General features: G+C 47.6%; 46 protein-coding genes (1 of these 46 only partly in view). 21 read left to right on the top strand and 25 right to left on the bottom strand.

Annotated elements, in window-relative coordinates:
* Positions 1–320: 320 nt before the first annotated feature.
* Positions 321–1,244 carry an S-layer homology domain-containing protein gene (locus BUA17_RS23660; RefSeq protein WP_072735205.1) on the bottom strand — a complete coding sequence of 308 codons (924 nt, stop codon included), beginning with the start codon at positions 1,242–1,244 and terminating at the stop codon, positions 321–323.
* A gap of 359 nt (positions 1,245–1,603) precedes the next feature.
* On the opposite strand from BUA17_RS23660, the gene BUA17_RS23655 reads away from it, so the two are divergent.
* From BUA17_RS23655 to BUA17_RS23645, 3 genes are all read left to right on the top strand, one after another.
* Positions 1,604–3,346: an ABC transporter ATP-binding protein gene (locus BUA17_RS23655; protein ID WP_063564590.1), complete on the top strand. Its 1,743-nt coding sequence runs from the start codon at positions 1,604–1,606 to the stop codon at positions 3,344–3,346.
* Between the two features lie 109 nt (positions 3,347–3,455).
* Positions 3,456–5,201: an ABC transporter ATP-binding protein gene (locus tag BUA17_RS23650; RefSeq protein ID WP_072735234.1), complete on the top strand. Its 1,746-nt coding sequence runs from the start codon at positions 3,456–3,458 to the stop codon at positions 5,199–5,201.
* A 105-nt stretch (positions 5,202–5,306) separates the two neighbouring features.
* Positions 5,307–5,822, top strand: coding sequence for a hypothetical protein (locus BUA17_RS23645; RefSeq protein ID WP_064640236.1), 516 nt, complete (start codon positions 5,307–5,309; stop codon positions 5,820–5,822).
* Positions 5,823–5,834: 12 nt separating this feature from the next.
* Here BUA17_RS23645 and BUA17_RS31910 read toward each other — a convergent pair whose 3' ends face one another.
* A complete protein-coding gene (locus BUA17_RS31910; protein WP_269053721.1) occupies positions 5,835–6,044 on the bottom strand; it encodes an Lrp/AsnC ligand binding domain-containing protein in 210 nt (69 codons plus the stop codon).
* Between the two features lie 180 nt (positions 6,045–6,224).
* Between BUA17_RS31910 and BUA17_RS23635 the strand changes: the two genes are divergently transcribed.
* Entirely contained in the window at positions 6,225–6,998 is a 774-nt protein-coding gene (locus BUA17_RS23635) for an MBL fold metallo-hydrolase (RefSeq protein WP_063564592.1), read from the top strand.
* A gap of 213 nt (positions 6,999–7,211) precedes the next feature.
* Here BUA17_RS23635 and BUA17_RS23630 read toward each other — a convergent pair whose 3' ends face one another.
* On the bottom strand, positions 7,212–8,717 hold the full coding sequence (locus tag BUA17_RS23630; RefSeq protein ID WP_072735204.1) for an arabinosylfuranosidase ArfA: 1,506 nt from the start codon (positions 8,715–8,717) through the stop codon (positions 7,212–7,214).
* Positions 8,718–8,896: 179 nt separating this feature from the next.
* On the opposite strand from BUA17_RS23630, the gene BUA17_RS23625 reads away from it, so the two are divergent.
* Positions 8,897–9,805 (top strand): ArsR/SmtB family transcription factor, encoded by a 909-nt coding sequence (locus BUA17_RS23625; protein ID WP_082935196.1) that lies wholly within the window; start codon positions 8,897–8,899, stop codon positions 9,803–9,805.
* Between the two features lie 88 nt (positions 9,806–9,893).
* Here the strand turns inward: BUA17_RS23625 and BUA17_RS23620 are convergent, their stop codons facing one another.
* The 5 genes from BUA17_RS23620 to BUA17_RS23600 all read right to left on the bottom strand — a co-directional run bounded on the left by BUA17_RS23620 (position 9,894) and on the right by BUA17_RS23600 (position 20,286).
* Complete coding sequence (locus BUA17_RS23620; protein ID WP_063564594.1) at positions 9,894–10,694, bottom strand: C40 family peptidase; 801 nt, start codon at positions 10,692–10,694, stop codon at positions 9,894–9,896.
* A gap of 426 nt (positions 10,695–11,120) precedes the next feature.
* A complete protein-coding gene (locus tag BUA17_RS23615; RefSeq protein WP_072735203.1) occupies positions 11,121–14,396 on the bottom strand; it encodes a glycoside hydrolase family 48 protein in 3,276 nt (1,091 codons plus the stop codon).
* A 77-nt stretch (positions 14,397–14,473) separates the two neighbouring features.
* A complete protein-coding gene (locus BUA17_RS23610) occupies positions 14,474–17,467 on the bottom strand; it encodes a glycoside hydrolase family 9 protein (protein WP_072735233.1) in 2,994 nt (997 codons plus the stop codon).
* Positions 17,468–17,797: 330 nt separating this feature from the next.
* The gene (locus BUA17_RS23605) at positions 17,798–19,534 is read right to left on the bottom strand and encodes a methyl-accepting chemotaxis protein (protein WP_244552215.1); all 1,737 of its coding nucleotides are present in this window, start codon (positions 19,532–19,534) and stop codon (positions 17,798–17,800) included.
* A gap of 200 nt (positions 19,535–19,734) precedes the next feature.
* A complete protein-coding gene (locus BUA17_RS23600; protein WP_063564596.1) occupies positions 19,735–20,286 on the bottom strand; it encodes an undecaprenyl-diphosphatase in 552 nt (183 codons plus the stop codon).
* Between the two features lie 184 nt (positions 20,287–20,470).
* Between BUA17_RS23600 and BUA17_RS23595 the strand changes: the two genes are divergently transcribed.
* Together BUA17_RS23595 and BUA17_RS23590 are read left to right on the top strand one after the other, a co-directional pair.
* Complete coding sequence (locus tag BUA17_RS23595; RefSeq protein ID WP_072735202.1) at positions 20,471–21,460, top strand: LCP family protein; 990 nt, start codon at positions 20,471–20,473, stop codon at positions 21,458–21,460.
* A 162-nt stretch (positions 21,461–21,622) separates the two neighbouring features.
* Positions 21,623–22,873 (top strand): acyltransferase, encoded by a 1,251-nt coding sequence (locus tag BUA17_RS23590; RefSeq protein WP_072735201.1) that lies wholly within the window; start codon positions 21,623–21,625, stop codon positions 22,871–22,873.
* Between the two features lie 50 nt (positions 22,874–22,923).
* Here the strand turns inward: BUA17_RS23590 and BUA17_RS23585 are convergent, their stop codons facing one another.
* A complete protein-coding gene (locus BUA17_RS23585) occupies positions 22,924–23,658 on the bottom strand; it encodes a hypothetical protein (RefSeq protein WP_072735200.1) in 735 nt (244 codons plus the stop codon).
* 219 nt (positions 23,659–23,877) lie between these two features.
* Here BUA17_RS23585 and BUA17_RS23580 point away from each other — a divergent pair, with 219 nt between their 5' ends.
* Together BUA17_RS23580 and BUA17_RS23575 are read left to right on the top strand one after the other, a co-directional pair.
* Positions 23,878–24,825, top strand: a complete 948-nt coding sequence (locus tag BUA17_RS23580) for a hypothetical protein (protein ID WP_063564600.1) — start codon at positions 23,878–23,880, stop codon at positions 24,823–24,825.
* 54 nt (positions 24,826–24,879) lie between these two features.
* Positions 24,880–25,122, top strand: coding sequence for an NHLP leader peptide family RiPP precursor (locus tag BUA17_RS23575; protein ID WP_090953016.1), 243 nt, complete (start codon positions 24,880–24,882; stop codon positions 25,120–25,122).
* A gap of 77 nt (positions 25,123–25,199) precedes the next feature.
* On the opposite strand, the gene BUA17_RS23570 is transcribed toward BUA17_RS23575, so the two are convergent.
* Both BUA17_RS23570 and BUA17_RS23565 read right to left on the bottom strand, forming a co-directional pair.
* Positions 25,200–27,101, bottom strand: coding sequence for a sensor histidine kinase (locus tag BUA17_RS23570; RefSeq protein ID WP_072735199.1), 1,902 nt, complete (start codon positions 27,099–27,101; stop codon positions 25,200–25,202).
* Between the two features lie 163 nt (positions 27,102–27,264).
* Complete coding sequence (locus tag BUA17_RS23565) at positions 27,265–27,546, bottom strand: hypothetical protein (protein ID WP_063564602.1); 282 nt, start codon at positions 27,544–27,546, stop codon at positions 27,265–27,267.
* A 144-nt stretch (positions 27,547–27,690) separates the two neighbouring features.
* Here BUA17_RS23565 and BUA17_RS31330 point away from each other — a divergent pair, with 144 nt between their 5' ends.
* The 3 genes from BUA17_RS31330 to BUA17_RS23555 all read left to right on the top strand — a co-directional run bounded on the left by BUA17_RS31330 (position 27,691) and on the right by BUA17_RS23555 (position 28,674).
* Positions 27,691–27,852 carry a hypothetical protein gene (locus tag BUA17_RS31330; RefSeq protein ID WP_017690239.1) on the top strand — a complete coding sequence of 54 codons (162 nt, stop codon included), beginning with the start codon at positions 27,691–27,693 and terminating at the stop codon, positions 27,850–27,852.
* 205 nt (positions 27,853–28,057) lie between these two features.
* Positions 28,058–28,426 carry a hypothetical protein gene (locus tag BUA17_RS23560; RefSeq protein WP_063564603.1) on the top strand — a complete coding sequence of 123 codons (369 nt, stop codon included), beginning with the start codon at positions 28,058–28,060 and terminating at the stop codon, positions 28,424–28,426.
* A 38-nt stretch (positions 28,427–28,464) separates the two neighbouring features.
* Positions 28,465–28,674: a hypothetical protein gene (locus BUA17_RS23555; protein ID WP_063564604.1), complete on the top strand. Its 210-nt coding sequence runs from the start codon at positions 28,465–28,467 to the stop codon at positions 28,672–28,674.
* Positions 28,675–28,851: 177 nt separating this feature from the next.
* Here BUA17_RS23555 and BUA17_RS23550 read toward each other — a convergent pair whose 3' ends face one another.
* On the bottom strand, positions 28,852–30,063 hold the full coding sequence (locus BUA17_RS23550; RefSeq protein ID WP_063564605.1) for an MFS transporter: 1,212 nt from the start codon (positions 30,061–30,063) through the stop codon (positions 28,852–28,854).
* Positions 30,064–30,320: 257 nt separating this feature from the next.
* Between BUA17_RS23550 and BUA17_RS23545 the strand changes: the two genes are divergently transcribed.
* Complete coding sequence (locus BUA17_RS23545) at positions 30,321–30,968, top strand: peptidylprolyl isomerase (RefSeq protein WP_063564606.1); 648 nt, start codon at positions 30,321–30,323, stop codon at positions 30,966–30,968.
* Between the two features lie 187 nt (positions 30,969–31,155).
* Here the strand turns inward: BUA17_RS23545 and BUA17_RS23540 are convergent, their stop codons facing one another.
* Positions 31,156–31,338 (bottom strand): hypothetical protein, encoded by a 183-nt coding sequence (locus tag BUA17_RS23540; protein WP_024632483.1) that lies wholly within the window; start codon positions 31,336–31,338, stop codon positions 31,156–31,158.
* Between the two features lie 128 nt (positions 31,339–31,466).
* Between BUA17_RS23540 and BUA17_RS23535 the strand changes: the two genes are divergently transcribed.
* Both BUA17_RS23535 and BUA17_RS23530 read left to right on the top strand, forming a co-directional pair.
* On the top strand, positions 31,467–31,724 hold the full coding sequence (locus BUA17_RS23535; RefSeq protein ID WP_063564607.1) for a YqkE family protein: 258 nt from the start codon (positions 31,467–31,469) through the stop codon (positions 31,722–31,724).
* Between the two features lie 157 nt (positions 31,725–31,881).
* Entirely contained in the window at positions 31,882–32,676 is a 795-nt protein-coding gene (locus BUA17_RS23530; protein ID WP_063564608.1) for an SDR family oxidoreductase, read from the top strand.
* A gap of 156 nt (positions 32,677–32,832) precedes the next feature.
* Here the strand turns inward: BUA17_RS23530 and BUA17_RS23525 are convergent, their stop codons facing one another.
* Entirely contained in the window at positions 32,833–33,594 is a 762-nt protein-coding gene (locus tag BUA17_RS23525) for a YwaF family protein (protein ID WP_063564609.1), read from the bottom strand.
* Between the two features lie 227 nt (positions 33,595–33,821).
* On the opposite strand from BUA17_RS23525, the gene BUA17_RS23520 reads away from it, so the two are divergent.
* Positions 33,822–34,796 carry a ring-cleaving dioxygenase gene (locus tag BUA17_RS23520; RefSeq protein WP_063564610.1) on the top strand — a complete coding sequence of 325 codons (975 nt, stop codon included), beginning with the start codon at positions 33,822–33,824 and terminating at the stop codon, positions 34,794–34,796.
* 103 nt (positions 34,797–34,899) lie between these two features.
* On the opposite strand, the gene BUA17_RS23515 is transcribed toward BUA17_RS23520, so the two are convergent.
* From BUA17_RS23515 to BUA17_RS23505, 3 genes are all read right to left on the bottom strand, one after another.
* Complete coding sequence (locus BUA17_RS23515; RefSeq protein WP_064640268.1) at positions 34,900–35,613, bottom strand: stalk domain-containing protein; 714 nt, start codon at positions 35,611–35,613, stop codon at positions 34,900–34,902.
* Between the two features lie 247 nt (positions 35,614–35,860).
* Entirely contained in the window at positions 35,861–36,706 is an 846-nt protein-coding gene (locus BUA17_RS23510; RefSeq protein WP_063564612.1) for a hypothetical protein, read from the bottom strand.
* Between the two features lie 169 nt (positions 36,707–36,875).
* Positions 36,876–38,153, bottom strand: coding sequence for a methyl-accepting chemotaxis protein (locus BUA17_RS23505; RefSeq protein WP_063564613.1), 1,278 nt, complete (start codon positions 38,151–38,153; stop codon positions 36,876–36,878).
* Positions 38,154–38,474: 321 nt separating this feature from the next.
* Here BUA17_RS23505 and BUA17_RS23500 point away from each other — a divergent pair, with 321 nt between their 5' ends.
* Complete coding sequence (locus tag BUA17_RS23500; RefSeq protein WP_063564614.1) at positions 38,475–39,905, top strand: aspartate ammonia-lyase; 1,431 nt, start codon at positions 38,475–38,477, stop codon at positions 39,903–39,905.
* Between the two features lie 158 nt (positions 39,906–40,063).
* Here the strand turns inward: BUA17_RS23500 and rpoN are convergent, their stop codons facing one another.
* Positions 40,064–41,368 carry an RNA polymerase factor sigma-54 gene (gene rpoN / locus BUA17_RS23495; protein WP_063564615.1) on the bottom strand — a complete coding sequence of 435 codons (1,305 nt, stop codon included), beginning with the start codon at positions 41,366–41,368 and terminating at the stop codon, positions 40,064–40,066.
* 118 nt (positions 41,369–41,486) lie between these two features.
* The gene (gene pruA / locus BUA17_RS23490; RefSeq protein WP_063564616.1) at positions 41,487–43,034 is read right to left on the bottom strand and encodes an L-glutamate gamma-semialdehyde dehydrogenase; all 1,548 of its coding nucleotides are present in this window, start codon (positions 43,032–43,034) and stop codon (positions 41,487–41,489) included.
* 246 nt (positions 43,035–43,280) lie between these two features.
* On the opposite strand from pruA, the gene BUA17_RS23485 reads away from it, so the two are divergent.
* The gene (locus tag BUA17_RS23485; protein ID WP_063564617.1) at positions 43,281–44,204 is read left to right on the top strand and encodes a proline dehydrogenase family protein; all 924 of its coding nucleotides are present in this window, start codon (positions 43,281–43,283) and stop codon (positions 44,202–44,204) included.
* 214 nt (positions 44,205–44,418) lie between these two features.
* Here the strand turns inward: BUA17_RS23485 and BUA17_RS23475 are convergent, their stop codons facing one another.
* From BUA17_RS23475 to BUA17_RS30955, 3 genes are read right to left on the bottom strand one after another with little or no spacing between them, the layout of a single operon-like run.
* Entirely contained in the window at positions 44,419–46,353 is a 1,935-nt protein-coding gene (locus BUA17_RS23475) for a beta-propeller fold lactonase family protein (RefSeq protein ID WP_083584842.1), read from the bottom strand.
* 54 nt (positions 46,354–46,407) lie between these two features.
* Positions 46,408–46,764: a hypothetical protein gene (locus tag BUA17_RS23470; protein ID WP_072735198.1), complete on the bottom strand. Its 357-nt coding sequence runs from the start codon at positions 46,762–46,764 to the stop codon at positions 46,408–46,410.
* Between the two features lie 58 nt (positions 46,765–46,822).
* A complete protein-coding gene (locus BUA17_RS30955) occupies positions 46,823–48,460 on the bottom strand; it encodes a collagen-like protein (RefSeq protein WP_072735197.1) in 1,638 nt (545 codons plus the stop codon).
* Between the two features lie 455 nt (positions 48,461–48,915).
* Here BUA17_RS30955 and BUA17_RS23460 point away from each other — a divergent pair, with 455 nt between their 5' ends.
* Positions 48,916–50,610, top strand: coding sequence for a sigma-54 interaction domain-containing protein (locus tag BUA17_RS23460; protein WP_072735196.1), 1,695 nt, complete (start codon positions 48,916–48,918; stop codon positions 50,608–50,610).
* 283 nt (positions 50,611–50,893) lie between these two features.
* On the opposite strand, the gene BUA17_RS23455 is transcribed toward BUA17_RS23460, so the two are convergent.
* The gene (locus tag BUA17_RS23455) at positions 50,894–52,963 is read right to left on the bottom strand and encodes an nSTAND1 domain-containing NTPase (RefSeq protein ID WP_072735195.1); all 2,070 of its coding nucleotides are present in this window, start codon (positions 52,961–52,963) and stop codon (positions 50,894–50,896) included.
* Positions 52,964–53,308: 345 nt separating this feature from the next.
* Here BUA17_RS23455 and BUA17_RS30950 point away from each other — a divergent pair, with 345 nt between their 5' ends.
* Positions 53,309–53,593: a hypothetical protein gene (locus BUA17_RS30950; RefSeq protein ID WP_139295722.1), complete on the top strand. Its 285-nt coding sequence runs from the start codon at positions 53,309–53,311 to the stop codon at positions 53,591–53,593.
* 54 nt (positions 53,594–53,647) lie between these two features.
* Here the strand turns inward: BUA17_RS30950 and BUA17_RS23445 are convergent, their stop codons facing one another.
* Positions 53,648–55,318 carry a PucR family transcriptional regulator gene (locus tag BUA17_RS23445; RefSeq protein WP_072735194.1) on the bottom strand — a complete coding sequence of 557 codons (1,671 nt, stop codon included), beginning with the start codon at positions 55,316–55,318 and terminating at the stop codon, positions 53,648–53,650.
* Positions 55,319–55,508: 190 nt separating this feature from the next.
* Between BUA17_RS23445 and ald the strand changes: the two genes are divergently transcribed.
* Positions 55,509–56,642 carry an alanine dehydrogenase gene (gene ald / locus BUA17_RS23440; RefSeq protein WP_063567665.1) on the top strand — a complete coding sequence of 378 codons (1,134 nt, stop codon included), beginning with the start codon at positions 55,509–55,511 and terminating at the stop codon, positions 56,640–56,642.
* Positions 56,643–56,793: 151 nt separating this feature from the next.
* Here the strand turns inward: ald and BUA17_RS23435 are convergent, their stop codons facing one another.
* A protein-coding gene (locus BUA17_RS23435; RefSeq protein ID WP_072735230.1) for a PD-(D/E)XK nuclease family protein crosses the window boundary here: on the bottom strand, positions 56,794–57,671 show its 3' portion. Its footprint extends 40 nt past the window's final position; the window shows 878 of its 918 coding nt (coding positions 41–918); its start codon lies beyond the right edge, outside the window; its stop codon occupies positions 56,794–56,796.

Below are 57,671 nucleotides of genomic sequence, written 5' to 3'. Positions count from 1 at the left end.
TCAGGTCAGAAAAAAAGCCGCTCCGTTAACACGAAGCGGCTTTATCACCTCAATAGATATTGATTTACATCTTATAAACGACAATTTTAATGTTATTTAACATCACATTAATTACCTTAATTCCACTTTTTGAATTACTTTCGAGTTACAAAATGTAACATATATAAATAGAATCAATACTTTTCAGTCGGACTAATCAAGATTCGGACTGGAAGACAGCCGCTCTCCCTACGCAAGCTTTTTCATATCGATCGTCGGTTTCAGAAAAAATAAAAAAAGCGCGCTCCGATCTGAGATCGAAGCACGCTGGCAAGGCTTGATTATTTTCCAGAAGGCTGTGCTTCTGCAGTGTATCCTGTTGGAATGTCTGTCTCTGCGGTTACATCGGTAATAACCATTGGATACATCATGTCCGGGTCAGGTTGGATAATCGTATACAGCACGATGGCACGTCCATCCTTCTCCAGTTTCACATCTTCAATCTTCAACCCATAACCAGGATGAGGCATTTGCGCGGTCAGTTTGACTTTTACCGTCTTGTCATCCACTTTGGTTGATGTCACGGTAGGCACAATCCCCTGTTGTCCTTCGCCTGGATTCGTTGGAGTCGGTTCTGTCGATCCGCCATTGCCGTGCTTATCTACAAATTCAAGTGCATTGAAGATCATGCTTGCAGCCTCCATACGGGTAAGCGACTGATCTGGACGGAAGTTTCCGTCCTTATCCAGTTCAATGATGTCCATGTTCAGCAGGTTCTGGACCGCAGATTTGGCGTCCTTACCGATTTTATTTTCGTCCTTAATATCATTATACAGCATGATCACCGGATATTCTCCGGTTGTGTTAATCCCTTCAAGGAGCAAAATGGCAAACTGCTCACGCGTCATTTTGGCCTGTGGATTCAACTCCACCGGAATGGACAAACCATTCTGTGTTGCAGCCTGAACCGCATCGGCGTACCAAGTCTTTGGACTAATTTTATTTTGTGCCGAAGCGGCAGCGTATTCATTTTTCAGACCAAAAGCGTTCACAATCAGCTGAACACCCTGTGGCTCGGACAATGCGAGATCCGGACGAAATAGATCCGCCGTTACTCCATTAACAACACCCTTGGAATGTAACGAGTCCACAATCGTTTTTTGTCCTTCATCTTTTACATCCGAAAATGCAAGTACTGATGCACCTCCTGCCGTCAAAGACACGCAGAGCGCAAGCGTTGCAGCCAATCCTTTTTTATGTTTCATTTCTTGGCACCTCCATAATTAGTAAACCCAATTTTTGACCTCTTCAATCCTACAGACGGTAGCCCCCCCTGAAATGTTTCAGTAAAATCGACATCTGGTGAATAAATGATGGAAATACTGCATATATCCCTTACCCTACGGGCGCCGATCTGCTTTCTTTCTATTATGCTTGCTTGCTTCGTTGACATCCTTACCGTTTAGCGCAAAAATAAGAATAGAGAATTCTAGCGAATAACGGATAAACTGCAAACCGGATCGCATAAAGTAAGAGGGCACGACGCGCTATTATCAGGTGTCGGCCCTTTTCTTGACTCCGATTCCAAACCGACTTTCACCCTGAACAAAGGAGAACAAATCTTATGTCCAAGAAAGGATTACTACGAGGCTATGTCATTGCCAACTGGCCCGTATATCTGTTCGCTGTACTACTGATTATTGCCTCCAATGTGGGTCAGGCGTCCTTACCCCGAATTCTGGGCAGTTTCACGGATCAACTCATGCAGAACACACTTCAGATGAATACGGTCATCCGGTACAGTCTTTCGCTTTTGGCTATTGCCATCGCTTATAATCTGTTATTCGGTACCGGACAATTCATGATCATGAAGCTTGGACGCCGCTTCGAATTCATGACACGCGAGCGCATTTTCGGCAAGTTTTCCGAACTTAGCGAGTACTATTTTTCCAAACAGGGAAATGGGAAACTGCTCAGTTACGTCATGAATGATGTTACCTCTGTACGTGAAGCCATCTCCAACGGCGTCACCATGATGACCAATGCAACATTTCTATTATTATCTTGCATCGTGATGATGCTGCTCAGCGGAATCCCGATGAAACTTATTCTGATCAGTATTGTGCCTTTGCTGGCCATTCCCTTTCTGGTCGTTTTTTTCGGTCCGCGAATTCGCAAGCGCTCTCGAGATGTGCAGGATGCCCTTGCAACGATGACGGAATCCGCAGAGGAACAGCTTGGTGGTATTCGTGTAACCAAAACATTTGCCATTGAAGACAGCGCCCGTGAACGATTTGGGTTCACAGTAGATGCAATCAAAAGCAAACAGCTGCGGCTTGTTCGTCTGTCCTCTCTATTTCAGGCCTTGCTACCGCTACTGGGTGCCATTTCATTGGTTGTCTCCCTGCTTGTCGGCGGAATTTTGACGATGCAGAATTCCATTACACTCGGAAGTTTTGTCGCATTGACGTTATATTTGCGTATCATCATGGGACCGCTTCAACAAATCGGTAATGTGATCAATACTATGCAGCGTTCTGGAGCATCACTTGAGCGGGTAAATGATCTGTTGACGGAAGTGCCTGACGTGCGCGAGCTTCCCAATGCGACAAGTCTCCAAGCCGTGAACGACATTACGATTGAGAATCTATCTTTCTCCTATCCCGGCAGTTCATCCGCTGCGCTCAAAAACATCAGTCTGAATATCCAGGCAGGACGAACCGTGGGTATTGTGGGTAAAACAGGTTCTGGTAAAAGTACCTTTGTGAAGCTATTGCTGCGTACATATGAGCCGCCTGAAGGCACAATCCGCATTAACGGCACCGACATCCGGCAGCTGTCGCTGGAAAGTCTGCGATCCCGTATTGCCTACGTACCGCAGGATGGATTCCTGTTCAGTACAACCATTCGGGACAACATCGCTTTTAGTGACCGCGAGGTTCCGCTGGACACAGTAGAGCACAGTGCACGACAAGCGATGATATACGAGAACATTATCCGGTTCCCTGATCGGTTCGATACCCTGCTGGGCGAACGTGGACTCACGTTGTCTGGCGGTCAGCGTCAGCGTACCAGTCTGGCGAGGGGGTTGATCAAAAAAGCGCAGGTGCTCATTCTAGATGACAGTATGAGTGCTGTGGATGCCGTCACCGAAAGTGGCATTCTACGCAGCCTGCGTGAGATTGGTAAAGGAAAAACAACGCTGATTATCTCCCACCGGATCAGTGCAGTCCGTCATGCCGACGAAATTATCGTTCTGGATGAAGGTCGAATCGCTGAACAGGGAACACATGCAGGGCTGATGGCCGCAAAAGGGTTATATGCTGCAACCTATCGTTTGCAGGAGGAGGGATTACATCATGACTGACCGTAACGCTGAAGTTCGTTCAGATGCGGGAGCCCAAGCACAACCGTCAGGCCATGGGTCCGGTTCCGACGCAGGCGCAGACCAGAATAAGCGGACTTCCTTCAAAGCGATGATGTCCTACGCCCACCCCCATAAATGGGCCTTTGCAGGTATCTTTTTCTGTTCGCTGCTGGGTATTTCCGCCGATCTGCTTCAGCCTTATCTGGTGAAGATCGCGATCGATGATCATCTGGCAATTGGTCAGACTAGTGTAGGCTTTCTTGTCCAGTTGGCAGCTATCTTTTTGGGGCTGGCTGTAATCAGCTTTATTTTTACCTATGTACAAAACAACCTGCTGCAACATGTCGGTCAGAACATCGTCTCTCGCATTCGTAAGGACCTGTTCAAGCATATCTCCAAAATGTCGATGTCTTTCTTCGATCGCTTCCATATCGGCAGTCTGGTGACGAATGTATCCAGTGATACGGAAACGATCAGCAGTTTCTTCACTCAAGTACTGCTAAGTCTCATCCGGGATGGCATGATGCTGGTGCTGATTATCGTCTTTATGTTCCAGCTCGATCCGGTACTCGCAGGGTACTCTCTCATCGTGCTGCCTGTGATCGCCATCGTTGCTGTATTATTTCGGAGCCAACTGCGCGGGGCTTATCAGAATGCCCGAACTCGTCTCTCCCGTTTGATTGCATTCACGGCAGAGAACCTGTCCGGCATGTTTTTGATCCAGGCGTTCCATCAGGAAGAAGAGCAGAAGAAAAGATTCACGGAACAGAACCAACTTCACCTGAAGGCCAATATCACACAAGCCCGTTCGAATGTCATATTCAACCGGACGTTTGATATCCTTGGCAATGCGGCGCTCGTTATGATGGTCTGGCTTGGAGGACGTGCCGTGCTGGGTGAATCATTGCAGGTGGGTGTGCTCTATGCGTTTATCAGTTACATCCGCCAGTTCTTCCAGCCGATTAACCAGATCACCATGCAGTGGAACACATTCCAATCAACCACCGTATCCATGGATCGGATCTGGAACATTCTGAGTACCCGTCCGGAAGTCGCTGACCCCAAACCCGGGACTGCCTCCACACTTGAACCACGGAGTGTGATGGGACAGATTGATTTTAATGATGTATCGTTCGGTTATCGGGCAGATCGCCCCCTGATTCAGCATATGAATCTGCATCTCTATCCAGGTGAAATGGTGGGCATTGTAGGCACTACAGGAGCTGGCAAAAGTACGTTGATCTCCCTGCTCAATCGCTTTTACGATGTGAATCAGGGCAGCATTGAAATTGATGGCATAGACATTCGCCATTTCCCGCAGGCCAATCTTCATCGGATCGTTGGTCTGATCCAGCAGGAACCATTCCTCTTCTCGGGCTCCATCATTGACAATGTACGAATGTTCCGCGAGGATATTACTAGAGAGCAGGCTATTCAGGCCTGCCGATTCGTCGGAGCACATGCCATGATTTCACGTTTGCCGCAAGGGTATGATACACGTCTTTCCGAACGCGGAAGCGGTCTGTCCGCCGGAGAACGTCAACTGATATCGTTTGCCCGAATTGTGGTCTTTCAGCCCCGAGTGCTTATCCTGGATGAAGCAACCGCGAATCTGGACTCGCATACCGAACAATTGGTGCAACAGGCGCTGGAATCCGTCTCTCAGGGAAGAACAACAATTGTTATTGCGCATCGTCTCTCTACGGTCATGCATGCAGATCGGATTCTCGTTATGGAGAATGGTGAAATTGTCGAAGAAGGCTCACATCAGAAGTTGATTGATGCTGAAGGGGTATATGCTGATCTTTACACCCATGCTCGTGAAGCCGGTAATGATTCAGCTATTTCTGGATAGCTCATCGAACCAAATGGGGTTAAATAAACGTTGAACGTGCCGCTCTGCGATGCAGGCGGCATGTTTGATATATTTTCTGGGAAATGATGTTAAGGAGGCGTATTTATGAAACCTGAATTATATAAATCATCAGAGTCGAAGCTGGAGCATCGACAGATTGGCTATCGCCGTTTCACGGCTGTATGGAAAGGAGCAATATGTCTTCTGTTCTTGCTATTATGTGTCACCCTGTTATGGATCATCTATGAAGATCACGCTGAACAACTGGAGACATTATATTATTCCATCGCAGCCATTCTTGGCATGTGGTTTATCGGGCCCGTATTTTTTATGTTTCTGTCCCGGGCAATCGCAAGTTCCCCTGTGTTATTATCCTGGAATGATGAAGGGCTTCGTATCCTTAAACGGACCATTCCCTGGAATGAGATTCGTAAAATTGAGATTGGCTCTCCCGCCTTCAGCAAATGGATATTGTCTGCTTCCCCCATGATTGCCCTGTATTTGAAAGACGGCACCCGGCGTCATATCCAGACCGATCATTTGCTAACCAAAAAAGAGCTCAGTCGAGCAGTTGGTCTTCTGCAGGAGACGCTGCGTGAGAAACAGCAACAGGACATCTGAATTCAGCTCACATCATTCCGACTTTTCGATACCAACAGACAGGTTCATTCTATAATTTCCATACGGCAAAATGGCTTCCAGTAAACTACCAAGCTGCTCCATTGTTCCTGTGCGTACGATCATCAAATAGCAGCCCTCTCCGCTGACACGGTGAACCTCCACGATGTCTTCACGTGCAGCCATAAATTCACGGAAGGCGGCATGTCGGTCGCCGGAATTCAGAAAAATAGGCTTTTCAGTATGCGTATATCTGTATCATCAATCGTCTCATTCATCTATTTTGCAATCCTTTCAACTTGAAATTAAAGTGGCCTGTTTTCTTTCAGTGTGTTATTTACGCCCATAAACGGGTTGTATAACATATAGGATAATAACATTAATTCCCGAAGGAGTGCAGGTTCAATGAAAATTCAATTGATTCGTAATGCTACATTATGGTTGGAATATGGGGGTCTGAATATACTGGTTGATCCCATGTTGATGGATAAAGAAGTGATGCCTGCTTTCCCGAACACGCCCAATGAATTACGCAATCCTAGAGTCTCTTTACCCGAGACGGAAACGGATTATGTGAATCCCGATCTGGTGATCGTTACGCATACCCACCCTGATCACTGGGATGAAGCAGCAGCGAAGCAGCTACGCAAGGATGTACCTCTGCTATGCCAACCAGGAGATGAGGCCGTGTTCACTGGAGCCGGATTTACCAACGTTACCGCCGTGGATGAGAAACATGAGTATCATTCTGTACGTTTTGTCCGCACCTCAGGACAACACGGAACTGGAGAAATCGGCGAACGTATGGGCAAAGTGTCTGGTTTTGTATTGGAAGCTGACGAAGAACCTGTCTCCTATATCGCCGGGGATACCATCTGGTGTGAAGAACCCGCCGAAGCCATTCGTCAATATCGACCTGAGGTAATTGTGGTGAATGCTGGCGGTGCCCGCTTCCTGCAAGGAGATCCGATAACGATGGACGGGCCTGACGTAGCTGCCGTGAAACACCATGCGCCGGATGCTCATGTCATCGCTGTGCATATGGATGCCATTAACCATTGCATGATGTCCCGCGTGGACCTCGCCAGTTATCTGGCATCCGAACAATTGGATGGACAGGTGCTCATTCCACGCGACGGCGAGAGCTTTGTATTCGGACCGGATACTGAGTTGAAATAAAGTTCATTGATACGGTGAGTGGCTTTTAACAAACGGAGTATACTCTAGTAATTCTCTCCATGGAACACGAAAAAAGCTGGATGCGATTCGTTCGCATCCAGCTTTTATTTGCGTTTATAGTTGAGGAAAACAGCGATCCGAAGATAGTTGTGCCATCGGAGTGCTCTGTATCTCTGTGAAAGCCAGAATGATTCCCTCGTCTCATTTCACCTATTATTGAACTTTCAATCGGATTACATTCCACGATGCTTTGGCCAGGCTTGCCGTGATCAGTGTATCTGACACTTCTGCATCACCACGATTATGCGGAGCAACGCGATTCGGCTGTGCTGCGGTATTGGCTGCTTTTAGATCATCACTTTCCAGCACAATATGCTCAATCAAGCGGCACTTCCCAAAGCTGCGCAGATCCACTTCAAGCGGCAGTGATTCTTCCAGATGACGGTTCACGGCGAACACAGTCACTTCACCCTGCTCTTCGTTATGCACCGCAATGCCCTCCAGATAAGGAACATCCGTAATTTGTTTGGTGTCATACTTCGGAGACTGGATCAACGGTACAAGTGCAGTTCCACGTCCAAACACGGAAGCATGCATGAACGGATAGAAGATCGTCTGTCTCCATGCAGCACCACCATTATCCGTCATGATTGGAGCGATAACGTTGACGAGCTGCGCCAGACATGCCATTTTAACTCGGTCCGCATGTTTCAGCATGCTGATCAGCATACATCCCACAAGCAGTGCATCTTCATGGTTGTATACGTCCTCCAACTGTGGCGGAGCAATCTGCCACGGGTCCAGCTTCTTGTCACTTTCATTGGAGTGGTACCAGACATTCCATTCATCAAAGGACAGGAACATCGTCTTCTTGCTGCGCTTCTTCGCTTTGATATAATCACAGGTCGCTTTTACCGTCTCAATAAAACGATCCATCTCAAGGGAACGCGCAAGGAATGTTGGCGTATCCTGTTCAGCATTACCGTAATACTGGTGGAGCGACAGATATTCAACATGATCATACGTATGATCCAGCACCGTTGCTTCCCATTCCGGAAAGGATGGCATACCCAGGGATGAACTTCCGCAAGCGACCAGCTCAATCGTTGGATCTGTCCACTTCATCACTTTTGCCGCTTCAAGTGCAATCCGTCCATACTCTTCTGCTGTTTTGTGACCAATCTGCCACGGACCGTCCATTTCATTGCCAAGACACCAGGTTTTGATGGCATGAGGCTCTTTGTATCCATGTTTAATACGCAAATCACTATAGTAGGAACCTTCAGGATGATTGCTGTACTCCACGATGTTGCGAGCTGCGTCTACACCCCTTGTTCCCAAGTTGACGGCCATCATCACTTCCGAATTCGCCTGTTTGGACCAATCCACAAATTCGTTGAACCCGAATTCATTGGTCTCGATAGTTCTCCAGGCTAGTTCAAGTCTGCGTTTGCGTTCAGACACAGGCCCAACCGAATCCTCCCAATTGTAACCGGATACAAAATTACCGCCAGGATACCGCACAATCGGAACCTGTAGCTCCTTAACCATCTCGAGCACATCTCCACGGAATCCCGCTTCATTCGCTGTAGGATGACCCGGCTGATATATTCCACCGTATACGGCACGTCCCAGATGTTCAATAAACGAACCGTATAAACGTTTATCAACTACGCCAATTGTGAAATCCTTGTCTACCGTCATTTTTGCTTTTTCCATCGTGAAGTTCAGCTCCCTAAGATTAATATAAAAATTAATTGATAATCTATGGATCAACGTTCATATTTATATTAAAATCGATTATGGCACCAATTTCAACCTGAATTTTGCAAAATGTTATTCTTTTGACTGGATTTATGTTTAACTTAATTCTATAAATCAAAAATGGAGGAACAGATGTGATCAGAGCAAATACCGATGCAGAATGGCTGCCCCTATATGAGGCACTCGCGAGTGAAGTCCGTCTGCAGATTATCAGGCTTGTCGCGGAGACCCCAATGAACGTGAAGGACATTGCCGCATCCCTCGGCCTGAGCAGCGCAATTGTAACCATGCATGTTCGCAAGCTACAGGATGTGGGCATTATTCAGTCCAAAATGATTCGCAAGGATGGCGGCACGCACAAAATGAACAGCCTGGCAGTCGACTGGATCGGCATCTCTATGCCACAGGAAACGGGCACCATCCGCAAGCTTCATGAAGTGGCAATCCCTGTCGGGCATTACACCCATTTTGATGTGTATCCAACTTGTGGTCTGGCTACATCCAATCAGGTCATTGGACAGTATGATGATCCACGCTATTTTCTAGATCCCGAACGCATGCATGCCCATATTCTCTGGTTTGGACGCGGATTCGTGGAATACAAAATTCCAAACTATATCTTGTCAGGTCAACAGATCAGTGCCATTGAATTGTCACTTGAGATAGGTTCAGAAGCTCCTTCGGTCAACCCAAACTGGCCTTCGGATATTACCTTCATGCTCAACGGAATTCGACTCGGTGAATGGACAAGTCCTGGAGATTCCGGAAATGGACGAGGCATGTTCACCCCGGAATGGTGGAGCGACAGTGTCAATCAATACGGCATGCTCAAGGTGCTGCGGATCACCCATGAGGGCACATTTATTGATGGACAGCATATGTCCGAAATTACGCTTGCGGATATCCCCGTGGAACGCAATCAGTGGACATTGCGCCTCTCCGTGGAGGAAGATGCGCAGCATGTGGGTGGGCTAACGTTGTATGGTCAAGGATTCGGCAACTACGATCAGGATATTCTGTTCCGTCTGTACTACCAGGACTAATAAACAACAAAAAGAACCTTCCATCCCCCGTATAGAGCAGAGATGGAAGGTTCTATATATGGTCATTATTTAATAAGTATGCTGGAACTTAAAGTGCACTTCCACCAAACAAGAAACGGTACTCCCAATGTTTTCCGGAGATATCACTAATCGTTACACCGCCGCCAGCGTTGGAATAGGTGTGCAGTATTTTGCCGTCACCCAGATAAATTCCCGTGTGGGTAATCGTAGCAGTAGATTTGTTCACACTAGAATACGATGAAGCCGAGCTGCCTTTGTAGGACATAAAGTACATCAGGTCACCACGCTTCAGATTTTTCCAATTCGTCTGAACGGTACCATTGGCTTTCACATAAGCACCTTGTTTACGCGAATCGGATGGAAGCTTGATTCCGAGCGCATCAATAAATGCCTGGCGGACAAAGCTTGAACAATCGAACGTAGCCGTACTGTTACGACTTGCGCCAAACTCATAAGGCGTCCCCCAATATTTCATACCGGCAGCAATCACTTTCTCCACCGAAGCACTGCCTGTAACTGAACCAGACCCACTAGTACTGCCACTTCCTGTTGTCGTGTTGCCTTTCACAGCTTGTGTATATTTTGAAGAAGAAGATATGTATCCTGTCCGGTTACCGGAGTCCGTAACTTTATACCAGCCTGATCCGGATTTTTGCACTACCGTGACAGTCTCTCCTTTTGGCACCAAACGAACAATGCTTGCGGAAGAAGATGGCGATGTACGCAAATTAACTCCCCAGATGACTTTAACTTTTGAATTATCAACTGCCGCTGCTGATGCAGGTGTCGTTAATGCTCCTGTTGTCAGACTTCCCATCAGCATCGTTGCTGTTACACTTGCAGTAATGATCTTGCTTTTCCAGTTCATGATGTCGTGTTCCCCCTGATGTTACAGAATTTTAACCTGGCCTCATTCGCCGGGCTTGCCCCATTGTAAAACGGGCTGTCCATAACGATCATCAGTCCAAAGTCCTGTATTCGATCAGGCAGGCTTGAGCACTAAGAATCAGGGAAACCTCTCACACCAGTTGGCTAAAACTGCCGCAAATCTCTTCTTTTTCAAAGGTTAAATTATTGTAACTATTTGCTACGCTTCGTTTTACGCAGAAAAGAGGCCTAAACCGCGCATCACTTAGGACATGCGTCATATGACCTATATTTTAATATTTAAATTCTATATTTGGTAAACATTACTATGGTTCATTTCCCGATTATGAGCACCTGTAATCCTAAAATCATCATACAAAAAGCCGGAGATCTCTCCCCGGCTGTACTCTGTCTCAATATGAATCGACTATGGCTCAATACCCCAAGCGTTGACTCCACTAATATAAGCGGTCACTTTGTTCCAGGCGCTAAAGGCCGTTTTGGAAGCATCAAAAGAATAGTCGTTGGTCTGATCAAAATTCGTCCAGTTGTTCTTCGAGAAGCGCCCCTGGATAATTCCCGTCTCTGCTCCGGCAGCCAGACTGCCTGCCCCGGATTTAAACCCAATCTCCAGATACGTATCCGCTGTCCCTTTAGCCGGATCTACCGTCACAAAGTGAGCTTCAACGTTGGCGCTGCCAATCTGAGCGTAATCACACCAGAAACTCAGATCGGATGCACTATCCTTCGTAAAGTAATACCGCACCTTCACCTGGCTCAGATCCACTGCTGTCGTGCCTGTGTTCTTGATATTGAACTGCGGGGTCACCGCATTGCCTGACGTCCCTGAACCACCATTGCGGTATTGTACTTCAAGTGCACCTGTTGTTACAGGAGGCGCTGTTGGTGTCACCGTCACTACGTTGGACAAGGTCTGCCCGCTTGCATTTACTGCCACCACTCGGTAATTGTATGCGGTACCGTTCACTGCCGTGGCATCCGTGTAAGTCAGCGCCGTCAGACCTGTAGCCAGATCGGCGTAGGTTCCACCTGCAACCGAGCGTTGTACCTTGTAACTTGCAGCTCCGGTCGATGCGGTCCATGTCAGCACAGCCTGATTATTGCCTGCCGTTCCCGTAAGGGTTAACACTCCCGGTATAGAGGTTCCCGCTTGCGGTGTTGCAGAGGCCTGAGCAGAAGGTGCAGATTCACCCGCCGTATTCACTGCGGTCACCACATAATAGTACGTTTTTCCATTGGTCAGTGCTGTATCTGTGAAGGTCGAACCGGTAACACCCGTTGCTACGGAAGTATACGGGCCACCGCTCACCTCTGCACGTTTTACCGTGTAAGAAGCGGCACCAGTGGATGCGGTCCAGTTCAGAGCAACCTGCTCACTGCCTGCTGCAGCTGTCAGACCCGCCGGAGCTGCTGGCACTTGGACCACTGGGCCTCCTGTGTTACCAAGGAGACGATCATATTCGCCATACGCGGTAGCCATATCCACCTGTGACCAGAAACGGTGATACGTAAAGGTTGGTGCGCCATTTTCCCATTTTTTCGTTGTTGGATTATAAGACGTTTTGTACAGATTATCCAGATAAGCCCATGCCGGATCTTGCTTGATGGCTGGACGCAGGTCAGAGTAACCAATGTATACGCCATTACCACCTTTGGCCGGGTCAGAAGGTACGCCGGCTGTACCCGGTATCGTGTTCCCCTGCCCGAAGGTTCCCGTCCAGTTTGCCGGAATGTAGATCTCTTTGGCAAAGAAGCGGAAGTAGTCTTTACGGACTTCTTCAGTCACGATCCCCACACCATCATTGTAATCCCACGCCGTATTCAATAGTTTCTCGGCCATATCTTTGGCTTCCTGGCCTTTGGCACTGAGTACGCCGCCTTCGGCTTGAGTCCCCGCAGCAAAGAACGTCAGGGCTTTGATATAGCTCCCCAGTACGCCTGTATCTTGAGCAGGATCTTTGGTTACCACATGGAAATTCGGATTTTGCGTAAAGGAACTGAACCCATTCCATTTATCTGGTTGCCCCTGCCATTCCTGGCTGCCTGGAATCCAGAATTCGCCCGGTGCAGGTGTAGTAGCAACCTGTGCATTGGTACCTCCAAGTATCCGTTGACCTGCCGCATTCAGATAATATCCTTGTGCATCCGTCACCGGACGCTCATCGACGAATACATAATCCTTGGCCCAGTCGACCCACTTGGTAATGACTTTTTTGGCCATCTGGAAGTTCTCGGAGCTGAGGTCCCCGCTCTCGGCAAGAATGTAATACATCTCAGCTACACGCTCCAGCGACCAAGCCTGGAAACCAAACCACGTGTTGGAGTCGGGGTCCCGATATACAGGAGCTTCCTGATAAGCCATGTCATAGAACGTACTGGTTCCAGCAGGATAAGCTTTGTAGGAGCCATCAAAACTGTTCGTCGCTCCACCGCCAATTGCCCCTTCGTGAGACTGTAACCAGGTGTAGAACTCCAATTGGCGCTTCAGCGATGCATTCCAATCTGCCTTGGCAGTTGTCGATTTTGGAATCAGGCCACCTGCCGGATCAGACAAGGCATACGCTGCCACCGGATTCTGGTAAGCCTGGTGCGTATGACTGGCTCCAATCCGCCAAGCCCAGTTCCCACCCTCGCCAAGGCCGCCGCCCCATGAGGTATACCATGCCATCAGATACATATTAGAGTCTTTGCCTGTACCGGCAGTTGGTGTGCCGTTCTTGGCACTTCCGATCTTCTGGAAGTACTTGTCGTGCATCCCATAGCGCAGATAGTCGCCCATCTTCTTCGCTTTGTCCAGATACGTTGTATTGGTGTAGCCCATCTCCTTCGCCCAATACAGTACCTGCACCGCACGTGCGTCAGCATCCGTTGCGTTGGTATAACGCCACTGGGCAGCCGGTGTCTGAGTCTCCTTGGTAAACAGGCTCATGAAACCTTCGCCCGTTTTGCCAAACGTTTTATTGTCCTGGGATGGGTGTGGAATGGCTTCCCATACAGACTCCTGCTCTCCACGCTGGAATGTATTCACGTAAGCCGCTGTATGATTCGGATTCAGCAGGTTACCATACCCGTACCAGTTATCCACATCCAGCAGCCAGTGCATCAGGTACGTCTGATTGTTGCCGTAGGAAGATTTCAGCTCGGCATCAAGTGGGTCTTTTCCGGCCGCATATTGACCGTTAATGGCAGAAGGATATTGATCCGGAAAAGGTTTTTCCGCTGCATAGGTGGCCGGGCTGTTCGGATTGTAATAACTCATCGTAGGCTGCTCTTCCTTGCCGTCACCTTCATTGACAGGGATGATGTATTTCTCCATGCTGTCCCAAGCCGCTTCCAGTTTGGACCAATCTCCCGTATAGTGACCATACATCGTTTCCAGCCAGAGCCAGTAACTGTATGCCTCGGATGTCGTCATGTGCCCATAATCCGGTGCCTCGCTCATCAGCGTTTCAATGGAATGATAGGGAATGCCCTCTGGAGAAAAATAACCGTTCGCCGGATCTTTCAGCTGATCATACAATTGCAAAAATCGAGCTTCATTTATTCCGTCCGCCTGAGCATCAATGTTCTGCTCTTCGGCATAAACCGTTTGGGGACCTGCCCACAAACCGGTGTACCCGGTCAGCATAACGGTCCCTGCTAGCATGGCAGACAAACTTTTTTTCGCAGCTGATTTCAACATGTATATACCTCCCTGGAATGGTGAAATTCAATTAGAATTACCGTGGGTCTGCCCATGCTGTTGAACTCCCTGTTAGGTTACGGCTCAATGCCCCAGACTTTCGTACCTCCCTGAAACCCAGTTACTTGATTCCATGCGGTAAAAGCAGTCTTGGTTGCATCATAGGAATAGTCGGTGCTCTGATCGAAATTGCTCCAATTGTTCTTGGAAAAGCGCCCCTGAATCACACCCGTCTCCGCTCCAGCAGCCAGACTGCCAGCCCCGGATTTGAAGCTGATCTCCAGATACGTATCCGCTGTGCCCGTTGCCGGAGTCAGCGTGACAAATTTGCCTTCAATATTAGCCGTGCCGATCTGAGCATAATCACACCAGAAGGTCAGATCCCCTGCACCGTCCTTGGTAAAATAATACCGGAGCTTCACGGTACTCAGATCAATCGCCTGAGTGCCTGTGTTTTTTAGATTAAACTGCGGAGTCACCGCATTGCCGGAAGCACCTGACCCTCCATTACGATACTGCACCTCAAGCGTGCCCGTCGTTACCGGAGGCGCACTCGGTGTCACCGTCACGATATTGGACAACGTCTGTCCGCTCGCATTCACGGCGGCGATTCGATAACTGTACGTCGTTCCATTTACCGCTGTTGCATCGATGTAATTCAACACTGCCAATCCAGTTGCCACATCGGCATATGCGCCGCCCACAACGGAGCGCTGTACCTTATAAGTCACTGCTCCCGTTGCTGCCGTCCAGGTCAGAATCGACTGGGCGTTGCCAGCCGTACCGCTTAACGTCAGTTCGCCAGGCAACGATGTTCCAGCTTGCGGCGTGGCAGAGGCTTGTGCAGACCCGGGCGATTCTCCGGCTGAATTAACAGCCGTCACCACATAATAATAGGTCTTTCCGTTCGTAAGCCCCGTATTCGTGTATGTCAATCCATGTACATCTGTCGCTACAGAAGTATATGGACCCCCATTCACCTCGGCACGCTTCACGGTGTACGATTCTGCCCCAGGTGATGCTACCCAGTTCAGGATGACCTGAGCATTCCCTGATATAGCCTGCACGCCAGAAGGTGCAACAGGAGTGACAACCGGTGTAACACCAGGTTCCTGACCGTATATCCGTATTCCCGCATCGTAGACTGGTAGATATACGCTCTTCGCCACATTACCTGTGCCCAAGCCCTGGAATGAATGATCATTATTCGCATTCCAGGCGCCTTGCGGGCCGGTAATGCGGAACTGGACCTCTTTGCGATAATGTCCTTCCCCGCCTGGATATATCTTGGTTCCAGTAAAGTCCGCCGTAACAGCATAGATTCGTTTCGCTACATCAACCACAACCGGTTGGGATACGGTAGCACCCTCGGCGTATGCGGTTGTAACCTTGACATCAGATACGGTATATCCTGCAGCGTAAACTTCACTTAGATCCAGAAAATAGCGAAAAGATAACTTATCCCCCATCCGCGCAGGCCAGCCGGAACGATTATTTAGTTGAGCCTTGATTTCCGTGTAATTGGGACCGGATGCCTTCACGGCAGCTTCGACAAAGAACTCATCTGTCTTCACTTCCGGAGCCGGAAAATTCGCGATGGGCTGATCATTCTGGCCGAATAACAGATTCATCTTGGCTAACGCGCCTGTAAAGCCTGCATTGTAATCGGTTGCCACCTCATTGCTGACATAGTCGCCAATGGAATCGGTATAGGCATCCGTTGCATCCGGTCCACCAACCATCGCTCCGTACAACGTGTGACGGTGCTCTGAAGGTGTATTTTCATTGTTCGTCCATGAACTGTGAGAGGTCCGGTGATGAGGATGCTTAGGCGGATTCTGACCATAACCGACCACATAACTGCTCTGGCGAGGATTATCCCCCAGAATGTAGTTCATTTGAGAGACGGCAAAGTCCTGATACCTTGCTTTCTTCACCGGATCACTGACCCAGTCGGAGTATACAAAAGCAATAAAAGATGCATTTGCTGAATATCGGAGCGATCCCCATGTATCAAGCCAGGCAAGCCCGCCCGGTGTATACTTGATTCTTTGTCCATTCGTGCCTACAGACCAATAATCCAGATTGCGCTCTGTGGATTGAATGAACCGCGTCGCTTCTGGCATGTTCAGACTCGACGTAATGCGAGCTAGCAGAATCTGGGCTCCGTAGTGTTTGTCATCCCAGCCTTGGGTCCAAGTATAGGCCCAGTTCCCGTTCTGTCCATCTGCCTGCCACAGATTCGCTGTAGCAATCGCCTTGGACAAGTAAGCGCTATCATTTGTCGCCATATATAACCATGTTGCAGCCCAGGCGAGTTCATCATAGTAACCTGTCCATGAATTGTAGAACGATTGGGCATCTGTAATGCAATCCGAATATTTGCCTCGATACGTATCCGCGAAGCTGTACAGTTCCTTGGCATGTTGAAGTAGTTTGTTGGCATAAGCCGGGTCACTGTCCCGAAACACAATGGATGAAGAAGCGAGTGCCGCTGCAGTTTCTCCCGCAAGTTCACTTCCCGGACAGGATGCATCGATCTTATAAGCAGGACGGTTCATCTGCATCACTTCAGCCGGTCCCCACCAGGCATGGTCTGTATTGCCCGCTCCGACCTGTCCCCATAATTCATTTGGTTTCGTATGCGCTTTCACAAAATAGTCTGTGGCCCATCTCAAGTTATCCTTAATCTGCTCCAGTTGCCCTGCCTGCTCGTATCCCTCACGGTATTCCACAACAGACCAAGCTAACATCGTAGCCGAATAGGCCATCGGCAGACCAAATTTCACATGATCTCCAGCATCGTACCACCCTCCGGTCAAATCAACCCCAACATCCGCTCCGTCATTTAATCCGGAATCACCACGCCATTCCACCCGATTGTCTTCGGGCAAATTCCCTGAACGCTGTGTTTCATAGAAATAAACCGCCTTTTGTAATGCCTCCGCATAGTTATGATTTCCGGCAGCCGCATCTGCCTTACCACTCCATGCCTGTATGGATGTACTTCCTGCCAGTAGCCCTACCGATAACGCGAGGATAGCGATTCGTCTCCACCAGCTTCCCTTCATCTTCAACCATTCATCTCCTTTTGCAATAGTCGTCTCGTAATTTTCCAATTACACTGATGTAATGACCCGCTCCTTTCTATGGTGTGACTCCATGTATTTCCACCATTAATTACCATTATATCCTTTTGCTCCAGTTGCAATATCAGCGCTGGTGACTTCTGAAATAACATTGTTGTGACATGTTTGGGTAGTGATATGACAAAAAAGACTGCCCCTCATATCGCTTGAACGCAATATGAGAAACAGTCCTGATATTTTGAATAACCCGTGCTACAGGTTGCATGATGATCCATGGTACTATCCAGTCTGAACACCCTACTTTTGGATCGTTTACACTCTGAATTTGTTGATTTGCTCCTGCAACTCTTCAGCCATTTTGGACAAAGAACCTGCGGAGGAAGCGATCTCTTCCATCGAAGCCAGCTGCTGCTGGGTTGCGGCAGATACATTATGTACCCCGCCTGCTGCTTCTCCCGCAATGTTAGAGATCTGATCCACATACCCTACAACTTCATTCGTACTTGCTGACATTTCCTCCGAACCTGCCGATACTTCCTGGATTTCACCAGCAACCTTGTTCACTACATTCGAAATTTGTTCAAAGGCTTGTCCAGCCGCTGTTACAATCTCAATTCCGGCTTCCGTTTCATTGCTGTTCACTTTCACAGCCTGCACGGCATGATCTGTATCCTTCTGAATCAATTGGACAAGATCCGTAATCCGTTGTGCAGATGTAGAAGACTCCTCTGCGAGCTTTCGCACTTCTCCGGCTACGACTGCGAAGCCACGTCCGTGCTCACCTGCACGTGCCGCTTCAATCGCTGCATTTAATGCAAGAAGGTTGGTTTGACGGGCAATATTGTTGATAACCTCGGTAATCGTACCTATCTCTGCGGAACGTTCTCCCAGCCCTGTAACCAGTTCTGTCATTGATGCAATGGAATTGCGAACAGATCCCATCTGTTCAACAGCCTGCTGAATAATCATATTTCCTTCAGCAGACTGATTCGCTGCATCAACAGCAGATACGGATACACTTTGAGCAAGCTCAGCGATTTGTTCCGAACCAAGAGCCATCTCACTCATCGCCTGTGAAGAACGTTTCACCATATCTACTTGATCCGATGTACCAACGGCCAATTCCTCAACCGTTTCGGAAATCTGTTCCGATGCCCTTGTATTCTGCTCAGCACTCGCGAGAAGTTCTTCGGAGGAAGCGGCTACCTGTTCGGATGTCATCGACACGGATTGAATCATCTCCCGCAGGTTGCCTGTCATCACATTGAAGGAATCGGCCAGCGTTCCCAGCTCATCCTTGTTCTTGAGCACGATCTTCTCACTCGTCAGATCCCCACCTGCAATCAACATCGCTGCTGCATTCATCTTCTGAATTGGACGTGAGATGATGCTTGCAATGAAGAAGGCAATAAACATGGCCACCAGGAAAGCAACAATAGTGACTCCCAATATAATATTAAATGCTTGTTCAGCAGACTCAACCGATGTATTCGTTGCTGCATCCGACAGTGAGTTCCCCATCGTGATTAATTGGGCAATGGTATCATTCGCTGTATACCAAAACGGATAGGCCTCTGAATGCAATCTGCTGGCTTCTTCGTAATTGTTAGCCATGCCCAATTTCATAAATTCCGGCATTTTCGCCAAATACGCCTCATAGTTCGTGCTAAATGTATTGTACATTGCCACTGCTTCGGTATTGTCTGAGATGAGTGAAACCAGTTCCTTGCGCTCAATCGCAATCTTGGCTTGGAGCTGTTCCAACACTTCATTCATCTTGGTGATTTCAGTTGGATTTGTTTCGACAATTACGGCAAGAGCAAGCCGCTCGACGTCCGAAATATCACCATTCATCATCCCAAGCAGGCTCACACTGGGCATCCACATCTTATCGATTTCATCGGCCTTTTTGGACATATCATGAATTTGGGTTAACGCATAAATGCTTACAAAAGCCAGTAAAGCCACTACCATTAGAAATCCAGTCAGTAATTTCATTCGAATTGTTAATCTCAATTTCCCCTTCACGTTTCCCCGCGTATCTTTCATGTTCCCCACTCCTCAACTAGTACATATTTATAGTATATCGACACGTATCGTCATGAATTGTAGATATCTGAATTCAATTTTTGTAAATTTCAGTTAACTTCGAAATAAACACAAAAAAGCCTTAAGTCTTTGGCTCACCAAAAACTTAAGGCTCTCGTATCCGATACTTCTCTTCTGATCCCTATTATATTCAACTGTTTCTAACGGAAAATCCGCCGATGAATGTTAATGAAGAAATCGGGAATCGACTTGGTATAATTACGCGTAGCGATCAAGATCACACTGACCAGGCTACCTAGAATGAATCCGCCCAGAATATCTCCAGGATAATGTACACCTACATAGACACGCGACACTCCTGTCAGCACAGCAAGTAACAGCATCCACATACCGAAGCGACGCCCGATAAAAAACGAAGCTGCAGCGAGCGCGAATACAAAGGAAGCATGTTTACTTGGAAATGATGGATCTGGTACATGCGGAACCAGTTGATGCACCGTGCCTTCCATGAACGGCCTTGGATGACCTACCACAGGTGAAATTCCCCATTTTGCCAAAACAAGTGCTACGATCGAAGCTACACACGCATAAAACACAATTCGTTGCTTCGACGGATTGCCAAGAAACCACACAATCACAAGAAGCCCTATCATAACCCAAACCGCATATTCAGCTGATGTAATCATAAACCAGTCCAGAAACGGAATTCGGTCTGCAAACTGGTTAATCCAATTAAATACAGATTGATTCATAACAGTCGTTTAATACCTCCATTACACAAAACACGATTATTTTTTACATAATAAATATACACTAACTATTTGTCAAATATGTCGCCTAGTAACCGAACTTTCGAAATCAAAGAGGACATTTCTCTTACTTTTTGTTAAACTAGTTTGGGTTACATAATAGTTCATTCATAGAAAGGTGAAGATTATGCTTAAGAAATGGTTATGGGGGACATCCCTAACCCTGGCACTTGCCATAACCGGTGTCATTGTATATTACGGATACTCGATCGTTCATTTTGCCAATAGCATCTCAACCGCTTCCGAGACTTCCACTTCTGAAACAAACCAAAATACGGACAATCCAACCACCCCTGTTCCTAAATGGGAAGGGAAGGAACGAGTTAACATTTTGCTGCTTGGAGGTGACACCAGGGGGGATGATGCTGGCCGTTCAGATTCGGTCATGGTCGCTTCCATTGATCCGGTATCCAAGAAAGCCCATCTCTTCTCTGTTCTGCGTGATACATATGTTGATATTCCGGGACACGGAAAGAGCAGACTCAACGCGGCCTTCTCCTACGGCGGAGCGGAATTAACCAAACAAACGGTCGGTGACTTGCTCGGCATCCCTATCCAGCACTACGTGTATACCGATTTTATAGGATTCATGGCGCTGGTTGATGCTGTAGACGGGATCGATATTGATGTGGAGAAAGACATGTATTATACCAGCAAAGCAGATAAACATATGTACGATATTGATCTCAAAAAAGGACTTCAGCATATGGACGGTAAGACCGCCCTTCAATATGTGCGATTCCGGCATGATGCCACATCAGACTTTACGCGTACCGAACGGCAGCGGATTTTCATGACTGAGCTGGCTAAGAAGATGCAAAGCACTACGTCACTCTTCAAGATTCCTGAAATATTGGAAGCTGTCGCTCCATATATCGAGACAGACCTCAGTCCAACACAGATGTTAAAATTAGCTTCGCTCGGATTCGATATTAACGTAAATGAAATCGATAAACAGCAGATCCCTCCTAACAAGTTGCTTACTAATGAACTTGCAGGTTCTGCCCAAGTACTCGGTGTGAATAAACCGAAACTCCAAGCATACATTCAGAATTTGTTTGAGGAAGATGCGAAATCTTCAGAGGATGAATCAACAAAATTACAAGACTTAAACTAAATGGAATGGAAACAAAATGAGGCAGGTATCGCAAAGATACTTCGACTAAAAGATGGCTGCTGCCATCTTTTTTTTGTACCTATTTCCCCCATTTAATGCAGTCTTAATGTTTAACAGGTACCCTTAAATGATGAATTCCGGTTACACGAAGGAGGAATACACGTGAATAAACCGCGAATCGTGGAATGGACTCAACTGCGCGCCCTTGCATTTCTCGCTATTGTGATGCAGCATAACATTGCAGAATATATATATCGCGCTGATATTGAACAACCTGATTCCATCATGCTGACCATGATTTATCATCTGACTCGTTTTGGCACACCGACATTCGTCTTTCTGTCCGGTGTAATGCTGTTCTATCATCATAGTCATACCAAACCGGATTACCCCAAGTTTATCCGTAAGCGGTTTGGAGATATCTATGTGCCCTTTGTGGTATGGACGTTCATCTATTGGTTATTTGTCCGGATATTCACCCCTGAGTTCTGGATTTCGGGTATGCCAGACTTCCGGAGTTTTGTTCGTGAACTATTCCTCCCCCAGACGGGATATCATCTGTGGTTTGTGATTATGGTGTTTCAGTTCTATATTCTGTTTCCCCTGTTTCTTGCGGGAGCCAAGTTCATTCAGAAACGTATTGAAAAAGTTACACGCTTCACCCCGATGCAATCCGTCATCACGCTGATTCTCATTGGGATGGCATTATACACTTTACTTATGAAATGGTCCTACTACGATATGGGCGGGTGGACAGCTTCCTTACCCCAACCCTGGTCGGGTTTGCTGCAATATCGCTCTTATTCATGGGTTATGTACTGGTTTTACTTTTTGCTGGGGGCAGTCTGTGCCTGGTCAGTGGATAGTTGGAGAAGTTGGACTGCAAAGGTATTGCCCTGGATGGTCTGTCTGTTTATCGGCATGTACATCTGGCTTGGATATGATGTGCTGCGGGGATCAAGCGATGTCGTTAATCTGAATATCTCAACCTATCTGAAGCCCACGACATTCATCATCATCATGGCTCAGATGTTCATGTTCTATGGGTTCCTTGTACTGCTGCGAGGCAAAGATTCACCATTTCAGCGTCTCCTGACGTGGATTGGCCGATATTCCTTTGGTGGCTATCTGGTTCATGCACTGGTTATCTATTGCATTGCGTATATTACCCGGCCACTTACACTAACCGGATGGCATCTACCGATAACATTGCTTTCGTTTCTTGTCACCGTAGCAACGTCCCTTGCAATCAGTTGGGGACTTTCCCAACTTCCTGGTTCTCGCTTCACCATAGGATTACAACGGAAGAAACGCCTAAGTCCCCGTTTGCATGATACTATTTCTGCGAGCAGAACAAGTTCACCGGAGCGCAATCCGTCAGCTAGCGCAAACCGCAGTCCGGAAACCAGCTAATTCTAGTTGAATATTGAAAAAGCGTCTCCCTTCGTGGAAGACGCTCTTTGTCACTTCACTTCTGTGGAAGCGGATCGACCGGGTACAGGTTCGTGAGGACCAGGAGCTTGATGTGCAATGCCCTTCTGATTAACGAACCTTTTCAGGTCACCCGTCAACTGCTCCTTCAGCTTGTCTACCAGTTGCGTTTCACTGATGCCTTTTGCCTGAGCAATCTCAGCCAGTGATTTCCCGCTTTGAAGCTGCTGATGGAGTTGCTCCGGGGTGATGCCGATAAAGCGTGCAATAGCCCCCTTGTCCATCATCGGACGTCTGTTGCCATGGTGAGCGAACTCTCGTCTTAATTCCCGCAGTGGTGTGTTAATTACCTTCTTCAGCTTGGTATCCATTCCTGCTTTGGCTGCTGCTGCCTGCTCTTTCGTGAGACAGCCTTCTTCGGCTGCTTTATCCAATCGCTGAGAGAGCGAAGGCTTCAGCTTCTCCAACAATTGATTTTCACTAAGTCCCTTGCGTTCCTTGGCAATCTGAGTCAACGTTTTGCCAAGCTCCATCTGTTCCTTTAAATCACGGAGCCCAATACCGAGGAGGTCCGCGGTTTCTCCAATCATAAACAGGCCATGACCTGCTTGCATGCATGGCTTGGTCTGGTTTGAGAAGGAAGATGGTGTCGCCACATGATCCTCAACAGATCCATTTGGATCAGCGGATGCCGTATAGCCGGTTGATGCTGTTATAAATACGGCTGCCAGTCCGGCTGCCATCCATTTTTTCCATCTGTATTTCATTTCTCTTCTTCCTTTCATATGTCAAAATCCTGTGCTCTCTTAGTTTGAGCCTAACTTCCGCTTTTTTATGCCATAAAAATACAAAATGTCATTGTTTTTTTCACAATTCATCACAAAACCTCCTATTTTTTTCAATTCATTTCCGGTATACTGAAAGTAACTTCATGATCTAGTCGAATAGTCCTTATTACTTTATTTTGGGAAGGGCGTAACCAAACGATGCGGAGAGAATGGTTTGATCCGTTTAGATCCGATGTGGAGGTGGTGTTCGCTGCAGCAGAGCAGCTGGTACAGAAATATCCTGAACCAATGTCAGAACATGCACTAGAACAACTTCATTTGGTCAATCCTTTGTTACGAGATTCGGGTCACAGTTACATTGGCTACATTATTCCATTGTGGATGCAACTCTCGGATGGTCTACCTCCAGAGAAGGCACACAAACTGAGTACTGCTTGTCTCCTGCATATGCTATATTTTCTGAATCAGGATGAAGTTATGGACGAACAGCCAGAAGATGTGACACTGAAATTATCACTGGGTAATCTTTACTACGTGGATGCGATCTGTGCCTATTCAGAGCTATTCAGCCTTTCTTCCCCGTTCTGGACGTATTTCAGACAGTATGTGGAGGATTGGGCCATGAGCGTCACCGGTGAGAACTCCATCGATTATTTCAAGAGAAGCCCGCTATTAATCGCCCAAAAAGCTGCCCCACTTCTGCTTGGAGCTGCTGGCTCACTGCTTCTTTTGGAACAGGAGCATCGTATCACTCCGGTATGTTCTGCCGTCAACATTGCACTGATGACTCTCCAGATGACAGATGACTTCACAGACACCAAACAAGATGCTGTGCATGGAAATTACAACAGCTTCCTCTCCCACATATCCGCAGCACTGGAACATAATTACCCGGCTCATCCTGTAAGCGAATGTGTACATGATAATGTATACAATACTCAATTGATGAACTCCTATGTAGACATTGCTCAGCAATATAACATCAGACTAACATCTTCTAACTCGGGAATTTCGCATCTCGAAGCGTTTAATTCTTACTTATGCGGCATTCTGGGACAAACTGTTCAGGACATTGAACAACACAAAAAAGTGCTTCTTCAAGGCGGGTTTCATTACTGGATCAGCGAGAAACAACATTTGTCCTAACCACAAAAGAAGAGCTGGTACAGTTGAATTTTAAATATGAAGGGAATGTTGACGATGATGGTATCAGAGAAAACGTTGCACGAGGATATTATTGAAAAGGCCTGGACCGATGAGCACTTCAGACAACAACTGCACTCCAACCCAAAGCAAGCGCTTCGCGAAGCATTTGGCATTGATATTCCTGAACACATTCAAGTCCGTACCGTTGAAGAACAACAGAACGACTACGTTCTCGTAATTCCTCCCAATCCAGCCAAAGTGGATTATGACGTAAATTGCGGACCGTGGAGAAGCTAAACGGATTAGATTGAATATGTAATTGAACGGCACAAGGGGTAGCGAACAAAAAAGCCATCGTACACTTCTACCGCTCGTCATTCGACGAACGCGGCAAAAGATACAACGGCTTCTGTTCCTACCCCTTTTGTGCTTGTAAAACTGATCTGCCCATGCATGGCTTCAACGATTCGGAAGGTCACCATCATGCCAAGGCCTGTCCCCTTAATTTTGTTCGAGAAATAAGGCTCCCCAAGCCGGACCAGCGCTTCCTCATCCATGCCCTCACCATTATCCCTAACATGTACCTTGATAACCCCATCCTGAGCATAGGCCCAAATATCAATCTGACCCTGTCCTTGCAGCGCTTCTATACTATTCTTAATAATATTAATAAAAGCCTGTTTGAACTTGGAAGAGTTCCCTCTAATCCATAGATCTGGCGGAATGTCAGTTGTTATTTTACCGCCTTCCAGATTAGCCATCGGTACAAGAATACCTTCAATATGATTAAATTCATCCGCGATATTGAGAGAGACAATATGATCGAACTCCGGTTTGGCAAACGTTAGGAAGTCGGTAATAATGCCGGAAGCCCGATCAAGCTCCTCCAAAGCAATCCGCACATATCCCTTGTTTTTGTTGTCTTCCTGCTCTGTCATGAGCTGAAGGAAACCTCGTGTCACCTGCAACGGATTACGAACCTCATGAGCAACTGACGCCGCCAGTTCACTAATGATTTCCATTTTCTCGGATCGCTGCAATTCATTATTGAACAATTCCAACTCTTTCGAGTATTCAAGCACTTTGGTATGTTTTTCAGCAAATCGGCTTCCCAGTATGGCAATAAGTGAGATAATAAAAGCAACCATGGACCATTTCCACCATATCAGATGATATGTTCCATTACGCTGGTAATACCACAGTAGTTCAGCAACACTGATTAAGGCAAATGTGCCGAATCCCGTAGCAAGCAAAAGAGCTTCCCGGCTCCGTTGAAGCGCTTTGGAGATGGTGCCGATCATTAAGATGCTCAACAGGATTACGAGAACGAATCCAATCACGTTCTGAACCAACAAACTATAGAGCATGTCCCATTGACCGCCTGAAATAAAATCAATCATCAGAGCAGCCACAGCAACTACAGAATAGATGAATTGGAATTTTCTTAGTTTGGTAAAGATGCCATAACGACCTGGTCCGATAATTTGTTCAAAAAAATAACAGAGTGCAGGCATGCCCATCAGCATAGCCAGGTCAAACAATACGGAATACAGATTACCGTAAACCTGGTAGAACGTATATAAAAACTGTGAATAGGTGATAATCATCGTTCCGATTGAACCCATCACGATACATAGCGAAATCCACAACCCTTTATGGAATTTGCCCAGGAAAAAAGTGCAACTCAGCATCGTTAGAGCCGTGAACACAAAGGTCGCTCCCAATATCACATCAAGCAGTCCATTGTGAATGTACTTTTCCTGTAATGTAGCATAAGGCCCAACCTGAACCGTTCCGTAGATGCCAAGTCTGCCTTTTTCATTCTCTGACCATACGTAAAGTTTTCCACCTGAATTCTCACTTGATAAGGGTAACAACACAGCGTTGTTATCATAATTGTAATGATAATTCTCATATACCCTACGATCGTCCAAGTAGATTACAATGTGGTTCCCTTTAATATTCTCAAAACGGATTGCTGAGCTATCTTCGTTTATTTTAGGAATGGTCACACGAGTCCACATGGAACCCGAAGGAGCTTCTACGCTGCTGTATTCCAGCTTTTCAGCACCTTGCTTCTCCCAGATCTCCTCCGTACCTTGAACCTCACTGATGAATCCCTTATCGTGTACGTTCCCCCATTTTACTTCCCATCCCGTAATGGATACAGGTTTGTCAACTTCTCCTGCAGTCGCTGAGACGGAATCATGCGGCAAGCAGAGAATATTCAACATACTTATCCATAAGATGATGATAGCTTTGGGCACATTTTTCATTCACAGCACCTCAAAGTTCTTATTTTCTCTATCCCCAAGTTCTCTCATTTATCATTCGCCACAGTTTGACGTGTCACCTTCTTGTAGGAAAATGAAAATTCACATTTTAGTAGATTTATAGTTTTATTTCCATTTATTTGATAGATTGCGAGTGTTTTCTCCATTATCCGCGCAGATCTTCGAACTGGTTCTCAATCATTTCGCGCTCTTTCTGTTCAATCTTCGTACGATATTCCAACCACTGCTCTGTTTCCTCATCGTCATAGATCGTCCATATATCCGAGAAAAGATAGTCCCGCAACTGGACAATCTGTCCTGACCATATCCCGCCTACCCAGAACAGCCCGTCCGGACGACGAATAACGGTACGGGAAAACCCGGGCGTAGACGCTTTTTGCCCGATTCGGATTTGAGTGATCATATTCCCCAGCGTAAACCAATCCAATTGGAATCCCTCCCTCATATATCCATGTTTCATCATATCATAGGCCAAAGATGAAAAGCTGTAAAACTGATCTCTGCGATTCAATCGTCCCTTCCGGGTGTAATGTTCCTCAAAGCAAACACTTACCAATGAGGAGTGATTCAAATGAATGAGCCACACAGAACGGTAGAGGTAGAACATAAGGATGTCCAACACAAATCGGATTCAAGTATGGTCGCTTCCACGTTTATCAAGTATGCGGCTTATATCATTATTTTCTTTGGATTTCTGTACTTTCTGGTCAAATATGTATTTCCTAAATTTTAAAGCATATACGTTGAATCTGTAATCCGTACATTATTCACTTTCAGCTTATATTTATATTTTGGGAACACAAGGGAATCATAATGGGTGCGAGATTACAACGTTAGCCCTTTGGGTAACTACGAAATAAGAACCTTTCTTTTCAAGATAACTGCACAATCAAAAAAAACAACCAATAAATATAATCCACTGAGAGGGAGTGCTACTTATGTCAGACAGACCGATTAGCAATGAAGAGAGTGAACGTTACTACGACCGTTATCAGAGATCCCGTGATATTCCACTGGAAACCGAAGTCCCTGAAGGTGACATAGACACTTTTGATGAAGTTACGGGAAAACGTATCGATACTGATAATACAGTGTATCCGCCCCTTGTAGCGGCTACGGAAGAACCGGAATTGGAGTCACGGACAGCGGAGCCTGCACTCGAATCCGTACCTGATGCTGATCTTATTCAACCGAATAGTCCGGTTGATCCTGCGGCACCCGACCCCAACGCTCTTCACGGGACGGACCTGCTAAACGGCGCTGGGGCAGATGCGAAACCGGAGAACGATATTCCACCACGGCGCTAATCCTCTTGTCACAGCCTGAATTAGGAGGTGCAGACACGATGAAGGATAATCACAAGCGACAAGTACATGAGCCCGATAATCTGGTAACCGAGCGGGATATTGATCCGAATTTTGGATTGTTCACGGAAGATTCCTTTCCCGAAGCCCTAGCAGATGAGGATCAGCTTGATGCTGTTGAACATGCCGTTCCGAAGGAGAACGTTGAAGGCGTTGAAGGTCCACGAAAAGATTCATCCTTGGATGAATAGGAACGCATTACAGATTCATTAAGAATATAGGAAGCCTCTTGCCCAAGAGGTTTCTTTTTGCTTTAATTTCGTAATAACAATGACTTTATCCTGAAAAAGAGATGGCTACCGTCTTCGTACGGTGCCATCCCTCTCTCTGCTATCCAATTAGCCATTTCACGTTTTAACATTTTTTGATTACTTCGCCAAAGGTTTGCCCGCTCCCGGCAACTTCTCCTCCAGTCGGGACCATTTCGCCACAATGGCGGTAATCAGCAGCGCCACTCCATTGATGATAAAAATCCAACGAATCGGCAACCAGCCACCCAGAACACCACCGATTATCGGCCCCGCCATCGTACCGATCTGGGAAGCCGACTGATTCAGGCTGAATGCTCTTCCCCGGAAGCCAGGTTCTGTCACTTGCACAATCATTGCATTAATCGCCGGGAACACCGCAGCAAAGAACAATCCATACACAAAACGCAAGATGCCGAATCCAATATAACCTGTAGTGAAAAACTGCAGCAGGTTACCAATCGCCCCTCCAACGAGGCCAATGATCAGTACTTTCCCATATCCGATTCGCGAACCGATCTTACCCCAGCGCGGTGCCATAATAACCGTAGCCACACCAACCGCAGAGAAAATAATGCCCGAGCTGAGAGAAGCACGATCGGGCTGAATGCCCATTTCCATCACGTATACCGTCAATAACGGCTCCAGAATCATCACGGAGAAGGTACATATGCCCATCATGCCAAGCACCGTAATAAACAATTTATTGGCCCTGGCTTCACGGATGTCATCCATCACATGAGAACGTGCCTTGTTCCGGTTGAAGTTCTCTTCTTTGACCCAGAAGGTTGCGATCAACGCCGAGACCAATACTACGATGCTGGAAAATAAAAATGCATTCCGGTTGCCATAATAGTGGCTTACCACCCCACCAATTAATGGGCCGATTATACCTCCTGTTGCCCCGGCTGTTGACATGATACCAAGTGCATACCCTGTCTTCTCTTCCGGTGTATTGGTACCGACAAGTGCAATCGCCGCCGGAACAAACCCCGCGAGCAATCCCTGAAACAAACGAACCACGATTAATGAATAGGGGTCCTGCACAAAATAATTGATCAAATACAAAACCGCAAGGCTGTATCCCGACCGGATCAGCATTGGCTTGCGCCCGTATTTGTCAGCCAGTGATCCCCAGAAGGGAGACACCAGCGCACTTGCCAGAAACGTGATGCCAAAGGCAAGCCCTGACCAGAACTCCAGGTGATCACGAACGCCCAGATCGCCACTCAGAAACAAAGGCAGAAATGGGATGGAGATCGAATAAGCGGTGCTGCAAAAAAACACACCAATCCACAAAATCACCAGATTACGCTTCCACGAGAAGTCCATATACCCGCACGCCCTTTCCGTTACTGACGCCGGGACTGCCGTGTATTGGAGCGGACGGAACAGACCCGTACGTCCCTGACTGCGGAAGCATTTTCCTTATTTTACACCTCTGTAAGCATTTACACCATCCCTTATCGCCCATAATATCCTGCCTTGCATTGCCATCTTGTCCGCAAAAACGGTATGATAGTTGAGGGATTATCCGAAAATAATTCTGACTAAATATATTATGCAGAGATGCAAGGGGGAACGTTCTCATGTCTTTTCGGTGGAAAAAAACAACAGCTGTGTCGCTGGTTCTAGCGATGTTGCTTATCGTCATTAGTGGTTGTGGGCGCCCTGCAAGCAGCGCGACGGAAACACCGGCTCCAGTGGAGCCTACTGGTCCCAATCCTGTAGCCACAATTGAAATGTCAGATGGTCAGAAAATCGTCATCGAGCTCTATCCGGAGATTGCACCAAATACGGTGAACAATTTTATCTCATTGGCGAATAAAGGTTTCTATGACGGTTTGAACTTTCACCGTGTTATCCCAGGCTTTATGATTCAAGGTGGTGATCCAAACGGCGATGGTTCGGGCGGCCCAGGTTATGCGATCAAAGGAGAATTTACATCCAATGGTCATAAAAACCACCTTAATCACACGCGTGGGGTTATCTCCATGGCGCGGACAAATGATTTGGACTCCGCAGGCTCCCAGTTTTTCATCATGTTAGCGGATGCTGATTACCTGGATAACGCTTATGCTACCTTTGGCAAAGTGACAGAAGGCATGGACGTCGTTGACGGGATTGCGGCTCAACAAATAGGCGAACAAGACAAACCAGTTACCGATCAGGTAATGAAAAAAGTCACTGTCGACACTCAAGGAGTAGAATATCCTGAACCGGTAAAAATGCCTTAACCTTACCTTTGGAACGGATTTTAGTTACCCATCTTAATTCACAACCTGTAAGACAAACAAAAGCTCTGTCCTGCGTATTCACGCAAGGCAGAGCTTTATTCAATGTTAGCGTTTACATAAATGACTTTATAAAAAATGCCCTCTTCCGGCACAACTCTATATGCAGCAGCTCTGCAACCCGCTGATCTCAATACATCCATCCCATCAAACGCAACCAACCGATGATCGCAATCCATAGCGGACAGCTGAAAGCAACACCCCATGCAAGCCCTTTCAGTAAACTACGGTTTACTTCCACGAACAACGACTCCTTTCTCCAGGGAATAGTCGCAGTATCGGTAATAATATATGAATTTATACCCGTTTTCATTCGTCACGTAACCCCCTATTTCCTGCTTTTGTCCCTCAGTTTCATGGAATGGGTTTGGTGAACCTGATATAATATGTTTACTGAACGAGAATGGAAGCTGATTCATGTTTTTGAGAGGAGATTATTCTATGGCAAAATCCAAAAAACACACCCCTGCTCCCAAAGCAGCACAGGATAAACCGACCACACTAAAGGATCTGCTGAGCAGTGATGTGTTAGAGAAACTGAAAGCTCAGGCGGATGAAGCCAAGGCTGCCGAGGCAGACCGCAAAGAGCAGGAACGCCTGCAGGCGGAAGAAGCTCGTAAAGCGGAACAGAAGCGAAAAGATAATGATTTTGAGTACCTGTTGAATAACAGTTCGCTGGACTGGAAGAAACACAAGTAATTTTTGCAGCAATAAGATCATCATGATATCTAAATGATAGAAACAGGGCCGTTGAACGGTCCTGTTTTTTTGTATCGTGCATATGATTCATCACTCTTTAGTCGGGTATGTAGAGATAGAGAGTTACTGATAATCCATACGATACGGAGGGATAAGGATGACTGAACAACGTTTGCAAGGGAAAGTTGCAATTGTAACCGGAGGTGGCTCAGGAATTGGTCAGGCAACAGCCATTCGTTTCGCTGAGCATGGGGCCAAAGTGTTCATGCTGGACCGGACCCCGGAGAATGCTGAGAAAACCAAACAGACGATTGAGAATGCAGGCGGAGAAGGCCACGTCATTGAATGTGATATATCCAAACCGGACAACGTGCAGAAAGCAATCAATCAGGTAGCGGAGCAAGCTGGACAGCTTGATATTGTATTTGCCAATGCGGGCATCAACGGCACGATGGCTCCCATTGAAACGATGGAACCTGAGGACTGGGATCAGACGATGGGCATCAATATGCGCGGCACGTTCGCAACTGTGAAGTACGCCATACCCCATTTGAAAGACCGCGGAGGAAGCATTATTATTACGAGTTCCATCAACGGTAACCGTGTATTCTCTGGCATAGGGTTCTCTGCATACGCTTCCAGTAAAGCAGGTCAGACAGCTTTTACAAAGATGGCAGCATTGGAACTGGCTCGTTACAAGATTCGTGTCAACGCCGTCTGCCCAGGAGCCATAGACACGAACATCGATGACAACACCTATCCTTCGGACGATCTGAAAGAAGTACAGATCCCGGTTGAATTTCCCGAAGGTCATGAACATCCACTCAAAGGTGAACCCGGAACGTCGAAGCAAGTCGCCAATCTGGTGCTCTTCCTCGCTTCCGATGAATCTTCCCATGTGACGGGCACCCGGATCTATGTGGATGGAGCGGAATCTTTGCTCCGTGGATAAGGATTAGAAACATGTTCCATGTGGAGTTAACAGCCAAACATCCCGCAAACGATCTGGATATCCAGACCGCTGCGGGATGTTTAGTTTGAAATATATCTTTATAGAAGAACGAAGAACAGCTCCCGCTGCCTACTATCGGTATCGGATGACCTTTAACTAGAGCGCTGAACTCTTTCCTCTCTTCACTCGATTATTCAGCCGCTCCGGAATGGCAAAGAGTAGGACGTACATTAGGGAGAACATGACTAACGCCAATACCTCTTCCCCAAGAATGTACAAGGGATAGGGGCCCAACATGTCGAGCACTGAAGGCGTATTCGGTTTGTGTCTCAGGAACATATAATTGGCTCCAAGCAGGACATCCACACCATATACGACCAACGCAGCCACGTTCACGTATATCATCGAACCCAACACAGATCTCCAGCTTGGACGAAGCTGTTCCACCCAAGTCATATAGAGCAACGCCCCAATAATACAAGCGTGAGCAGTAAAAAATTGAATGAAACGAAAATGTGCAAAACCATAACCGAGATTAGGAGTTACAATTGCCATCAATGCCCCTGCGATTCCTGCGAATAACAATGCAGAATGCAGCAGTCGGCTGCGTGTCAATAATAGCAGCGCAGATAACAATAGTGACAGACTGCATAACTCCAGCGGCAATGAAGTCTGTAGACTCCACACATCCCCATATACATACCAGAGCTGAAGCACAATTTCACAGCCCAACATGACACATGCCAGAGCGATCCGAAAGGTACGGCGTGTGTTCGTTGCCCAGGACCGCAGCCAATTCCGCAACAGAAACATCAATAGAACCAGTGCGGCAATCACACCGATCGCCCATAGGTGGGAACTGGAAAACAGCATAAACGGTTTTGCATCATAAGGGTCTAGCCACTGAGGATAAGCCATGTTCCTCTTCTCTCCTTCTCATTACACAAACACAGTTTATCTCTTTAATGTTAACTTTTTCATTTTGTCATTGAATGAATGCACTGTCCAGATGGAATTCTAAATTAGGATTGTATTTTAAATATCTTTATGTTAAGATAAATCCAACAACAAAACACACAAAAAGTTAGTAACTTTCTTAACGGAAATATTATAAACAATAAATTAGCCACCAGGAGGAATTTATAATGCAAATCAAAGGACTTCACCATGTATCTGCACTGACCGCACACGCCGCTGAGAATTATCGGTTCTACACCAACGTCATGGGTTTGCGATTGATCAAAAAAACAGTCAATCAGGATGATGTTTCGGTCTATCACCTCTTCTATGGAGATGAAAAAGGGAATCCGGGTACCGAACTTACCTTCTTTGAGATTCCGATGGCCGGACAGACACGCGAAGGCGTGAACAGTATCTCAGCAACATCACTTCGTGTTCCTAGCGATGCAGCCCTGACGTACTGGCAACAGCGTTTTGACGAATTCGATGTTCCTCATGGAGAAATCACTGAACGCGGTGGGCGTGCCACTCTCTCGTTTACGGACTTTGAAGGACAACGTCTGATTCTGGTTTCTGATGAACACAATACAGGTGTTGCAGGGGGCAAACCTTGGGAACAAAGCCCTGTACCTGTCGAGTATGGCATTGTAGGCTTAGGCCCAGTCCATCTTACCGTTAGAGACGCGTCCCTTACGGCTCCAGTTCTTACTGAACTGCTCGGCTTCCGTCAAAAAGGAACCTATCCTGCTTTTGTCGCAGGCCAACCCGATGTACTCGTCTTCGAATCCGGTGAAGGTGGAAATGGCTCTGAGGTGCATGTCGAAGAACGAAATGACCTTGCCCAAGAACGCCCTGGACGAGGCAGCGTGCACCATGTTGCCTTCCGCGTCGATAATGAAGAAGAACTGAAACAATGGGTAGAACGGGTTCATAATTTCCGATTCCCGAATTCCGGTTTCGTAGACCGTTTCTACTTCCGCTCCCTGTACTTCCGTGAAGCCAATGGCATTCTGTTCGAGCTGGCAACCGATGGTCCCGGCTTCGACACGGATGAAGAATTGGCTCATCTTGGAGAGTCCCTGGCATTGCCTCCATTCCTTGAAGGTCGCCGTGCAGAGATTGAAGCGAATCTCAAACCGCTCGATACAGCAATTCGCTAACCTGATCATACGTCCCAAAAGAACAAAAAAACGATTATCACTATGCCAATCCGGAACAACCATCCGGCTGATGCATAGGCGATAATCGTTTTTAATATCTCGTTTATTTTTTGGTTAAATATGAGGTCGTCAACGGAACAAACAGGGAGGCACCCGGGTCCTCATCAACGATTTCAACAAAGATGGCATCCGTGTCTGCAACATCCACGTCTACCCCAACCAATCCGTCTTCAGGAGCAAGCGATACCGTCTTGAGCGTTGTATTGTTTTCGTCCATAATCTCAAGCTTCTGTGAACCGCCAAGAACAGCCAAATCGAGATGAAGCTTGGCATACTTTTTCTGGGTCATAACTTGGAAGCTCTTGCCTTGCTTGGCTGTGTCGGTATGCAGGTAAACATCTTTGTAATCTTTGCCTTTGTACGCCGTTTCGGCCGGATCTTTGGTATGCCAGTCCGAGGTGCCCAAGGCTGCAGTTCCCAGCGAACTTAATGTCAGCTTGCCGGTTTCGGATGGCGGTGCAGATCCATTACTGCTGCCAATGTTAACGGATGATGTTGCGCTGTCATACGTAATTTCTGTACCGAGCAGTGTGCCGACTGCACGCACTGGCAAATAGGTCGTTCCGTTGTAAGTAATCGGCAATACCGTTTTCCCATTGGCATCTTTGGCTGTTACCGTTGTCCCATTTAATTTCAGAGATATCTTGCTGTTCAAATACGCTTTGATCGGTTCCAGACCCGTTGCTGCGAGTGCGCCAGTGCCGATGCCGAGAGTTAGTGTACCCACCATTAAGCCCAATACAACCTTCTTCTTCATGAATGATCCCTCCTAAAGTATGAAATAGATGAGTTCCATCCTTTATACATTTAAACGACTAAAGTGTTTGTGTCAACCATTTCATGGTAAATTGCTGGAATGAAATTCGCTTTTGGATAGCACAAAGCGAGGCTAAAGGTACATCATTTTTTCAGCCTCACCCGTTTCCCTCTGTCATTTCAGACCGTGGGGACATATTTTTTTATCATTGTTCTCAGCTATTCTGCGCTTATCTGATTACTTCCGTTTAATCAAAAGATTCATAGTACTCATCTTCATACTCTTCCGTGCTGTATTCCAAGTCCACAGCCTGCCACTCGCCATCTTTATAGTCATAGGCAAAGTTCAAGTCACCGTCATATAAACCCATACCGTATGCACCGGATGCCGACACAACCAACTTGCCATTCTCCACACTGTAATAAACAACACCGCCGAACTTGAGCTGCTCGTTATACACTCCCTCGCTCGTGTCTTCCTCCATTAGGGAAGGTTCTGAATGAACACCATCAACGGTAACGTTGATCGTCACCTGACCTGGTGTAACACTGACTTTCGAATTTACATGCTGCTTCACAATCTCATCCAGTGATTGCATCTTCATCTCTTCCAGCGTTTCTGGATCGATAATATGTGCTTCACCCAGATAGATGCCTGTACCATGACCAGCTGTAAACAACACAACAATCTCCTTCTTGCCATCTCCATTCAGATCCAGTTCGTGCACTTCGGGTTTGTAGGATCCGCCTTCTCCTTGCCATTTGCTGAATTCACGTTTCTTGCCGTTCACTTCCAACACCATTCCGTTATATATATATCCTGAACCTTCGACTTTCATGGGGTATAGTCTTACATTCTCATTTTCTGGAGCAACCGAAACGTACTCTCCCTTTACAGGAATCGTTTCCTTCGTTGTAAACGCTGCTTCATTCATTGTTTCTATATTGGAAGCCACGACCGCTGAGGTCTGGCTGGATTGATCATCTATGTTAAGCTGTTTTTGCGATTCATTCATGGTTCTGGCAGACGAAGTTGTACTAATCGTCGCTACCGCCAAAATAATCATCAGCAGGATACCTGTCCAAGTTTTCAATATGCTGGGCTCCTTAATCTGTAGTGGAATACTACCATTATATCTTCATTTATCGCCCAAGCGTTGCGATTTTGTTAATGTTTCATAAAAAAATCTTTACATATTTCAGTTTCTACGAAAGAACGTTCGGCTTTAACCATAATAAGCAAAAAAACACCCCGGAAACAGCTTAAGGCTGCATCCGAAATGCTTTCGTTTTGTCCATTAATCGATCTGTTAACTGTCTCAGCTCTTCAGCCGAGGATGAAATCTCCTGCATAATTGCCGTCTCTTCATGTGCCGCATCCATAATCCGTCTTGCCTCATCCGAGAAAGATCCGGCTTTCCCTTGAATCTTTTTCACATGGCCGTGCGTTTGTTCTACGCGGCTGGTCTGTTCCCCAATTTTGGATCCGATTTCATGAGCGCCCTTCATAAACACTTCTACCGTACCTGTAAGCTCCTGCAACGTCTGATCAACAGAGATCGTGCGCTCGGACTCATTCACAACGAGGCCATGCTGTTCATGAATCAGTTGGGCTGTATCCTTGATACGCTGCTGAACACGGCTGATCAGCTCATTAATCCGATGCACCGATTGTTTGCTCTCATCTGCCAGCTTACGAATCTGCTGAGCAACGACAGCAAAGCCCGATCCCTCTTCTCCCGCACGTGCAGCCTCAATGGAAGCATTCAGGGCAAGCAGCCCTGTTTCCTCTGCAATGTTTTTGACAGACTGAGTAATGGCTTCAATATCCGAGGCTTCCTTCTCAAGCAGCACCATGATGTCCCGGGAACGGTTGTGTGACTCCGTCAGCTCGTCCATTCCTTTCATCAAAGAAGAGAAGGTCTGCTTCGTATGATCAACAGAACGTTCCATCTGGCCGGACATCTCTGTCATCCCAATCGACTGACTGTGCATACGCTGAAAATCGTTCAACATCTCATCCGCTGTAATCAAAGACTGATGTGATGTCGTCTTCTGCTCTTCCACACCCACAGCAATATGATCCACCGCATCAGACATCATCTCGATCTGCTCCGCTGCCTGGGCGATTGCTTCACTAAGTGACTGGGCGTTCTGTGAGGTTGTACGTGTACTATCTGTAATATCGTTTACAATACTTCTCAAATTAAAAACCATTACTCGAAAAGCATCATATAATACAGTAATTTCATCCTGTGTTCTCCGCTCTGGAATCTTGGCCGTCAAATCCCCCGATGAGACTTGTTGTGCGGCACGGGACAAATGCACAATTGGACGAGTCAACCAACGAGAGGCAAACCAGCCCAGAATCGCGTTCCAGCATACGCCCATGATGAGTACGATAGAGATATACAACCAGCTTGGCATGGAGAACGAGAGCCAATCCTGAAGGAAAAATATAAAAAAGCCGCTAGTTCCGTACGTAATCAGTGAAATCAGTACCAAACCTGCGACGGTTTTTGCGCCTAAAGTCCATTTCATATTCACACCTCATAGTCCTTTTTTCCTATTTTACCAATAGATAACCAAATTACATGTGATTTAGATCACTGAAAACGACAAATTAACCCCCATCTTATTCTTCATGCATGACTTCTCCTCTAAGTGGAGCATAATTGATAAGACGAGTTTTGACTGACTGAACCTTTAATCCACCAAGGTGATATCCTTAATTTAAATTATTTATCGGCAAGAAGGGTGAAATGATTTAGCTTGGCATCCATTTTGCTTAAATGATATACTGAGTGCGCTTCGGCATTGCCGGAGCTGACCTATTTTTGGATGCCACTGGAGGCGAACGAAATGTCTACAATGTCCACAAGGACGGAGAAAGATTTTATTGGAGAAAAAGAAATTCCTGCTTATGCTTATTACGGAATACAGACGGTTCGGGCTGTAGAGAACTTCCCGATTACCGGCGTTCCTGTACACCGGGAACTGATTACAGCTCTGGCTGCGGTGAAAAAGGCTGCGGCAATCACGAATATGGAGCTGAAGATGCTGCCACGCAAAATTGGCGATGTCATCGTCATGGCTGCTGAAGAAATGATGAAAGGCCATCATCTGGATCATTTTATTGTTGACTCCATTCAGGGCGGTGCAGGCACCTCCATGAATATGAATATGAACGAAATTCTGGCCAATCGTGGACTGGAACTGTTATTGCAGAACAAGGGTGACTATTTCCACTGTAACCCGAATAACCATGTAAACATGTCCCAATCCACCAATGACGTGATCCCAACTGCACTGCGCATTGCTGCGTATCGGTTGTCGGAAACGTTGCTTGATACGATGAAGCGTTTGCAGGATGCGTTCCGCAAAAAAGAACAGGAATTTAACGATGTAGTCAAAGTAGGCCGGACACATCTTCAGGATGCTGTGCCTATTCGACTTGGACAAGAGTTCGGTGCCTATGCGCGTGTTATCGGACGTGATATTGAGCGTCTGGAGTTCGCAAATCGCCGCCTGCTCACCATTAACTTGGGTGCGACGGCTGTAGGTACAGGTCTCAACGCGAAACCCGAATACATCGTTAAAGTCACGGAGCATCTGTCCGATGTGACAGGATTGAATTTGCAAACGGCCGAGGATCTTGTGGATGCCACACAGAATACGGATGCCTATCTGGAATTGTCGGCTGCACTGAAAGTATGTGCTGTCAGTCTGTCCAAAATCTGTAACGATATTCGTATGATGGCTTCTGGCCCACGCGCAGGATTCAATGAGCTGCGTCTTCCACCGCGTCAGCCAGGTTCGTCCATTATGCCGGGCAAAGTGAATCCGGTTATGGCGGAAGTGATCAATCAGGTATCCTTCCAGGTTATGGGGAATGACCATACGATCTGCATGGCCTGTGAAGCTGGTCAATTCGAATTGAACGTCATGGGCCCTGTTATTGCGTTCAACTTGCTGCAATCGCTGAAAATCATGAATAATGGTATCGACGTCTTTACTCGTTATGCCGTTGAAGAGATGGAAGCGAACCGTGAGCGTTGTGCATTGATTATGAAGCAGAGCTTTAGTGTAATTACAGCGCTTAATCCACATCTGGGCTATGATGTGGCAGCCTCCATTGTGAAGGAAGCGTTGAAGACCGGAAACACCTTGCAGGAGATCATTCTGGAACGGGGTCTACTGACACCGGAAGAACTGGAAGAAATTTTGCATCCGGAGCAGATGACTACTCCTGGTATTGCAGGTGAGCACTTCCTGCACAATATGGAACGGTAGTAAGCTGTTTAAGTTCCACTAATGAATATTTACATTGACACTCCGATGATAGAACAACCTTCCGATTGCTGTTAAATCGGAACGAATAACCCCCGCAGACCGTTACCACGGCTCGCGGGGGTTACTTGTTTAGGATATATAATGAAGGCAAACGTCATTCATGCCCAGCGCTTCCGTTCAAGTGAAGGCAAAATCTGAAGCTCTTCCCTGTATTTCGCAACCGTTCTGCGGGAGATAACGATGCCTTCATTCGCGAGTAATGCGGTGAGTTGGCTATCCGAGTATGGGCGTTCCGCCCGTTCAGAACGAATCAGCTCTTTCAGTCTGAGCTTCACCGCCGGCGCAGAGGCCATTTCTCCATTCGTTGTTTCAAGACCTGATGCAAAAAAAGCCTTGAGTTCAAAGACACCATGCGGTGTCTGAACATATTTGCCATTGACCGCACGGCTCACCGTCGACTCATGCATGCCGATGGCCTCTGCAATAATCGCCAGATTGAGCGGCTTCAAACCGGCAGGTCCTTCACGCAGAAAAGATTCCTGTTCGCTCATGATTGCAGCTAGGACACGCATCAGAGTTCGGCGACGCATGCGTACACTGCGAATGATCGCTCTCGCCTCTGCTGCCCGGCCTGACCATACCTCATCTGCATCAATCTCCTTGATCCAGCGACAACAAGCTTCGTTCAGGGATACCCGCGGCACACCCGCTGAATTTAAACGTAGAGAAAGTTCATCATTCCTTATCTGCACAACGGCATCCGGAATAATATAATGTGGACGTTCCGTACAACCGATGGATCTGCAAGGTTTCGGGTCTAGACAAGCAATATAGTCATAGGCTGCCTGAGCCTGCTGTGAAGAAATCCCTAGTCTTGTTCCTGCTCTGCCTGGGTGGAAACGAACCAACTCCTCCAGACCTTTCGCCACCATGTACTCCGCATGCTGGTTAGCTAATGGATCACGCCTAATCTGAAGCAACAAGCATTCACGCAAGTTGCGCGCTCCCACACCTGCCGGGTCCAGCGACTGGAGAATGTCCAGGGCTGCTTCAGCCTCAGGCATCGATATTCCCCTTGCCGATGCAACCTCAGTCAATTCCATCGGTAGATAGCCATCATCGTTGACACAACCAGCCAAATATACAGCTGTTGTCTCCATTGCAGGTGTAAGATTCTGCAACCGAAGCTGAGATATCAACAAATGTTCAAGTGTAGGTTCGGCGCCTTTCATCTGTAACAGCGGATCATAAGAGGAGAACCTCTCCTGATTCAACCGTCGGGGAAGACGGGTGCGCAGGGTAGAGGGCTCTTCTAGCTCAAGCACCGGATTTTCATCCGCCGCCTCCTGCAAATAACGAGTCAGCTCCTGACCCGACAAGGTCAGCAGATGAATGGATTGCTTCATCTCCGGCGTAATGGATAATCGAATACGCCCCTCCTGCACCAACTGAAATCCTAACATCCGTCTCCCCCCTTAAGCGCTGCTCAAGCTACTCCAGTATACTGACGAACAAAGACTATTTCAGGAAATGATAGCATAAAAACCAAGCGATTACAGCGGGCCCAGACCCAATTTTCAACTAATATTTCTCGGATACCAACTTCGCTTGGGTGAACAGCAGCAAGTAGTCTCTTCCCCCTGCCTTGGAATCTGTTCCCGACATGTTAAATCCGCCAAATGGATGTGTACCCACGAGTGCACCTGTGCATTTACGGTTAAAGTATAGATTCCCCGCAAAAAATTCCCGTCTGGCTTGTTCCAGATGTTCGCGATTGCGCGAGATCACCGCACCTGTCAGTCCATAATCGGTATTATTGGCAATATCCAATGCATCCCCGAAGGATTCTGCCTTGATAAAGGCCAACACCGGTCCAAAAATCTCTTCCTGTGAAATCCGCGCTTGCGGGTCCACATCAGCAATAATGGTCGGTTCAATGAAATAACCTGCCTCGTTCCCTGTACTACCACCGAGTACAAGGCGTCCTTCACCCTTGCCTATTTCAATATATTCTGTGATCTTGGCATACGCCTTGTCATCGATAACCGGACCTACCTGATTTCCGACTTCAAGCGGACTGCCCATGCTCAGTTGCTTGGTTCGTTCAATCACTTTTTGCAGTACCTCGTCATATACATCTTCATGAATAATGGCACGGGAACACGCTGAGCACTTCTGTCCCGAGAAACCAAACGCTGAAGCCGTGATGGATTCCGCAGCCAATTCCAGATCACTGTCGCTATCTACAACAATTGAATCCTTGCCACCCATTTCAGCAATCACCCGTTTAATCCACTTCTGACCCGGTGCGGTGCGTGCTGCACGTTCATTGATCCGCAGACCGACATCTCTGGAACCTGTAAAGCTGATAAAGCGGGTGAGCGCATGGTCCACCAGATAATCGCCAACCTCACTGCCCGGTCCTGGCAAATAGTTCACTACGCCGTCCGGCACACCCACTTCTGCAAGCAACTCCATGAATTTGGCGGCAATAACCGGTGTTGTGCTGGCTGGCTTCAATACAACCGTGTTGCCAGATACCAATGCAGCAGAAGTCATGCCTGCCATAATCGCGAGTGGGAAGTTCCATGGTGGAATTACAACCCCCACACCAAGCGGTATATAACTCAATTCATTATCTTCGCCTGCAATTCGTGTGAGCGGCTGTGGTTCACTCAGACGCTGCATCTCACGGGCATAAAATTCCATAAAATCAATAGCTTCGGCTGTGTCCGCATCCGCTTCTGGCCATGTTTTTCCTGCTTCGTACACCATCCATGCCGAGAATTCATGCTTACGACGCCGCATGAGCGCCGCCGCTTTGTACAAATAACGGGCCCGTTCATTCGGGTCCGTATGCTTCCAGGTGCGGAATGTTTCCGCAGCCGTTTGGATGGCCTGCTCAGCAAGCTCTTGATCGGCCTGATAGATCTTTCCGACGATCTGATTTTTGTACGCAGGATTCACGGAGGATACCGTGCGGGCGCTTGTTATTTTTTGTCCACCAATAATAATGGAGTATTCCTGGCCAAGTTCAGCCTCCACCTTGCGAAGTGCGTTCTCAAAAGCTTCCCGGTTGGCCGGGACTGCAAAGGATGTGAATGGTTCGTTAACAAAAGGGATATTCATGAATGATTTCCTCCTTCAGATGTGGGGGTTCGCTGGCTGTTTGCCTGAGTTGCCATGCATTTTACTCATCACCCAATATATGTAGCAAGATCCGTGCCAACTCCGGTTGATGAAGGAATATTTTTTAAAAATAAATATTATCCTTCAAAATTACCGCCCATTTTCTTCTATGCAGAACAACCTTGGCATGATTATTGCTTGATATCTTTGTTATAAAGAAACATGATCCATTAAGGAGGAACCCCGATGAGTATCGGAACCGAAATGTACCGTAAAACGCTGCTGACCGTCGCAGGTAATAAAGCTGTGGAGAATCTCTCCATCAAATACGGCAAAAAGCTGGCTGGAAAGTTTATCGCAGGCAACACACTGGAAGAAGCTCTCGAAGAGATTCGGGTACTCAACAACAAAGGCATTATGGCTACACTGGATCATCTGGGCGAGGGCATTACCCATTTAAGAGAAGCCGCGTTGTATCGGGATGAGTATATACGTCTGGTGGAAGGCATTGCCCGTCAGGGTGCAGACTCCAATGTCTCGCTAAAACCTACCCAAATGGGACTCGCGCTGGACCCTGAGGAAGGTTATCGAAATATACGTGCGGTTGCCACCCAAGCGAAGCTGCATAATCTGTTCGTCCGGATCGATATGGAGGACAGCCCATTTACCCAAGCGACTTTGGATATTGTGCGCCGTTTACACTCGGAAGGACTGGATAATACAGGTACGGTACTGCAAGCCTACTTGCATCGTACCGTAGAAGATACACGTGATATGATTCGGGAAGGAATCCGGCTGCGTCTGGTGAAAGGTGCTTACAAGGAACCTGCGTCCGTAGCTTATCAGAACACTTCAGAAGTGATTGATCAATTCAAAACGATGATTCGCAATCATCTCGATCAGGGGGTATACACTGCGGTTGCTTCACATGATGACCACATTATTTCCTGGACCAAGCAATATGCAAAGGACCGGGGAATCTCCCCGGATGCGTTTGAATTTCAAATGTTGTACGGCTTGCGCATGGGCGAGCAGGAACGCCTGGCCAGGGAAGGCTACCGCATTCGTTGTTACGTGCCCTATGGAACCATGTGGTATCCATACTACACCCGCCGTCTGGCCGAGAAACCAGCAAATCTCTGGATGGTGGTCAAAAATATGTTCAGATAATTTCCCTGCTGGACTCCCTTATATAAAATGCAATGATAAAAACAAAAACCATGCTGCCACTTTCAGGGCACATGGTTTTTTTGTATACACAGTATTCCAGAGCATCCAACTTTTCTTCTCTCTGGTTCATCTCTTAATGTCTAAAAAATGAGCATCCCCAATTTAAAATGTCTATTTTTTTGGACACATCAATTAATTAATTGATGCATTCTCATTAAGGATTTATCCCTATTCCCAATGGTCCGGAATTTACGGTAATTGTAGCTGTAACGGTATTAGTATTTCCATCAATAACCGAGATCGTGCCACTCGTATTGTTCGCGACATAAACTCCATTAGTTAAAGGATCCACTCCTACACCGGATGGTGCAGATCCCACTGGAATGGTGGCAACGACGGTATTGGTATCTCCATCAATGACAGATAAATTATTGCTGCCGTTATTTGCAACATAGACAAAGTTCGTATTTGCGTTCAGTCCTGCTTCAAACGGCCCAGTCCCTACTGGAACGGCAGTTAGAACGGTATCGGAAAATCCGCTAATAACAGAGACCGTATCGTCCCCATTATTTTCCACATATAACCGGTTATTTGTTGGATTCACCGCTACTCCCAACGGCTGTGCTCCTACATTAATAGTATTTACGACGGTATTGGTGCCTCCATCAATGACAGAAACTGTATCGTCCCCTACATTAGTTACATAGATGAGGTTGGTTATCGGATTTACCCCTACACCAAACGGTTCAGTACCCACTGGAATGGTAGTCACAACTGTGTTGGTATTTCCATTAATAACGGAAACGGTGTTGTCGCTGAAATTATTCACATAAATGAGGTTCGTGTTTAGATTCACAGCTATTCCCTCTGGCTGAACACCCACTGGAATGGTTGTGACGACGGTGTTGGTATTTCCATTAATAACAGAAACAGTATCATCCCCAAAATTAGTTACATAAATCAGGCTCGTGTTTGAATTTACTGCTATAAACTGGGGTTCGCTGCCCACGAGAATCGTGGTTACAACGGCATTGGTATTCCCGTTAATTACACTAACATTATTACTTCCAGAATTAGCTACATAAATTAAATTCACGGAAGTAGGTATACCAGTGGCTCCTGTGGCTCCCGTGGCTCCCGTAACTCCAGTAGCTCCCGTTGCACCTGTTGCACCTGTAACCCCAGTAGCTCCCGTGACTCCTGTTCCTCCGGTAACTCCAGTATCGCCTGTTGCCCCTGTTGCTCCGGTAAACCCAGTAACTCCCGTTACCCCCGTTGCACCTGTAACACCAGTAGCTCCCGTAACTCCAGTAGCTCCCGTGACTCCTGTTCCTCCGGTAACTCCAGTAGCTCCCGTTGCCCCTGTTGCACCTGTGACACCAGTGTCTCCTGTTACTCCCGTTGCTCCAGTAACCCCAGTGTCTCCTGTTACTCCTGTTACTCCGGTAACACCAGTAGCGCCCGTTACCCCTGTTGCTCCGGTAACTCCAGTAGCTCCCGTAACTCCTGTTCCTCCGGTAACTCCAGTATCGCCCGTTGCTCCTGTTGCACCTGTAACACCGGTAGCTCCCGTGACTCCTGTTCCTCCGGTAACTCCAGTATCGCCCGTTGCTCCTGTTGCACCTGTAACACCGGTAGCTCCCGTGACTCCTGTTCCTCCGGTAACCCCAGTATCGCCCGTTGCTCCTGTTGCACCTGTAACACCGGTAGCTCCCGTGACTCCTGTTCCTCCGGTAACCCCAGTGCTGCCTGTTGCCCCTGTTGCTCCGGTAACGCCTGTTATACCCTGAGACTCACCCAGCAACTCCTGAGAAACCAACCGATGAGCCGTCACCAACTCACCTTCAGCATCTTTGCCCCAGACAGAAATTTGCGCTTCCGGAGCAGCCGTGTCTGCAGTTGAAAATACAAACTCGAACCCATCAAAATTCGCCACATAGTCTTTGGTCATAACCTGATTAGGCAACACATTAAATAGTTCTTCCACATACAACGTTCTAACCCCATCCAAGAAGTACCCCAAAAGAAGTACATTATACACATCAGTCAAATTTCGGTTATCAATTTTAATTGTGACAAATTGAGTGGGACGTGTACCCGTTACACCTGAAATATTATTTTCAATGGGACCAGTTGATAAAATGGTCATTCAATCACCCTCCTTTGTACCATGACTTAATTCCCCTCAAGTTGCCTATCTATTTCATCCCGAGCCTAATTGTTCGGCAGATACTAGTCGGTGCGCGTCTACCAACTCACCCATTGATGTCTTTCCCCACACGGAAACCTCGGTCTCATTCACAGCTGGACCACTGATGGTGAATACGAACTCGTAAGCAACGAAGTTTGTACTATAATTCCTTGTGAGTACCTGGTTAGGAAACACTTCGATCAACTCACTGACATACATCGTTCTCTCACCGTTCAAGATGTAACCATAAATCTGAAGAGCTGAACTATTGACCAAATCCCTGTTCACAATCCTCACCGTTACAAAACTCGAAGGATTCACACCAAGAACTGGACTATTGTCAATGGGTCCGGTTGATAGAACAGTCATACAATCCCCTCCTTCAGGCAGCCTATTCCCCATTCTGCTTCAGAGCTCATAGCTTGAGTTAGCTGCTCAATTGTTGAATAAGAATAGACGCATTGGCATTGATCTGTGATCCACCTGCCAGAGTTTGCAGATCAACAGTCGATGCACTTGAATGATTTCGTAATGTCAACACATCACCGGGAGCGGCGGTGATAATAATCATTCCTGGATTCGGTTGAGTGCCGGCTCCTGAACCATAGACACTACCGCCTACAGGGGCTCCGTTTTGATAAAGGGTGAATTGGTTTGCCTGAACGCCTGCAACGATGAAGAATATCGCATAGTCCCCAGCATTACCAATAATAATTCCAGCCGTACCCGGTGTATGAGTAATGTTAGTAAGGTTTTCATTGCTATCGAAGGTTATATCCGTCTCGGTAGCTACAGACTGAGTTGAAGTATTAAAAATGTAGCCATAGGACGACAAACCTTGCCCTGTAGAACCCGTGGCTCCTGTCACTCCGGTGGCGCCTGTTGCACCCGTCACTCCGGTGGCTCCGGTTACTCCTGTCGCTCCAGTGCTGCCTGTTACTCCCGTCACTCCAGTGCCGCCTGTTGATCCCGTAACCCCGGTATCGCCTGTCGCTCCTGTTACTCCAGTCCCACCCGTTGATCCCGTCACTCCGGTGCTGCCTGTTGATCCTGTCACTCCAGTGTCGCCTGTTGATCCTGTCACTCCAGTGCTGCCTGTTGATCCTGTCACTCCAGTGCTGCCTGTTGATCCTGTCACTCCAGTGGCTCCCGTTGCCCCGGTAGCGCCTGTTGCACCTGTGACTCCAGTATCTCCAGTTGCACCCGTAACCCCGGTATCCCCAGTTGCACCCGTTACTCCAGTTACTCCAGTGCTTCCTGTTGATCCCGTCACTCCAGTGGCTCCTGTTGCACCCGTAACCCCGGTGGCGCCTGTCGCTCCTGTTGCTCCCGTTACTCCTGTTGCTCCCGTTACTCCAGTGGCTCCTGTTGCTCCTGTCACTCCAGTGTCGCCCGTTGATCCCGTAACCCCGGTGGCGCCTGTCGCTCCTGTTACTCCAGTGCCGCCTGTTGCTCCCGTTACTCCAGTGCCGCCTGTTGCTCCTGTCACTCCAGTGCCGCCTGTTGCTCCTGTCACTCCAGTGGCGCCTGTTGCTCCTGTCACTCCTGGTACTCCGGTGGCGCCTGTTGCACCCGTAACCCCAGTGGCGCCTGTTGCTCCTGTCACTCCGGTGGCTCCCGTTGCTCCGGTTGAGCCTGCCCCTACACCTGTGGCACCTGTTGCACCTGTGGCTCCTGTCGCTCCGGTTACACCTGTTATGCTCAGGGTTTCACCCAGCAACTCCTGTGATACCAATCGGTGAGCCGTGACTAACTCTCCTTCGGCGTCTTTGCCCCATACGGAAATTTGTGCTTCCGGGGCAGCGAGGTCTGCTGTGGAAAATATAAACTCGAACGCATCAAAATTTGCGCTATAATCTTTGGTTATGACCTGATTGGGCAACACATTAAACAGTTCTTCTACATATAACGTTCTGACTCCATCGAGATAGTACCCCAAAAGAAGAACATTATATACATCTATTGAATCCCGATTATCGATTTTGACGGTGACGAATTGAGTGGGGCGGGTACCGGTTACACCTGAAATATTGTTTTCAATGGGTCCGGTTGATAGAATGGCCATTTCATCATCCTCCTTTTTTATTCTTCTTCATGCGGATTGAGCCTTCGTATAGCATTATTCAGAAGTTTCTTAATGGTGTGGACAATTCATGTTCTATATGAATAATCACTTAAACAGCCCGGTATCAGGGTGAGAGATAATAGTGCAGTTCACCATTTAAATGTCAGTTTTAATAACTCGCACCTCACTTGAAATGCTGATTCGTTCATATCAATTAACAATTATTCCTAAACAATAAAATTGTAAGCGCATAACAAAAATAAAAAATCAATATCCCTCTCTTCTGCGCCGATAACATGTATGCTTCATGTCAAAAAATATATACACACTACATTTGGAAAGCTATAATATGGGTAACCATCATCCCCCCAATCATTTCATTTGGGGGCCACTTGTAAGTAGCTCGTGCAACAGGTGTACTTTCCGAAAGTTATGCCCTAACTGAGGTGATATCGATGAAACATTTACTTCCAGAATTAATGACCTTATTACGTACAGATATGAATATCCTGGATTCGGGCCTCTCCATGCCCGCCATCCCTTCAACCACTGGACTGGCAGACGCCATCCCCCTTTTCAATACCAGTCCTTACCTGTTAGTGCAGGATGATGGACCTCTATTGGGCTATATCGCTGTATCCGATATTCTGCAAGAAATGATGCATGCCCATCGGCTTTTGGAGGCTTATTTCGAGACAACACTGGAGACAGCAGGCTCAGCTCTGACATTGATTAATGAAGAAGCAAAGGTGACCTACTGGACATCGGGTGCAGAGCACGTTTTTTCCATCAACAAAAAAGATATCATCGGCAAACCGGCAGCGGATTTCTTTCCCCCGGATCGCCTTCAATCGCTCAAAACGTTATATACAGGGGAAACTGTGTATCGAAAGCAGCACCAGCCAAGGCCCGATCTATTCGCCCTGATTAATGCACGTCCAGTGCAACTCGATGGACGTATTGTAGGCGCGGTTGCCGCCGAAGTGGATATAACAACCGAAATTCGTCTGCATCAAGAGTTATTACATATGACATCCAAAGTCCAGCATCTGGAGAAAGCCGTTGCCCGTCTACGCCCGGATTCCGATCCGTTTGCCAGAATCAAGGGTAGCAGTCCGGTAATCAACCATTGTCTGGAGACTATTCGCAAGATCAGTACTACCTCAGCTACCGTGCTCATTCTAGGAGAGAGTGGAACGGGCAAGGAGCTATTCGCCAAAGCCATTCACGACCTGCGTGAACCGCAAACAGCTCCGTTTATTGCCATTAACTGCGGAGCTATTCCTGGTTCATTATTTGAGAGTGAGTTATTTGGCTACGAGAAGGGTGCATTTTCAGGGGCTGATCCCAAAGGAAAAAAAGGGAAAATTGAACTGGCCGAAGGCGGTACGCTCTTTTTGGATGAAATAGGTGAAATGCCGCTGGAGCTTCAGGTGAAGCTGTTGCGTGTATTGCAGGAGAAAAGTTACTTCCCTGTCGGTGGAACACGCATGAAACAGGCAAGCTGCCGGATTATCGCCGCAACCAATCAGAATCTGCTGGGCATGATCGCCCGCAATCAGTTCCGGGAAGATCTCTACTATCGATTGAATGTCATTAACCTCGTCATCCCTCCCCTGCGTAAGCGCAAGGAAGATATTTACGAGTTGACACAGACCTTCCTGCAAGAGTTTTCCTTGCTCTATAATCGTCATATTGAATTGGTCCCTCCCGAGGTGTTCAAGCTGTTATTCCAGTATGACTGGCCGGGTAACGTACGGGAATTAAGAAATGTGATTGAACGGATCACCATTCTCACCACGGATGGCGAGGTCAAGCCTGAATATCTCCCTGACACCTTCATTTCATCCATTGATCAGGCACAATCCATATTGAACGAGACAGTGCAGCTTCATCCACAGCCTGGCCTGGAATCAGGCTCGTCTTGTTTACCTGGCAGCTCGGACCCAGCTGTTTCAATACATGAAGGAGAACAAGACGAGTCGCAAGATACTTCCACCCTATCTTATCAGGAGCAGTTGGACACCTATGAGTCGGAACTGCTGCTGCAATATCTGAAAGCCGCCGGAGGCAACAAAAGAACGCTCGCCCGGCAGCTCGGCATCTCCAGAGCAACGCTCTATAACCGCATGAAGAGGCTCGGTCTATGACCAGCCTCTTCTTGTCGTTATAACGGTACTGACGGAACCCCATTGCCACCATCATCCAGATAGAAGAACCGGCCGACTGGTTAGTGGAAACGAATCGTTAATGCTTCAATTTCACTAACCTATCGACCTTACTTATGTAACCCTGGATTTTATATGATTCCATCAAAAAAACACGCAGGACCAGCTCTAAAGGCCGGTTACTGTGTGTTTTTTGGTTTATTCCAATGATATTAATTTCCGATAATGCTAATTTCCAATGAAATTATATTATGCTTTCTATCACCTATAGCACTCTTGCCAGTCTGACCAAAGCCGCTCGCAAATGCCGATAGAATGTGGCACGACTCATCGAGCATGCTTGCGCTGCGGCAGTTGGATTGCCAGCATGTGTCCAATAGGCCGTGTATAACAGCATCTGATCCTGCTGGGAGATACCATGAACCCGGCCCTCCAGCAAATCCAGGATATGAGTCTGTAATTGAATTCCATCCGTCAAGCCATTCACTCGCGCTGCGTACCCATGCAATTCTCCGGGAGAGTGCAGATGAGTCAGCATTTTGCGTACATCCTGTTCGGACCAGGGAACCTGACTCACGCCAGATGTCCCCTGTTGTAACCCGCTGCTCTTTGTATCCGGACCCAAAAGGGACATCACCCAGTCACCGAATTGCCCGCTACGTAAATCCAGATCCAGCACAGATGCCTGATCTTCATACAGGTCACATAAACGAGTACGTGCTCTTTTACTCCGAAAACCAATGTTCTGCAAAAACAGCTTCAGATACGGATTGGTTGCGACCAATATGACCCTGGCCCCTTCTCCCAGTAGTGACAGCCGATCCAGCGACATATAACCCACAAGTTCTTCACGTTTGTAACCTGGCACATCATCCCTTGCTGCAGCGAGTACCGCAAAGTGAGTATCCGTCTGGTCCGGATCACAATCCAGCTCTTCTGGTGTGAAACATTCCTGCATTTCGGCCGGAAAATATTTGCATAACATTCCACTGCTCTCCCCGTGCACGAGCACCGTAATGAACATCGCGATCGGATCGCCCCCCTTGTCACGCATCAATACAACTCCCTCAGGATAACGCTGTGCAAGTTCGTCTAAAAAAGCTGGATAAGACGGCGCCTGCCAGGGCTCCACACTATATTCACACCACTGTTGGAGCAATTTGTGCAACGCCGGCAAGTCTTCCGCTCGCATCACTTCCATCGGAGAAAATAGTGAATCTGCCGATACATCAGCGTACTTTCGATGCTGCAGCATGGATTCCTGACACAAAAGGAGCATTTTCCTGGTAATCTGGCGTCTCTCATGTGGATCCGCTTGTTCATGGAGCGGCTTCAACAGCCCCGCTATTCGCACACGCATGGCTTGCAGACGCTGTGGTTCACGTTGGCGGAAATCCCGAAGCAAATGCAGTCTGGCCATATCATGCAGCGCCAAACCATTAGGACCGGAACGGATAAATGACATACGCCTCAGGACGTTGTATTCCTCAAGCGTCACCTCTGTTTGCAGCACAGATGCCAACAATTCCTGATTCGCCGTTTCCAGCAGCGTTAATACCTCTACCATCGGGTGCAGCCGGGGAAGCGTCAATTCAAGCAGCAGTCTGGCACTAATCATCTGAGACAATTCAGTCCAATCGGAGATAGGAATATTCCTGCGCTGATCCGCTGCCTCCACAGCAAGCGCCAGCCCGAGCGGATGTCCATCCGTCATACGTGCAATCGTCCCCGCTATGCTCCTGTTCAATGATCCTGCCACCGCAATGTATTCGGACACTTCTTCACCCGTAAAATGTTGAAGAGGCATCTGCACGAGGCGCTGCCGCAACCTTGGATGTGTCCGCCATGCTGAAGCCGGCTCCGGTCGTGAGGCCAGAATAATAAGTACTCCATATAACGGGAGCTTGGATACGAAGACTTCCATAAACCAACTCTCCAGAAGAGCCAGCTCCTCATAATTATCCACAGCAAGGACCAGCCGCCTCTGAACTGAAGTTTCACTCAGCAGGCTTAATGGCCGCTTGTTACCATCACTCCCCATTGTCTCAAGTCCCAATGTAGAGGAGAGATACTCCAAAAAAACTGACGGTGTAGAGCCGCAGGATCTGCCATCCATCCATATGGCAGTTGCCCCCTGGTTTCGAGCAATGGACAACATCTCGGACAGCAAGGATGATTTACCGATCCCCCCCATGCCCGTAACTGAAAAAATGGTTAAAGGTGCTTCCGGATTGCTGAGCCATCGGTCCAACAGCATCAGTTCCTTGGCTCGACCCACAAAACGTTTTCCATGACCATAATGGCTGTCGTATTGAATCTCACTACTGTTTTCCATCTGTGTCCTCCGTACTAGATACTGGTACTTTCCCTTAACCGTATTTTCTCACAAGTTGAGACTATATTGAGACGCACAGTTACATGTGAAGTGATAAAATCTAGATAAAAGCCAAATTATAGTAAAATACACAAAACAGCTGTATGCAAACGTTTAACACTGGGTACATACATCTTTCATGAGGATGTTCAACATATTCGCCATTCCGCTAATCGAGCACACCAATCAAGTGGGCATTTGATGTGATTCAGAACGCTGAAGTCCATAAGCAGCTACTATTTTCAAAACTTCATGCTTCCCTTTCAGAACCTATACAGCCCGATATTCCAGGAAAGGCGGATTTGTGTGAAAAAAAACCTCGATATCTGTAATCTGAGCGGACAACTAGGAATCAACCGTGAACGACTTGATGAATGGTTGCGTCAAACCGATGTTTCATCCAAAAAAATGGAGACGGGAACTCTTCCAGAGCGCAGCTCTTCACCATACCGCTTGGCTGCTCCCACCTCACTATCCCTTGCACCTTCCTCTGGCCAACCGAGACTGTTTCGCGGCCGCCGTCCGGATTCTGGCAACCCTGTATTACCGAGAGCATTACGACAAACTCGTCGCATCAGTAAAAATTGCTAGACTGTGCATGTTTTTCAATAGTGCACAGTCTAGACTGTCTTCCAGCCTGATCCATCAAGACGAAAAATCATGTTCCTCCTCGATCATGGCATGAGCAAGCAGCGCCATCTCCAGGCAGATTCTTCTTTCCTGATCCATAAAATCAGGTCCCATTAATTCTTCTAACTTCTCCAATCTATTGTACAGAGTTTGCCGATGTATGAACAATTGAGCAGCTGCATCCCGCTTGGAACCGAAGTTTTGCAGAAAGGCATCCAAGGTCTCCACCAGCCTTAGATGATGTGTCCGATCATATTCAATCAGAACACCCAGATGGTCATTCACAAAAGGCTGCAGAAACGATTGGGGCAATGCTTTTAACATTTGATATATACCCATACGTTCGTAAAAATGAATATGTTCTAGCCGATCTACGGATCGTGAAACTTCGATGACCTGATACGCTTCCCGCAGACTGTCTGGCAATCCTGTTAAACGGTTACGCACCTTGCCAAATCCGGCATGGATCGTAACCTGCTTCAGGTTGCGACTCGCAAATCTCTTCACATCAACAATAGTTCCTTCAAGTGACTTTACCAGTTGATTTCGTGTGGATGTCTTGCTCTCTTCCCTGGCACAGCATACATATACCTGATTATTTTTCAGCATGATGAGGCTGGCCAGATTGTTCTTTTTGAGTAACGAACGCAGCAGAACCAGAATATCCTGATGGTTGGTTTCCATTCGCTCACGGCCGATGCCTTTCAGACGGTGCTCCATCTCAATAACCCCGCCGGCAAACCAGTACTGTCCCTTTACCAGCAGACGGAGCCCCATTCGGGTCTGCGCCTGCTCTTCATGAAGAATGTTACCGTTCATCAGATCCTGGATCAGTTCATTCTGGTTGCGTACCATCTTCTCCTCCAAAAACTGCGACCGCAGAGTCAGTGCCGCCGCAGCCTTTGCTGTATAATCGAGCAACAGCTTAAGATACTCAACGGGTGCTGAAGGATGTACAACCATGCCTACCGCGGAAAAAACCTGACCAAAACATACGACCGGGTGACACAGTAACACCTGTTCCTCATCCAGATGGAACCATAACTCCGTGTCTGAATCATTGAGATCCAGATGCTCAACCTCCTGTTCGTACCATGTGTAGATCGCTTGCTGTGTCTCGGTGGGTAGTTCCGGCACAAAACTGCCCGGTTCCATGGACGAGATATACACAACCGGTTTGGCCGCGTATTCATGCAGAAGATGAAGTACAGCCGGCATGTCTGTACTCTGTAATGTTCGCTGCTGAAGCTGACGGGAATAGGTTTCCAGACTCTTCAGCAGTTGGTGTTGATGATTAATAAGCAAAGCGTGAATATCTTGCGTGATCTCAACAAAACGTACCGGTTGCTCAAACACGATAAGTGGGAATTGATGCCTGTCAGCCAGTTCAATCAATTCTTCGGGAATGCCATGAATGCTCGTACCAAATTCCACGCAGAGCCCCGCCGCTTCGCTCCGGATTAACTGGAGCAGATATTCTTCGCGCCCTTCTTCCGATTGAAGCCATAGTCCAGTGGATAAAATAAGATCATGGGGACTTACAAATGGAGAAACATTGGTAATCTCCAACACATGAACCCATCCAACCTGACGTAATGTTCCTTCTTTCCCCGCAGCAAGCCGGGCTTTGGCAAAGACGGGGCGAGCCAGAATATCCTTTATCGTAAACACGCGGTCATTTCTCAATATCGATCCCTCATAGTGTCATTTTTTCTTACATTATAAGCGATGGGCAAATGTCCTGAATAGTCTTTTCTCGACATTATGTTGAATCAATTCTTCAAAACATAGACATGAGGTAAGGTGCAAAACGATGATCCAGGTCATAAACTTGTAGTATAAGCTAACAACCATTAAATGGACGAGGTGCATGGCGATGAGAATCGGAATTCCGAAAGAAATCAAAAACAATGAAAACCGTGTAGCAATGACCCCAGCTGGAGCTGCTGATTTTGTCAGAGCCGGACATCAGGTCATGATCGAACGTGGCGCAGGATTGGGCAGTGGATTCACAGACAACGAATATCAATCGGCTGGAGCGGAGCTTCGGGATACAGCTTCAACTGTGTGGGCTGAGGCAGATATGATCATCAAGGTCAAAGAGCCCCTTGCCAGCGAATACGCCTATTTTCGTCCTGGCTTGATTCTCTTCACCTACTTGCACCTCGCAGCGGAACCTGCACTGGCAAAGGCACTGATTGAAAGCCGGGTAACCGCCATTGCGTACGAGACACTGGAAGTTAACGGTACGCTGCCTCTGCTCACACCGATGAGTGAAGTTGCCGGACGGATGTCGGCTCAGATTGGAGCGCAGCTGCTGGAGAAAACGGAAGGTGGCAAAGGCATTCTGTTATCCGGCGTACCCGGCGTAAGCCGTGGCAAGGTCGTCGTTATTGGGGGCGGCACGGTGGGCACGAATGCCGCCAAAATCGCGATTGGTCTGGGTGCGGATGTGACCATCCTCGATTTGAATCTGAATCGTCTGCGCCAGCTGGATGATATTTTTGGCAATCAGATTCATACGCTGGTATCGAGTCCATCCAATATTGCGTCGGCTGTTGCGGCTGCCGACCTGCTGATCTGTGCGGTGCTGATTCCAGGCGCCAAAGCGCCAACCCTAGTCAGCGAGCAAATGGTCACCACCATGGCACCCGGTTCGGTCATTGTCGATGTGGCGATTGATCAGGGCGGAATTGTGGAGACCATTGATCATATCACGACCCACGATGAACCGACCTATGTGAAGCATGGTGTGGTGCATTACGCGGTAGCGAACATGCCGGGCGCGGTGCCGCGCACGTCTACGGTGGCGCTGACCAACGCCACCATGCCTTATGCGCTGCAGCTGGCGAACCACGGTGCAGCCGCCGCGATTCGCGGCAGTTCGTCCATTCGCAGCGCGATAAACGTGCTGAATGGACATATCACGTATGAGGCGGTTGCCCGGGATCTCGGGCATGCCTATGTTCCCGCAGGACAGGCGCTGGAGAACACCGCCGCGGTCCAGTAATCTTGATATGATCGTTCCACCTGGCGCCTTGCCGCCGGCCTGTGGAACGTAATAGAAGCGCCAGTCCGGGCAGATCCTGTCCAGGCTGGCGCTTCTTGTTTTATTTTTACATGAAATAGGAATGAGATCTGAAGATGCTTCGGGTGGCGCTCTATACTACACGTTCGCTGCACACCTCACGGAAATTACAGTCCCGGCAAGCGCGGCGTGAAGGCATTGGCGTGAAATACGAGACGTCCTTAGGACGGTTGTAATACTCATCATCCACACAGGAGCGCATCTCCGCAATATACCGCCCCACGTTCTCCTCCACCTTCAGGATATCCTCTTCCGTTGCCGTAAACTCTCGGTGTGTCCCGGTTAACAGGTACTCCACCCGCAGCTCAATCTGCTCCAGTGGAACCCGGTAATGCTCCCTCACATAGGATGCGTACAGCATCAACTGATCCGAGAAGTCATCCTCCTTGCCCGTTTTCCAGTCCACAATGACGATGTTGCCGTTGCTGCGACGATATAACAAGTCCATCTTCACATACACACGCGTATCGTGCAGCATCATCGTATCCCATTTCTCAATCTCCAAAATATCCGTACTCGCACGGGACAGGTCCTCCCACGTGAGCGTCTGGTACAGATTGCCGACACAGGCCGAGGCTCGTTCTTTGATCGTGGCAATCCGGTCATTCAACGTGTCATCCCCGTAATACATCTCGGACAACATCACCCGGTTCTTGGGGTCGAGCCGCCACTGATCCTGATCCATGGATTCCACATACGCCTGATTCAGCAGCTTGCGCATCGTCCGTTCCAGGAAGTGCTCACGAGGTTTATCCTTGCCTTCTTCCCTGCTACGTACCGCCGATTCACACATCCGATGTGCGAGGTCACCGAATACGAGGTATAGATTACTGAGCTGCTTCAATCGATACAGACGTACCTGCATCTCATCAGCCGACTCTGCCTTCCAGCCGTTATGGGCTCCATAATAATGATAATAATATTTGCGCAGGCACTCATCGAACATACTCG

The sequence above is a fragment of the Paenibacillus sp. ov031 genome, from assembly GCF_900143165.1.
In the GTDB taxonomy this organism is placed as follows: Bacteria; Bacillota; Bacilli; order Paenibacillales; family Paenibacillaceae; genus Paenibacillus; species Paenibacillus marchantiae.
This window is presented reverse-complemented; position numbering and strand designations above follow the sequence as displayed.

Coding starts and splice junctions, on each gene's coding strand:
- BUA17_RS30955 (WP_072735197.1), bottom strand. CDS start 48,460: ATGGCCATTCTATCAACCGGACCCATTGAAAACAATATTTCAGGTGTA.
- BUA17_RS23585 (WP_072735200.1), bottom strand. CDS start 23,658: ATGAAATACAGATGGAAAAAATGGATGGCAGCCGGACTGGCAGCCGTA.
- BUA17_RS23540 (WP_024632483.1), bottom strand. CDS start 31,338: ATGAAAACGGGTATAAATTCATATATTATTACCGATACTGCGACTATT.
- BUA17_RS23485 (WP_063564617.1), top strand. CDS start 43,281: ATGAGTATCGGAACCGAAATGTACCGTAAAACGCTGCTGACCGTCGCA.
- BUA17_RS23550 (WP_063564605.1), bottom strand. CDS start 30,063: ATGGACTTCTCGTGGAAGCGTAATCTGGTGATTTTGTGGATTGGTGTG.
- BUA17_RS23560 (WP_063564603.1), top strand. CDS start 28,058: ATGTCAGACAGACCGATTAGCAATGAAGAGAGTGAACGTTACTACGAC.
- BUA17_RS23620 (WP_063564594.1), bottom strand. CDS start 10,694: ATGAACTGGAAAAGCAAGATCATTACTGCAAGTGTAACAGCAACGATG.
- BUA17_RS23470 (WP_072735198.1), bottom strand. CDS start 46,764: ATGACTGTTCTATCAACCGGACCCATTGACAATAGTCCAGTTCTTGGT.
- BUA17_RS31330 (WP_017690239.1), top strand. CDS start 27,691: ATGAATGAGCCACACAGAACGGTAGAGGTAGAACATAAGGATGTCCAA.
- BUA17_RS23460 (WP_072735196.1), top strand. CDS start 48,916: ATGAAACATTTACTTCCAGAATTAATGACCTTATTACGTACAGATATG.
- BUA17_RS23615 (WP_072735203.1), bottom strand. CDS start 14,396: ATGTTGAAATCAGCTGCGAAAAAAAGTTTGTCTGCCATGCTAGCAGGG.
- BUA17_RS23515 (WP_064640268.1), bottom strand. CDS start 35,613: ATGAAGAAGAAGGTTGTATTGGGCTTAATGGTGGGTACACTAACTCTC.
- BUA17_RS23545 (WP_063564606.1), top strand. CDS start 30,321: ATGTCTTTTCGGTGGAAAAAAACAACAGCTGTGTCGCTGGTTCTAGCG.
- BUA17_RS23605 (WP_244552215.1), bottom strand. CDS start 19,534: ATGAAAGATACGCGGGGAAACGTGAAGGGGAAATTGAGATTAACAATT.
- pruA (WP_063564616.1), bottom strand. CDS start 43,034: ATGAATATCCCTTTTGTTAACGAACCATTCACATCCTTTGCAGTCCCG.
- BUA17_RS23630 (WP_072735204.1), bottom strand. CDS start 8,717: ATGGAAAAAGCAAAAATGACGGTAGACAAGGATTTCACAATTGGCGTA.
- BUA17_RS23645 (WP_064640236.1), top strand. CDS start 5,307: ATGAAACCTGAATTATATAAATCATCAGAGTCGAAGCTGGAGCATCGA.
- BUA17_RS23660 (WP_072735205.1), bottom strand. CDS start 1,244: ATGAAACATAAAAAAGGATTGGCTGCAACGCTTGCGCTCTGCGTGTCT.
- BUA17_RS23475 (WP_083584842.1), bottom strand. CDS start 46,353: ATGACCATTTTATCAACTGGTCCCATTGAAAATAATATTTCAGGTGTA.
- BUA17_RS23610 (WP_072735233.1), bottom strand. CDS start 17,467: ATGAAGGGAAGCTGGTGGAGACGAATCGCTATCCTCGCGTTATCGGTA.
- BUA17_RS23555 (WP_063564604.1), top strand. CDS start 28,465: ATGAAGGATAATCACAAGCGACAAGTACATGAGCCCGATAATCTGGTA.
- ald (WP_063567665.1), top strand. CDS start 55,509: ATGAGAATCGGAATTCCGAAAGAAATCAAAAACAATGAAAACCGTGTA.
- BUA17_RS23535 (WP_063564607.1), top strand. CDS start 31,467: ATGGCAAAATCCAAAAAACACACCCCTGCTCCCAAAGCAGCACAGGAT.
- BUA17_RS23595 (WP_072735202.1), top strand. CDS start 20,471: ATGCTTAAGAAATGGTTATGGGGGACATCCCTAACCCTGGCACTTGCC.
- BUA17_RS23570 (WP_072735199.1), bottom strand. CDS start 27,101: ATGAAAAATGTGCCCAAAGCTATCATCATCTTATGGATAAGTATGTTG.
- BUA17_RS23455 (WP_072735195.1), bottom strand. CDS start 52,963: ATGGAAAACAGTAGTGAGATTCAATACGACAGCCATTATGGTCATGGA.
- BUA17_RS23500 (WP_063564614.1), top strand. CDS start 38,475: ATGTCTACAATGTCCACAAGGACGGAGAAAGATTTTATTGGAGAAAAA.
- BUA17_RS23505 (WP_063564613.1), bottom strand. CDS start 38,153: ATGAAATGGACTTTAGGCGCAAAAACCGTCGCAGGTTTGGTACTGATT.
- BUA17_RS23600 (WP_063564596.1), bottom strand. CDS start 20,286: ATGAATCAATCTGTATTTAATTGGATTAACCAGTTTGCAGACCGAATT.
- BUA17_RS23650 (WP_072735234.1), top strand. CDS start 3,456: ATGATGTCCTACGCCCACCCCCATAAATGGGCCTTTGCAGGTATCTTT.
- BUA17_RS23525 (WP_063564609.1), bottom strand. CDS start 33,594: ATGGCTTATCCTCAGTGGCTAGACCCTTATGATGCAAAACCGTTTATG.
- BUA17_RS23655 (WP_063564590.1), top strand. CDS start 1,604: ATGTCCAAGAAAGGATTACTACGAGGCTATGTCATTGCCAACTGGCCC.
- rpoN (WP_063564615.1), bottom strand. CDS start 41,368: ATGTTAGGATTTCAGTTGGTGCAGGAGGGGCGTATTCGATTATCCATT.
- BUA17_RS23575 (WP_090953016.1), top strand. CDS start 24,880: ATGATGGTATCAGAGAAAACGTTGCACGAGGATATTATTGAAAAGGCC.
- BUA17_RS23520 (WP_063564610.1), top strand. CDS start 33,822: ATGCAAATCAAAGGACTTCACCATGTATCTGCACTGACCGCACACGCC.
- BUA17_RS23635 (WP_063564592.1), top strand. CDS start 6,225: ATGAAAATTCAATTGATTCGTAATGCTACATTATGGTTGGAATATGGG.
- BUA17_RS23530 (WP_063564608.1), top strand. CDS start 31,882: ATGACTGAACAACGTTTGCAAGGGAAAGTTGCAATTGTAACCGGAGGT.
- BUA17_RS23580 (WP_063564600.1), top strand. CDS start 23,878: ATGCGGAGAGAATGGTTTGATCCGTTTAGATCCGATGTGGAGGTGGTG.